Origin of the sequence: Mycobacterium sp. E1747, assembly GCF_001667775.1 — a bacterium.
In the GTDB taxonomy this organism is placed as follows: Bacteria; Actinomycetota; Actinomycetes; order Mycobacteriales; family Mycobacteriaceae; genus Mycobacterium.
Genome location: NZ_LZJI01000203.1, coordinates 173,015 through 215,789, shown reverse-complemented (window position 1 = coordinate 215,789; position 42,775 = coordinate 173,015). Strand labels below are relative to the sequence as shown.

General features: G+C 65.8%; 43 protein-coding genes and 15 pseudogenes (1 of these 58 only partly in view). 30 read left to right on the top strand and 28 right to left on the bottom strand.

From position 1 onward, the window contains the following. From A5695_RS21840 to A5695_RS21805, 8 genes are all read right to left on the bottom strand, one after another. On the bottom strand, nucleotides 1-455 hold a 455-nt coding region (locus tag A5695_RS21840; RefSeq protein WP_156749791.1), incomplete at its 3' end, for an MlaD family protein. Continuing rightward, nucleotides 452-1,570, bottom strand: a complete 1,119-nt coding sequence (locus tag A5695_RS21835) for an MCE family protein (RefSeq protein ID WP_068087113.1) — start codon at nucleotides 1,568-1,570, stop codon at nucleotides 452-454. The genes A5695_RS21840 and A5695_RS21835, both read right to left, overlap by 4 nt. Then, entirely contained in the window at nucleotides 1,570-2,592 is a 1,023-nt protein-coding gene (locus A5695_RS21830) for an MCE family protein (RefSeq protein WP_068087053.1), read from the bottom strand. Before A5695_RS21830 ends, A5695_RS21835 begins: the two co-directional genes overlap by 1 nt. Further along, the gene (locus A5695_RS21825) at nucleotides 2,589-3,851 is read right to left on the bottom strand and encodes an MCE family protein (RefSeq protein WP_068087050.1); all 1,263 of its coding nucleotides are present in this window, start codon (nucleotides 3,849-3,851) and stop codon (nucleotides 2,589-2,591) included. The genes A5695_RS21830 and A5695_RS21825 overlap by 4 nt, the downstream gene beginning before the upstream one ends. A gap of 20 nt (nucleotides 3,852-3,871) precedes the next feature. After that, nucleotides 3,872-4,717, bottom strand: coding sequence for an ABC transporter permease (locus A5695_RS21820; protein WP_068087047.1), 846 nt, complete (start codon nucleotides 4,715-4,717; stop codon nucleotides 3,872-3,874). 9 nt (nucleotides 4,718-4,726) lie between these two features. After that, entirely contained in the window at nucleotides 4,727-5,545 is an 819-nt protein-coding gene (locus A5695_RS21815) for an ABC transporter permease (protein ID WP_068087044.1), read from the bottom strand. A gap of 379 nt (nucleotides 5,546-5,924) precedes the next feature. Continuing rightward, a complete protein-coding gene (locus A5695_RS21810; protein ID WP_068087041.1) occupies nucleotides 5,925-7,130 on the bottom strand; it encodes a CaiB/BaiF CoA-transferase family protein in 1,206 nt (401 codons plus the stop codon). Next, nucleotides 7,127-7,327, bottom strand: a complete 201-nt coding sequence (locus A5695_RS21805; RefSeq protein WP_068087036.1) for a hypothetical protein — start codon at nucleotides 7,325-7,327, stop codon at nucleotides 7,127-7,129. The genes A5695_RS21810 and A5695_RS21805 overlap by 4 nt, the downstream gene beginning before the upstream one ends. A gap of 277 nt (nucleotides 7,328-7,604) precedes the next feature. On the opposite strand from A5695_RS21805, the pseudogene A5695_RS27970 reads away from it, so the two are divergent. The 4 genes and pseudogenes from A5695_RS27970 to A5695_RS21790 form a co-directional block, all read left to right on the top strand. Further along, nucleotides 7,605-7,812: pseudogene (locus A5695_RS27970) on the top strand (SDR family NAD(P)-dependent oxidoreductase); the annotation flags it as partial. A 47-nt stretch (nucleotides 7,813-7,859) separates the two neighbouring features. After that, nucleotides 7,860-8,306, top strand: a complete 447-nt coding sequence (locus tag A5695_RS21800) for a hypothetical protein (protein WP_082946242.1) — start codon at nucleotides 7,860-7,862, stop codon at nucleotides 8,304-8,306. A gap of 56 nt (nucleotides 8,307-8,362) precedes the next feature. Next, a complete protein-coding gene (locus tag A5695_RS21795; RefSeq protein WP_068087034.1) occupies nucleotides 8,363-9,220 on the top strand; it encodes a hypothetical protein in 858 nt (285 codons plus the stop codon). Further along, nucleotides 9,217-9,789 (top strand): hypothetical protein, encoded by a 573-nt coding sequence (locus A5695_RS21790; RefSeq protein ID WP_068087032.1) that lies wholly within the window; start codon nucleotides 9,217-9,219, stop codon nucleotides 9,787-9,789. The genes A5695_RS21795 and A5695_RS21790 overlap by 4 nt, the downstream gene beginning before the upstream one ends. 71 nt (nucleotides 9,790-9,860) lie before the next feature. Here A5695_RS21790 and A5695_RS27965 read toward each other — a convergent pair. After that, nucleotides 9,861-10,338, bottom strand: a pseudogene (locus A5695_RS27965) (acyl-CoA dehydrogenase family protein); the annotation flags it as partial. A 79-nt stretch (nucleotides 10,339-10,417) separates the two neighbouring features. On the opposite strand from A5695_RS27965, the gene pcaC reads away from it, so the two are divergent. The 5 genes from pcaC (at nucleotide 10,418) to A5695_RS21760 (ending at nucleotide 14,646) form a co-directional block, all read left to right on the top strand. Then, on the top strand, nucleotides 10,418-10,798 hold the full coding sequence (pcaC, locus tag A5695_RS21780) for a 4-carboxymuconolactone decarboxylase (protein WP_068087028.1): 381 nt from the start codon (nucleotides 10,418-10,420) through the stop codon (nucleotides 10,796-10,798). 289 nt (nucleotides 10,799-11,087) lie between these two features. Further along, a complete protein-coding gene (locus A5695_RS21775; protein WP_068087027.1) occupies nucleotides 11,088-12,179 on the top strand; it encodes an amidohydrolase family protein in 1,092 nt (363 codons plus the stop codon). 28 nt (nucleotides 12,180-12,207) lie between these two features. Further along, on the top strand, nucleotides 12,208-13,353 hold the full coding sequence (locus tag A5695_RS21770; protein WP_068087026.1) for an amidohydrolase family protein: 1,146 nt from the start codon (nucleotides 12,208-12,210) through the stop codon (nucleotides 13,351-13,353). Between the two features lies 1 nt (nucleotide 13,354). Then, nucleotides 13,355-13,765 (top strand): Rieske 2Fe-2S domain-containing protein, encoded by a 411-nt coding sequence (locus tag A5695_RS21765; RefSeq protein ID WP_068087024.1) that lies wholly within the window; start codon nucleotides 13,355-13,357, stop codon nucleotides 13,763-13,765. 14 nt (nucleotides 13,766-13,779) lie between these two features. After that, complete coding sequence (locus A5695_RS21760; RefSeq protein WP_068087020.1) at nucleotides 13,780-14,646, top strand: alpha/beta fold hydrolase; 867 nt, start codon at nucleotides 13,780-13,782, stop codon at nucleotides 14,644-14,646. Between the two features lie 5 nt (nucleotides 14,647-14,651). Here A5695_RS21760 and A5695_RS21755 read toward each other — a convergent pair whose 3' ends face one another. Next, nucleotides 14,652-15,125 carry a hypothetical protein gene (locus A5695_RS21755; RefSeq protein ID WP_068087018.1) on the bottom strand — a complete coding sequence of 158 codons (474 nt, stop codon included), beginning with the start codon at nucleotides 15,123-15,125 and terminating at the stop codon, nucleotides 14,652-14,654. 36 nt (nucleotides 15,126-15,161) lie between these two features. Here A5695_RS21755 and A5695_RS21750 point away from each other — a divergent pair, with 36 nt between their 5' ends. The 9 genes and pseudogenes from A5695_RS21750 to A5695_RS21715 all read left to right on the top strand — a co-directional run bounded on the left by A5695_RS21750 (nucleotide 15,162) and on the right by A5695_RS21715 (nucleotide 21,900). Continuing rightward, the gene (locus A5695_RS21750; RefSeq protein WP_068087016.1) at nucleotides 15,162-16,475 is read left to right on the top strand and encodes an NADH-ubiquinone oxidoreductase-F iron-sulfur binding region domain-containing protein; all 1,314 of its coding nucleotides are present in this window, start codon (nucleotides 15,162-15,164) and stop codon (nucleotides 16,473-16,475) included. After that, the gene (locus A5695_RS21745) at nucleotides 16,472-16,768 is read left to right on the top strand and encodes a ferredoxin (RefSeq protein WP_068087013.1); all 297 of its coding nucleotides are present in this window, start codon (nucleotides 16,472-16,474) and stop codon (nucleotides 16,766-16,768) included. Before A5695_RS21750 ends, A5695_RS21745 begins: the two co-directional genes overlap by 4 nt. Before the next feature lie 96 nt (nucleotides 16,769-16,864). Next, a complete protein-coding gene (locus A5695_RS27960) occupies nucleotides 16,865-17,188 on the top strand; it encodes a hypothetical protein (RefSeq protein ID WP_082946241.1) in 324 nt (107 codons plus the stop codon). Between the two features lie 139 nt (nucleotides 17,189-17,327). Then, a complete protein-coding gene (locus tag A5695_RS21740; RefSeq protein ID WP_068087009.1) occupies nucleotides 17,328-18,983 on the top strand; it encodes an OB-fold domain-containing protein in 1,656 nt (551 codons plus the stop codon). Beyond that, entirely contained in the window at nucleotides 18,980-19,873 is an 894-nt protein-coding gene (locus A5695_RS21735) for an alpha/beta hydrolase (protein ID WP_068087007.1), read from the top strand. Before A5695_RS21740 ends, A5695_RS21735 begins: the two co-directional genes overlap by 4 nt. Continuing rightward, nucleotides 19,870-20,091, top strand: a pseudogene (locus A5695_RS29845) (NAD(P)-binding domain-containing protein); the annotation flags it as partial. The gene A5695_RS21735 and the pseudogene A5695_RS29845, both read left to right, overlap by 4 nt. Nucleotides 20,092-20,099: 8 nt before the next feature. After that, nucleotides 20,100-20,474 carry a hypothetical protein gene (locus A5695_RS30395; RefSeq protein ID WP_369830226.1) on the top strand — a complete coding sequence of 125 codons (375 nt, stop codon included), beginning with the start codon at nucleotides 20,100-20,102 and terminating at the stop codon, nucleotides 20,472-20,474. A 10-nt stretch (nucleotides 20,475-20,484) separates the two neighbouring features. After that, entirely contained in the window at nucleotides 20,485-21,690 is a 1,206-nt protein-coding gene (locus A5695_RS21720; protein WP_068086996.1) for a cytochrome P450, read from the top strand. A 9-nt stretch (nucleotides 21,691-21,699) separates the two neighbouring features. Continuing rightward, on the top strand, nucleotides 21,700-21,900 hold the full coding sequence (locus tag A5695_RS21715) for a ferredoxin (RefSeq protein ID WP_068086993.1): 201 nt from the start codon (nucleotides 21,700-21,702) through the stop codon (nucleotides 21,898-21,900). Nucleotides 21,901-21,903: 3 nt separating this feature from the next. Here the strand turns inward: A5695_RS21715 and A5695_RS21710 are convergent, their stop codons facing one another. The 6 genes and pseudogenes from A5695_RS21710 to A5695_RS21690 form a co-directional block, all read right to left on the bottom strand. Then, nucleotides 21,904-22,137 carry a DUF1330 domain-containing protein gene (locus tag A5695_RS21710; RefSeq protein WP_231974938.1) on the bottom strand — a complete coding sequence of 78 codons (234 nt, stop codon included), beginning with the start codon at nucleotides 22,135-22,137 and terminating at the stop codon, nucleotides 21,904-21,906. An 86-nt stretch (nucleotides 22,138-22,223) separates the two neighbouring features. Continuing rightward, a pseudogene (locus A5695_RS27945) lies at nucleotides 22,224-22,394 on the bottom strand (ferredoxin); the annotation flags it as partial. Beyond that, a pseudogene (locus tag A5695_RS21705) lies at nucleotides 22,391-23,159 on the bottom strand (cytochrome P450); the annotation flags it as partial. The pseudogenes A5695_RS21705 and A5695_RS27945, both read right to left, overlap by 4 nt. Nucleotides 23,160-23,274: 115 nt before the next feature. After that, a complete protein-coding gene (locus A5695_RS21700) occupies nucleotides 23,275-24,423 on the bottom strand; it encodes a thiolase family protein (RefSeq protein ID WP_068086987.1) in 1,149 nt (382 codons plus the stop codon). Nucleotides 24,424-24,593: 170 nt separating this feature from the next. Beyond that, complete coding sequence (locus A5695_RS21695) at nucleotides 24,594-25,760, bottom strand: acyl-CoA dehydrogenase family protein (protein ID WP_068086984.1); 1,167 nt, start codon at nucleotides 25,758-25,760, stop codon at nucleotides 24,594-24,596. A gap of 136 nt (nucleotides 25,761-25,896) precedes the next feature. Next, a complete protein-coding gene (locus A5695_RS21690) occupies nucleotides 25,897-27,195 on the bottom strand; it encodes an amidohydrolase family protein (protein WP_068086981.1) in 1,299 nt (432 codons plus the stop codon). A 524-nt stretch (nucleotides 27,196-27,719) separates the two neighbouring features. Between A5695_RS21690 and A5695_RS21685 the strand changes: the two are divergent. Together A5695_RS21685 and A5695_RS21680 are read left to right on the top strand one after the other, a co-directional pair. Beyond that, nucleotides 27,720-27,947, top strand: a pseudogene (locus A5695_RS21685) (acyl-CoA dehydrogenase family protein); the annotation flags it as partial. A gap of 128 nt (nucleotides 27,948-28,075) precedes the next feature. Continuing rightward, nucleotides 28,076-28,339, top strand: coding sequence for a DUF4190 domain-containing protein (locus tag A5695_RS21680; RefSeq protein ID WP_068086975.1), 264 nt, complete (start codon nucleotides 28,076-28,078; stop codon nucleotides 28,337-28,339). Here the strand turns inward: A5695_RS21680 and A5695_RS21675 are convergent. Then, nucleotides 28,336-29,072, bottom strand: a pseudogene (locus tag A5695_RS21675) (acyl-CoA dehydrogenase family protein); the annotation flags it as partial. The gene A5695_RS21680 and the pseudogene A5695_RS21675 overlap by 4 nt on opposite strands. 339 nt (nucleotides 29,073-29,411) lie before the next feature. Between A5695_RS21675 and A5695_RS21670 the strand changes: the two are divergent. Continuing rightward, nucleotides 29,412-30,062: a TetR/AcrR family transcriptional regulator gene (locus A5695_RS21670; RefSeq protein ID WP_068086972.1), complete on the top strand. Its 651-nt coding sequence runs from the start codon at nucleotides 29,412-29,414 to the stop codon at nucleotides 30,060-30,062. A gap of 158 nt (nucleotides 30,063-30,220) precedes the next feature. Here the strand turns inward: A5695_RS21670 and A5695_RS30390 are convergent. Next, nucleotides 30,221-30,318: pseudogene (locus tag A5695_RS30390) on the bottom strand (SDR family mycofactocin-dependent oxidoreductase); the annotation flags it as partial. Here A5695_RS30390 and A5695_RS27935 point away from each other — a divergent pair. Both A5695_RS27935 and A5695_RS21660 read left to right on the top strand, forming a co-directional pair. Next, nucleotides 30,290-30,669: pseudogene (locus A5695_RS27935) on the top strand (SDR family oxidoreductase); the annotation flags it as partial. The pseudogenes A5695_RS30390 and A5695_RS27935 overlap by 29 nt on opposite strands. A gap of 11 nt (nucleotides 30,670-30,680) precedes the next feature. Next, nucleotides 30,681-31,511 (top strand): SDR family NAD(P)-dependent oxidoreductase, encoded by an 831-nt coding sequence (locus tag A5695_RS21660; RefSeq protein WP_068086963.1) that lies wholly within the window; start codon nucleotides 30,681-30,683, stop codon nucleotides 31,509-31,511. Here A5695_RS21660 and A5695_RS21655 read toward each other — a convergent pair. The 3 genes and pseudogenes from A5695_RS21655 to A5695_RS21645 all read right to left on the bottom strand — a co-directional run. Beyond that, a pseudogene (locus A5695_RS21655) lies at nucleotides 31,508-31,747 on the bottom strand (SDR family oxidoreductase); the annotation flags it as partial. The gene A5695_RS21660 and the pseudogene A5695_RS21655 overlap by 4 nt on opposite strands. Before the next feature lie 42 nt (nucleotides 31,748-31,789). Beyond that, nucleotides 31,790-31,983: pseudogene (locus A5695_RS21650) on the bottom strand (ferredoxin). A gap of 11 nt (nucleotides 31,984-31,994) precedes the next feature. After that, complete coding sequence (locus A5695_RS21645) at nucleotides 31,995-32,660, bottom strand: TetR family transcriptional regulator (protein ID WP_068086957.1); 666 nt, start codon at nucleotides 32,658-32,660, stop codon at nucleotides 31,995-31,997. A gap of 203 nt (nucleotides 32,661-32,863) precedes the next feature. Between A5695_RS21645 and A5695_RS21640 the strand changes: the two genes are divergently transcribed. Continuing rightward, on the top strand, nucleotides 32,864-33,508 hold the full coding sequence (locus A5695_RS21640; protein ID WP_068086955.1) for a PAS domain-containing protein: 645 nt from the start codon (nucleotides 32,864-32,866) through the stop codon (nucleotides 33,506-33,508). 9 nt (nucleotides 33,509-33,517) lie between these two features. Here A5695_RS21640 and A5695_RS27930 read toward each other — a convergent pair. Beyond that, a pseudogene (locus tag A5695_RS27930) lies at nucleotides 33,518-33,648 on the bottom strand (SDR family oxidoreductase); the annotation flags it as partial. A 129-nt stretch (nucleotides 33,649-33,777) separates the two neighbouring features. Between A5695_RS27930 and A5695_RS21635 the strand changes: the two are divergent. After that, nucleotides 33,778-34,545, top strand: coding sequence for an SDR family oxidoreductase (locus A5695_RS21635; protein ID WP_068086952.1), 768 nt, complete (start codon nucleotides 33,778-33,780; stop codon nucleotides 34,543-34,545). A gap of 158 nt (nucleotides 34,546-34,703) precedes the next feature. Continuing rightward, a complete protein-coding gene (locus A5695_RS21630) occupies nucleotides 34,704-36,341 on the top strand; it encodes a multicopper oxidase family protein (RefSeq protein ID WP_068086950.1) in 1,638 nt (545 codons plus the stop codon). A 13-nt stretch (nucleotides 36,342-36,354) separates the two neighbouring features. Here A5695_RS21630 and A5695_RS29840 read toward each other — a convergent pair. Then, a pseudogene (locus A5695_RS29840) lies at nucleotides 36,355-36,477 on the bottom strand (alpha/beta fold hydrolase); the annotation flags it as partial. Between the two features lie 144 nt (nucleotides 36,478-36,621). Then, complete coding sequence (locus A5695_RS21625; protein ID WP_068086949.1) at nucleotides 36,622-37,842, bottom strand: sensor histidine kinase; 1,221 nt, start codon at nucleotides 37,840-37,842, stop codon at nucleotides 36,622-36,624. A gap of 107 nt (nucleotides 37,843-37,949) precedes the next feature. On the opposite strand from A5695_RS21625, the gene A5695_RS21620 reads away from it, so the two are divergent. After that, nucleotides 37,950-38,603: a response regulator transcription factor gene (locus A5695_RS21620; RefSeq protein ID WP_068086947.1), complete on the top strand. Its 654-nt coding sequence runs from the start codon at nucleotides 37,950-37,952 to the stop codon at nucleotides 38,601-38,603. Here A5695_RS21620 and A5695_RS21615 read toward each other — a convergent pair. The 3 genes and pseudogenes from A5695_RS21615 to A5695_RS29825 form a co-directional block, all read right to left on the bottom strand. Next, on the bottom strand, nucleotides 38,596-39,504 hold the full coding sequence (locus A5695_RS21615) for a thiamine pyrophosphate-dependent enzyme (RefSeq protein ID WP_068086944.1): 909 nt from the start codon (nucleotides 39,502-39,504) through the stop codon (nucleotides 38,596-38,598). The genes A5695_RS21620 and A5695_RS21615 overlap by 8 nt on opposite strands. Nucleotides 39,505-39,704: 200 nt before the next feature. Continuing rightward, nucleotides 39,705-39,887: a hypothetical protein gene (locus A5695_RS29830; protein WP_231974931.1), complete on the bottom strand. Its 183-nt coding sequence runs from the start codon at nucleotides 39,885-39,887 to the stop codon at nucleotides 39,705-39,707. A 9-nt stretch (nucleotides 39,888-39,896) separates the two neighbouring features. Beyond that, nucleotides 39,897-40,412: pseudogene (locus A5695_RS29825) on the bottom strand (hypothetical protein). A 124-nt stretch (nucleotides 40,413-40,536) separates the two neighbouring features. Between A5695_RS29825 and A5695_RS21605 the strand changes: the two are divergent. Next, complete coding sequence (locus A5695_RS21605; protein WP_369830224.1) at nucleotides 40,537-41,400, top strand: proline iminopeptidase-family hydrolase; 864 nt, start codon at nucleotides 40,537-40,539, stop codon at nucleotides 41,398-41,400. A 12-nt stretch (nucleotides 41,401-41,412) separates the two neighbouring features. Here A5695_RS21605 and A5695_RS21600 read toward each other — a convergent pair whose 3' ends face one another. After that, nucleotides 41,413-42,180 carry an enoyl-CoA hydratase/isomerase family protein gene (locus A5695_RS21600; RefSeq protein ID WP_068086938.1) on the bottom strand — a complete coding sequence of 256 codons (768 nt, stop codon included), beginning with the start codon at nucleotides 42,178-42,180 and terminating at the stop codon, nucleotides 41,413-41,415. A gap of 100 nt (nucleotides 42,181-42,280) precedes the next feature. Here A5695_RS21600 and A5695_RS21595 point away from each other — a divergent pair. Both A5695_RS21595 and A5695_RS21590 read left to right on the top strand, forming a co-directional pair. Beyond that, nucleotides 42,281-42,607, top strand: a pseudogene (locus A5695_RS21595) (2Fe-2S iron-sulfur cluster-binding protein); the annotation flags it as partial. A 30-nt stretch (nucleotides 42,608-42,637) separates the two neighbouring features. Next, on the top strand, nucleotides 42,638-42,775 hold the 5' portion of the coding sequence (locus A5695_RS21590; RefSeq protein WP_068087101.1) for a DUF4286 family protein. It continues 177 nt past the right edge of the window; 138 of the gene's 315 nt are visible here — the first part of the coding sequence; it begins with the start codon at nucleotides 42,638-42,640; its stop codon lies off the right edge, out of view.

Here is a 42,775-nt window from a genome sequence, read left to right as displayed (position 1 = left end):
CCTAAATCCGTTGCCAGCCGCATCAATTGGGTCTTGACCTCGTCCCACTCGACCGGCACCACGGTCCGATCGACCGGTATAACCGCCCCATCGCGCATGAGCGGCCCACTGTCTCGATACGCCGGCGAGAGTTGCACGTAGCGAGCGGAAACCAGATTCGAGGCGACGATAATCGCTTTGGCGTCCGCCGGAATGGGCACGTCCCGGTCGATCTTCAGAGTCATCTTGGCCTGTGTGCCCTGCGGCTGAATGGATTTGATGTTGCCGACTTTGACGCCGGACACCCGCACCTCGTCATTGGGATAGATCGCGGTGGCGGTGGTGAAGTAGGCGGTGATCGTCCTCGGCCCGAAGAACGTATTGCGGATCAGCACCGCGGCGCCGGCAGCGATGACGACGACCAACACAACCGCCGCCAGCGCCACCAGCCTCTTGCGGGGCGCCCGCGCGATCATTGCGACCCTCCGATTCTGCCACCCGATGTGCAGCCAGGGCACACCGGAATGCCGTTGTAGGGCCACGGAATCAGCGCCCGTGGAACCGGCGAGGGGAAGCCAGGTCCGCGTGCCGGGTCGAAGGTGCGGAATCCCCAGAGATAGTCGAAGAACGGTTGGAAGATCTGCGGGACAAGGAAGTTCGGGACGAATGCGGAATACGCGTACATGCTGGAGATCGCCTCACCCACCGTGATCTCGAATTTCGCGAGACCCGGCAGCGCTTTGCTGATGTTGTCGCGGTTCTTTTCCAGCATCGCGGCCACCGAATTCAGCTTCTCCAGCGTCGGCGCCAGCTTGCTTTCATTGTCGTGCACCAGCCCCGTCAGCTGCTTGGCCACTGCGGACGTGTTTGCCAGCAGGTCCACGATCTCCTGCCGGCGCGCCACCAGCACCTGGAGCAGAGTGTCGGAGTTGAGGATGAGCTTGTTGACCTGCTGGCTGCGTTCGGAAAGGATCCCGGAAACGTCGCCGGCGCTCTTGAACAATTCGCCCAGGCTCTTATTGCGGCTGTTGAGGGTGCGGGACAACCGGGTGAGCGCATCGAAGGCCGGGCCCATCTGGGGCGCGATCTGGTCGAGCGTCACCGAGAGCGTGTCCAACGACTGGTTCAACGCCGCGGTGTTCGTTCCTGCGGTGTCGGTCGTCAGATCGCTGACCGCTTCGGTCAGCGAATAAGGCGAAGACGTGCGCGAGACGGGGATAAGAGCCATCGGATGCATCGTGCCGCTGCCGGCCGACTCCAGCGCCAGCATCCGCTCACCCAATAGCGTGCCGGTGCGGATGTGCGCAGAGGTCTCCGACCCGAGCAGAACGTTGCCCTTCATCGCGAACGTCACCAGAGCGTCGCCGCGGCGAAGCTGCACATCCGACACCGTGCCGACCTTCACGCCGGAGACGATCACGGGGTTGCCCGTCGCGAGACCACCGGCTTCGGTGAACAGCGCCTGGTACCTGACCATCGTCGCCCACGAGATGAATCGGTCGGGCGACAAACCCACGAGGATGACCATCACCGCCAGTACGACGCCGATGAGTCCCGCTTTGACGAGCCCAGCTCCGCGATACTTGAGCATCAGGGTTCCGTGCACCTTCCAGCGTCTGACCTAAACCAGGGGGCTTTCACCGTCCTGCCCTGCAGATCCGTGCCCCGGAGCTCTATCTCGCAGAGGTAATACGGGATGGTGGCGCCGTTCACGCCGAGCCGCACCAGCTTGCGGTAGTTCTTCGGCGCCTTGCCGATCGCGGCGTCGAGGCGATCCCTGTCGGCGTCGAGGATCGGCGCCAACCGGCTCAACTGATCGATGGTGCCGGACAACGACGGGCGCGAGCTGCTCAGCAGATCCGCCAGCGAGGCGGTTCCCCTGTCGAGGGCGTCGATGGCGGAGCCGATGGTGTTGCGGTCGTCCGACAACCCGCTGACAAGCCCCTCGAGGCGATCGATCGCCCCCGAGAACTTGGTACCGTCCTTGGAGATCGTCCCGATCACGATGTTGAGGTTGTCAATCAACTGCTGCACGGTTTGATCGTTGTCCGCCAAGGCATTCGAAAACGACGTCGTCTTCGCGAATAGCGACTCGAGGGTCCCGCCCTGGCCCTGGAAGATCTGCAACAATGCTGAGGTGAGTGCGTTGACATCGCGCGCGTTCAGGCCCTGGGTGACGGGCTTCAGCCCGCCGAGCAGCAGATCGAGGTCGAGTGCCGGCGCCGTGCGATTGACGGGAATCTGACCGCCGGCCGGCAGACGCTTGGGCGAGCCCGGACCGTCGACGAGTTCGAGGTAGCGATCCCCCACCAGGTTGAGGTAGCGGACCGCCGCGCGGGTGCCCTCGGTGAGCACTACGCTGCGGTCGGCGTCGAATCCCACCACCACTTTCTTGTCCGGCTGCAGCGAAACGCTGTTGACGGTGCCGACCCGGATGCCGGCGACCCGCACCGACTGCCCGGGCTTGAGACGCGAAACGTCGGAGAATACGGCCGTATAGCCGGTTGTCGCACCCGTTCGGTACTCGCCGAAGATGAAGAACAGAAACGCGGTCAGCATCGCCATCACGACCGCGAAGACCGTGAACTTGATCAGCGTGGCACGGGTTCTCATCCGGGCATCCCCACCTGGGCGGAGTTGCGGGGCGGGCCGGCGATGGGCCCATACAACAGCTGCTTGAGAAGATCGGAGTTGATCAGCAGCTGCGGGTTTCCGTAACCGACCGGGTTGGCGCCGATATCTGTGATGAATTGCGGCGGAGCCGAGTTGAATGGAATCGCCGGTAGGCCCAGGCACTTCGGCCCACCCGTCGCCGCAACTTTGGGCAGGTTGGTCGGATATCGGTAACGTTCGCCGCCCCACGTCAGGCTCGCCGAGATGTTGATGCTCGGTTCCGACAACGGGGGGCTGTGGGCAATGGTCACCAGGCCGCCAAGACCACAAGTGAGCGCCTCGTGATACTCGTTGGTCAGATCGGTGGTCGGCACCAGCAGATGCATCACACTTGTCAGCGGTTGGCGGTTGGTCGACAAGACGTCATTGCCGATGTCGGCCAAACCGATCGCGCTGATCAGCAAGGCATCCAGGTTGCGCTGTTCGTCGACGAGAGTCTTGCTGATCCGGGTCGCGTTGGCCGCGGTCTTCACCAAATTCGGTGCCGCGTCGGCATAGGCGTTGGCCACCACCGGCAAGACCGAGAGGTCGTGCCTGAACGCGGGCAGGCTCGGCTCCAGTTTGGCCAGGAAGGAATCCAGGTCGTTCAGCGACTGGCCAAGCTGCGGGCCCCGCCCACTGAATGCTTGCGCGAGCGCACCCAGTGACTCGTTGAGCTTGGGCGGGTCGATCTGCGCCAGAACCGAAACCAGTTGCTGGAACACGGTATTGATTTCGACCATGACGTGCTGGCCTTGCAGCGTCTGGCCGCCGTGCAGGCGCTGGGCCGCCGGCTGGGCGGGTTCCACCAGCTGGACGGACTTCGCTCCGAATACCGTCGACGATGCGATGTCGACGAGCACGTTGCTGGGGATGAAGCGCAATTGCGACGGGTCCATCGCCAAGTGAATGGCGGCCTCGCCGTTGGGCAGCGACTCGACCGAGGCGACCTTACCGACTTGCACCCCGCGCATCTTGACCTTGGCGTCGGGGTTCATGACCAGGCCGGCGCGTTGCGAGATCACGGTCACCGGCACGGTTTCGGTGAAGGAGCCCTGAAACAGACCGACCGCCACGGCGAAAATCAACGCAATGATTCCGACCGTGGCCAGGCCGAGCAGGGGCGGCAGGTAATTCCGCCCGGCCGGCGGCCGCGCGTGGCCGGTGCGCGCAGGTCGGCCGGCGACGGCGCCGCGACCCGCTGGCACACTCTGCGTCACTGCCGTACCACCTCCTGACGCTATCCGGACAGGTTGAAGTTGCCGTTCGTACCGTAAATAGACAGCGAAACCAACAGCGTTACCGACACCACGACGATGAGCGAAGTGCGCACCGCGTTACCGGTCGCGTTGCCCACGCCGGCAGGGCCCCCCGAAGCGAAATAACCGTAATAGGTGTGGATCAGCAGGATGGTGAGCGCCATCAAAATCGCCTGCAGGAACGACCACAACAGGTCGATCGGGTTCAGGAAGGTGTTGAAGTAGTGCTGATACAAACCCTGTGACTGCCCGAGCAAGAACGTGGTCGTGAACTGACTGGCCACGAACGACAAGATCACGGCGATGCTGTACAACGGCGTGATCGCCAGCATTCCCGCCAGAATCCTGGTGCTGACCAAGTAGGCAACCGGCCGAATTGCCATGCTCTCCAACGCATCAACTTCCTCGTTGATCCGCATGGCCCCCAGCTGGGCGGTCACCCCGGCGCCGAAGGTCGCCGCCAGACCGATCCCGGCCACCACCGGTGCCGCGATGCGCACATTGATAAACGCGGCGAGAAAGCCCGTCAACGCCTCGATGCCGATATTGCCCAGCGAGGTATAGCCCTGAATCGCCAGTGTGCCGCCGGCGGCCAGCGTCAGGAACCCGACGATCACAACGGTTCCGCCGATCATCGCCAAAGTGCCTGCGCCCATGCTGATCTCGGCGACGAGTCGAACGACTTCGCGCGTGTACCGGGTTGCCGCGAAGGGCATTCCGGCGAGCGCTTTGCCGTAGAACACGGTGTGATCGCCGATCCGGCCCATCAGGTCGACCGGCCTCTCGAGTTGGCGGATCAGCCGCGGATATGTTGCCCTCAGCGTCATTGACGACCCCTACTTCGCCGTCATCTTGATGCCGATCGCGGTGACGACCACGTTGACGACAAAGAGGGACATGAAGGCGTAGACCACGGTTTCGTTCACCGCGTTGCCGACGGCCTTGGCGCCGCCGCCGGTGATAGACAGGCCGCGATAGCAGGCGACCAAGCCTGCGATGAGGCCGAAAAGCGCTGCCTTGACGCACGAAATGATCACCTCGGGCACGCCGGTGAGCAAGGTGATACCCGCGGCGAACGCGCCGGGATTGACGTCTTGGACAAATACCGAAAAGACGTAGCCGCCAAGTACGCCGATGATGACGACAAGGCTGTTGAGCAAGAACGCGACCAGACCGGAAGCCAACATGCGTGGTGTGACCAGCCGTTGCACCGGGTTGATGCCCAACACCTCCATCGCGTCGATCTCTTCACGAATTGTTCGCGCGCCCAGGTCCGCACACATTGCCGTGGCGCCCGCGCCCGCCACGATCAGAACCGTGACCAGCGGGCCGAGCTGCGTGACCGCGCCGAACGCGGCACCCGCTCCGGACAGATCCGCCGCGCCCAGTTCGCGCAGCAGGATGTTGAGCGTGAAGCTGACGAGGACGGTGAAAGGGATCGCGACCAACAGCGTGGGAGCCAACGAAACCCGCGCGACAAACCAGGATTGCTCCAAGAACTCCCGCCACTGGAAGGGCCGGCGGAACAGAAACTTGACGGCGTCGGCCGACATGGCGAACAGGGCTCCGACGGCCTGCATCGCCCCCGACATGTCCCACTTGAGTTTCAGCTGCGGCAATCCCGCTGACCAGTGGTCGGCGCCCTTAGTTGCCATCGGCGCCAGCCCCTTCCAACGCTACGAGACTGACAGTCTTGTTATCGCGCACCGGCTGCGGTAGATTCAGCTGAACCGATGATCCCATCGGGATGGCGTCGAACACGAAACGCCCACTGTACAGCCGAAATTCGGTCGGCGGGGTGGCGTTTCGAATCCTCACGCCGGTGCCTCCGTTCAGTCGCGTGAGTTGACGCCGCAAGACAGAGTGCTGCGTGCCTTCAAGCGTTCGGCGATTATGACTCATGCCGAGTCCGGGTGGAGCAAAAAACGCCTAACCGTTATGGAACAACCCGTAACCGCAAGCTCAGCGCGCCGCGAGCGGCTCGCGGCAACAACGGCGGGCTGTAATGCCAACATAGACAAGCCGCTCCAGTCTTTAGGTGACGGCGCCGGCCGTCTTGAGCTCGATGATGCGATCCCAATCGAGGCCGAGTTCCAGCAGTATTTCGTCAGTCTGCTCGGCGAATCCGGGCGCGGGACCGCTCCGCGGCGCCGCCACATCGAACTGAACCGGATTGGCTACCAATTCCAGCTTGCCCGCGCGGACCAGGTATTCGTTGGCCCGGATTTGCGCGTCCCCGGCTGCCTGCAGCGTGTCCTGCACCGGCGCCCAGGGGCCCGCCAGCGTGGCGAACCGTTCGCTCCACTCGTCCAGCGTGCGGGTCGCGATGGCCTCGGTCAAGAGCTCAACCGCCTCGGCGGCGTTGGCGGCGATCTGTTCGACGGTCGCGAAGCGCGGGTCGTCGGCCAGCTCCGGAAGATCGACGTGTCGACACACATCCGCCCAGAACTTGGTGGGCTGCATCATCACGAAGGAGATGTACCGGCCATCCGAGGTCGTGTACAGCCCCACCAACGGATTGTTCGGGGCGCCGTGCACGCCCGGTGGCGGGGCCTCGAGCCGCTGACCCAGATGGTTCGTCAGCGCCACCGTGTGCCCCATCGACCACAGACCGCTGCCGAGCAGCGACACATCGACAACCGATGATTCACCGGTGCGTTCGCGCTTGAGCAGCGCCGCCGCGATGCCCCCGGCAAGGTTGGTTCCGGAGATGGTGTCGCCGTAGGCCGGTCCTGGCGGCGCGATCATCCCCGGCATCCCCGCCGGGGTGATGGTCGCGGCGGTTCCGGCCCGGCACCAGAACGCGGTCATGTCGTAGCCGCCCTTCTGCGCCTCGGCGCCCCGCGGACCGAGCGCGCTTCCCCGTGCGTAGACGATTTTCGGGTTGACCGTACGGATGTCGACGACGTCGATGCCGAACTTTTTCCGGTGAGCGGGAAGGAAGCTGGTGAGGAAAACGTCGGCTCGGCGGGCCAGCTCGTAGAGCACGTCCTTGCCCTCGGGCACCGACATGTCCAGTCCGATGCTGCGTTTGCCGCGGTTCGCGTGTTCGATATTGGGGTTGGGATCCCCTTCCACGCGCAACATTCCGGTCTGCCGCAGGCCGCGTTGCGGGTCGCCGGTCACCGCGTGCTCGACCTTGACGACGTCTGCGCCCCACTCGGCGAGCACGGCGCCCGCCGACGGGACGAAGCCGTACATCGCGACTTCCAGGACGCGGATGCCCTCGAGTGGCCTCACGCCGGAGCCCCCTCGGCCTCCGCGATGCCGGCGTCCGGGGCCCGGCCGATGGCGGCGCCGGCGGCGGGATTCCTGGACGGGAAGGTGTTGCCGGCCGTGGCCAACCGGCCACCGATCAGGAGCTGACGGTCGGCGTGTGACTCAGGCGCGGCATCCGCGATGGTCACGGTGGGTTCTGTCGTGTCCTGGGCAGGCATTCGGACCCCCCGGTGTAGTGACGGTCGCGATAATTTCATTCTCTTCTCCGGCGAATCTTACATTCGTGCCCCGATAATTCAAGAAACTCTCAGGAATGCGACCAGGCCCCTGACCTGCGGCACATTGACTTGTCGTCGCCCGGAGGTGGCCTCCACACAGGCAGAACACAGTCGGGAGGTTTGTTGCCTCCGCCGCTGGCGTGAGAGTATCGCTCTCATAATTGCAAGCGACATTCTTTATTGCTGAGACGGTCACCTATGAATTAGGGGTCTCAACGTGAAGACTGCGGTGGTCACCGGCGGCGGATCCGGCATCGGGCTTGCGGTCGTCCAGCGCCTGCGCGCCGACGGTCTGGACGTCGCCACCATCGACCTGCGACCGTCCGACGGCTGCCATTCGTTCACCGCCGACGTCACCGATGGACGCGGCCTTCACGGCGATCCGCGCCAAGCTGGGGCCGGTCACTGTTCTGGTCAACGCCGCCGTGTTCAGCGTGACCGCGCCTTATATTTGCAGCAACCGCGCGCACAGATGGGAGACGCATCGGTGAAGATTTTCGCGCTGAGCCTTGCGCTCGCCATGGCCACGCTGACCCTCCAGCCGAGGGCGCACGCGGACTTCCAGATCGGCAACTACCGGCTGGACACGCCACGCGACCCCGGCCACAGCTGGATTTGGGCGATCCGACCGTGCCGTTATGACCAAGGACCGGAATGCCTGACCATCCAGGCGATTGCGCAACCCAACGGGCAAGCGGCGTTCTGGAACGCGAACGCCCACCTGGTCAACGGCCGCTACACCATGGCCGTCGATGTCCCCGACGGTGTGCGCTGCGTGGTCCAGTTCTTTCCCTCGCACGACGTGTACTCCTGGGACGCGGTGACGCTGGCGGGTCAGGTCGACTCGACATTCGACACCGGCTGCGGCGGCGGACCGGGGGGCACCAACAGTTGGCCGTTCTCGCTCGTGCGATGGTAGCCGCGTGAGGCACATAGCGAGTCGGTCGATCAGGCGGCGGGCAGGCAGCGAGCAGGATGGCTGAGGCGAAGAAACCGCAAGATTCGGCCGCGTCGAAAGCCGACATGCAGGCGTTGCTCGAGGAGGCCGAGGCCGAAGCGGCCGAGGCCGAGGCGCTTGCCGCTGCCGCGCGCGCCCGCGCCCGGGCCGCCCGACTCCGGCGTGAGTCGCAGGCCCAGGCGGCAGAGCCCGCGGCGAAGGCGGAGACCGCGGAAGAGGCGCCGGACGCCGACGGGGACACGACCGGCGCCGATGAGCCGGAGACCAAGGACGACGCCACCGACACCGTCGAAGCAGCCGACGAAGCGGAGACCGCGGAAGAAGGAGCCGCCGAAAACCCGGAAGACGTTGCGCCGGTAGCCCTGCCGACCCGCTCGCGGCGCGTGCGGTTGCCATCGTGGTCCGTGACATGGAAGGCCGTCGTCATCGTGCTCATCTGCGGCTTCGTCGCGGCCAGCGGATACATGACGTGGGAACGTCATGAAACCGCCGAACGCAACCAGCGCACCGCCAACTTCATCGCGGGGGCCAAACAGGGTGTCGTCAACATGTTTTCGATGGACTTCAATCGGGCCAAGGAGGACGTCCAGCGGGTGATCGACAGCTCGACCGGCCAGTTCAGGGACGACTTCACCCAGCGCGCAAAAGATTTCACCACCGTCGTCGAGCAGTCCAAGGTGGTCACCACGGGAAGCGTGAACGCGGCGGCCGTCCAATCGATCGACGGGAATTCCGCGCTGGTGCTCGTGGCGGCGTCGTCGCGGATCAGCAACGCCGCGGGCGCCAAAGACGAACCACGCAATTGGCGGCTCAAGGTGACCGTCACTGACGACGGCGGGCAATACAAGATGTCCAAACTGGAGTTCGTTCCATGAGCGAGGACGACCGCGACAGCGATGCCGCGAACGAGTCCGCCAAGCGCACCGAAGCCGGCGGGCGCAGCGAATCGCGCACGCGGCGGAGAGTGAAAGCCGTTCCCGTCATCCTGATTTCGCTACTGCTGATTTCCGGTGGCGTGGCGACCTGGTTGTACCTCAAGGAGTACCGGCCCGACAAACAAACCGACGCCGGCGTCGCGAGCGCGGTCGTAAGTGCGGCCTCCGACGGAACGGTCGCCTTGCTGTCCTACTCGCCCGATACGCTCGACAAAGACTTCGCCGCCGCGAAGTCGCACCTATCCGGGGATTTCCTGTCGTACTACAACCAGTTCACCGACCAGATCGTCGCTCCGGCGGCCAAACAGAAGTCGCTGAAGACCAGCGCCCGGGTGATAGGCGCCGCGGTCTCGGAGTTACGTCCGGACTCGGCGGTCGTGCTGGTGCTGGTCGACCAGAGCACCACCAGCAAGGACAACCCGGACCCCGCGATGGCGTCCAGCAGCGTGCTGGTGAGTTTGACCAAAGTCAACGGGCAGTGGCTGATCACCAAATTCGACCCGGTCTAGACGGATCGAATGCCGCTGCGACAGAACGAAACTCGTGAATCGCTGCCGAGCCGGGACTAGCCGCGCGGCAGGCCGAGCAGCTTGAGCACCGAGATCGCGGCCACATCGTCTTCGCCGCGCGCCGCACGCGCCAGCGCCACCGATCCCAACAGGCGCAACGCCCGCTTGTCCATGATCGTGCTGGCGTACCGGTCGCGCTCAACGTCGGTGCTGGGGTGGAAGTCGTCAGCGCACCACACCCCGGGTGTCGGTGTGGGGATGATTAGAGCGCTGATTCCGTTGTGCTTCGGCGCATCCGGGTTGGTGCGCACGAAGGTCAGCAGAACGTCGGCGTCGTGGGCGCCCGAGGTCCACACCTTCTGCCCGTTGACCACGAAGTGCTTCCCCATCGAGCACCGCGCGGGTGCGCAACGACGCCAGGTCGGAGCCCGCGCTGGGTTCGTTCATCCCGAGCGACGCGGTGATCTCGGCCCGCAGGATCGGCACCGCCCAGCGCCGCTTCTGCTCGACGCTGCCGAACGACAATAGCGACGCCGCAACGATCTGCAGACGGTGCCAGAGCCCGGCGATGCGAGACTGCGCTGAGGCGATGACAAGTGCCACGCCTCCACGACGAAGGAGAAGACCATTGGATCGCGAAACCTACCAGCGCGGGTTGCAGGTCCGCTCTGAGGTGCTCGGCGAGGAGTACGTCAACCGCGCCCTGGCAGACGCGGACGACTTCACCAAGCCCCTGCAGGACCTCGTCACCGAATACTGTTGGGGGGCGGTGTGGGGCCGCGAAGAGCTGAACCGCAAGACGCGCAGCATGCTCAATCTGGCGATGATCTCGGTGCTGAATCGGCCGAACGAATTGCGCATGCACGTCAAGGCGGCGCTGACCAACGGTGTCACCCGCGAGGAGATTCGCGAGATCTTCCTGCAGGTCGCCATCTACGCGGGCGTGCCGGCCGCGGTGGACAGCTTTCGCATCGCGCGCGAGGCATTCGCCGATCTCGAGCGGGACTAGGAGTTCGCCGACGGCCGCCAGGGTGACCGTCGGCCGGTCCCCCACTTAACGCGCCCAACCCCTGCCGGCCAGGGGCGGATGGCACTCATCCACCGATCCGAGAATGGTATTATCCGCAATTAAGAACACCACTTGCACAACGCGCCAGAAAATGTCCCTTACCAGCGACGATGACTAAACGAAGCGCTTACCGGAAACCCATTGATCGGCCAGCGAGAAGAATGTTAGGTTATCTATCCTATGACTCCACCGGGCTCACTTTGGCCGCCCGAGCCGAAGGACGGCTTTCGTGATCGAACATGCTGACGGAACCCCCACGCCGCTGATCGACGCGAGCGTGCACATCTTCTTCCCGTCCAACAAAGCGCTGCGCGGCGTGCTGCGCGAGCCGTTCAAGAGCCGCGGTTTCCCCGACTACGAGATGGACTGGTACGGAGCCCCGGGCGGGGAGTACGCCCCCAACACCGAGGGGCCGGACCGGCAGTACCCCGGCTCCGATCCGGAATTCGTTGCCCACGAGCTATTTTCCAAGCGCGGGGTCGACGTGGCGGTCCTGCATCCGATGGGGCGCGGCATCATGCCCGACCGGCATCTGGGCAGCGCGCTGCACGCCGCGCACAACGAGATGATGGTGTCGGACTGGTTGGAGTCAAGCGAGTTCGGCGAGCGCTTCCGCGGCACCATCCGGGTCAACCCCGACGACATCCCCGGCGCATTGCGCGAGATCGACAAGTGGCGCGCGCACCCGCGCGTCGTCCAGATCGGTGTGCCGCTGCAATCCCGCGAGCTCTACGGCAAGCCGCAGTTCTGGCCGTTGTGGGAGGCCGCAGTCGACGCCGGCCTTCCGGTGGCCGCGCACATCGAAGTGGGCAACGGCATCATGTTCCCGCCCACGCCGTCCGGCAACACCCGCACCTACGAGCAATACGTCAGCTTCATGGCGCTCAACTACATCTACCACCAGATGAACATGATCGCCGAGGGCGTGTTCGAGCGCTTCGACGGCCTGAAGTTCGTCTGGGCCGACGGCGCCGCCGACTTCGTGACGCCGTTCATCTGGCGGATGGATACGTTCGGCCGGCCGCACCTGGAGCAGACGCCGTGGGCGCCCCGCATCCCCAGCGACTACCTCCCGGGGCACGTCTACTTCGTCCAGGGCAGCCTCGACGGGCCCGGTGACGTCGATTTCGCCGGCGAATGGTTCGGCTTCACCGGCAAGGAAGACATGGTGATGTTCGGCTCCAGTTACCCCCATTGGCAATTCGGTGACGCCAAGAAGCTGCCTAGGGCGCTGTCGGCCGAGCAGCGCGAAAAGGTCTGCTGGCGCAACGCGGCGCAGCTCTACGGCATAGACATCCCCGCCGAAGTGGGCGCACAGTAGAAGCAGACGTGAGACCGAGGAGTTCCCCATGACGTCGACCCATTCGCAGGAGCGGGTTCCCGCTGCCGAGCGCATAGCCGTCCGCTGCGTCGACTCGGATGTCCACCCCGCACCCAAGCGGGGCGAGCTGCTCCCGTACATCCCCGAGCCCTGGCGCAGCAAGTACTTCCTCAATCGCAACGTGGGCGAGCTGATCTACTATGACGCGCCGGACTACGCGCACTCCTACGCGATGCGCGTCGACTCGTTCCCCGCCAACGGCGAATTCCCCTGCAGCGACCCGGATATGGCCTTCCGTCAGCTGATCATGGAGGCGGGTTCTGACATTGCGATCCTGGAACCGGCCGCCTACCCGGCCCGGCTGCCCGAGGCTCAGCACGCGATGTCGTACGCGCTCAACGACTGGCAGGCCAATCACTGGCTGGACAGCCACAACAACTGGCACGAACGGTGGCGCGGTTCGATCTGCCTCGCCATCGAGGAGCCGGAGGCGGCCGTGCGCGAAATCGAGCGCTGGGCCGGGCACCCGTTCATGGCGCAGATACTGATCAAGGCCGAGCCGAAGCCGTCCTGGGGCCACCCGAAGTACGACCCGATCTGGGCCGCGGCCACCCAACACGACATCACCGTGAGTTGCCACCTCTCGCGCAGCCAGTACGACGAGCTACCGATCCCCCCGGTGGGCTTCCCCAGCTACAACCACGACTTCATGGTGACCTACTCGCTGCTGGCCGCCAATCAGGTGATGAGCCTGATCTTCGACGGCGTCTTCGACCGGTTCCCGACGCTGCGGATCGTCTTCGTAGAGCACGCGTTCAGCTGGATCCTGCCGCTGATGTGGCGCATGGATGCGATCTACGAAGCGCGCAGGTCGTGGGTGGATATCAAGCGCAAGCCCTCGGAGTACGTCAAGGACCACATCAAGTTCACCACCCAGCCGCTGGACTATCCCGAAGACAAGACGGAGCTGACTCGGGCGCTGGAGTGGATGGAGTGCGAGAAGATCTTGCTCTTCTCCTCGGACTACCCGCACTGGACGTTCGACGACCCCCGCTGGTTGGTCAAGCACCTTCCCAAGCACGCCCGGGACGCGGTGATGTACAAGAACGGGATTGCGACCTACCACCTGCCGGAGACCGTCCCGGTCCTCGAGGGTCAGACCCGGGTGCTCTGAGTTGACCGACGAACAAGACGGGGCAGCCAACCGGCCCGAGCCCCGTCTCGCCCAGGGCCGCGAGCATGTCGTCGCAACCGTGGACGAGATCCCGCCCGGCAAGCACAAGCTGGTCCCCATCGGGCGGCACGGCGTTGGGGTTTACAACGTCAACGGCAACTTCTATGCGATCGCGAATTACTGCCCACACCAAGGTGGTCCATTGTGCTCGGGCCGCGCGAGGGGGCGCACGATCGTCGATGAAACCGCGCCGGGTGACTCGGTGATGGTGCGCGACCTGGAATACATCTACTGCCCCTGGCACCAATGGGGTTTCGAGCTGGCCACCGGGACGACAGCGGTCAAACCGGAATGGAGTATCCGCACCTATCCCGTGCGCGTCGTCGGCAACGACGTGCTGGTGCAGGCCTAACACAGGAGAATCGCGTGCCTTCTATCGAGATCAACGGGGGAAACGTCGTTTACGAAATCCTCGGCGCCTCAGGGGATCTCATCGCCTTGACGCCGGGAGGCCGGTTCAGCAAGGAGATCGAGGGCCTGCGGCCGCTCGCCGACGCGCTGGCCGCCGGCGGCTACCGCGTGTTGCTGTGGGACCGGCCCAACTGCGGCGCCTCAGACGTGCAGTTCTACGGGCAGAGCGAATCACACATGCGCGCCGAGACACTGCACAAGTTGGTGACGGGCCTAGGCTTCGAGCGCTGCATCCTCGCCGGCGGCTCGGGCGGCGCAAGGGATTCCATGCTGACCACGATGCTCTACCCCGAGATGGTCACCAAGCTGGTGGTGTGGAACATCGTCGGCGGCATCTACGGCACCTTCGTGCTCGGTTCCTTTTACATCGTGCCCAGCATTCTCGCGGTGCGCGGCACCGGGATGGACGGCGTGGTGAAGGTGGCCGAGTGGCGCGATCGCATCGAGGAGAACCCGAACAACAAGCAGCGCTTCCTCGACTTCGACTCCGGCGAGTTCCTCAAGGTGATGCTGCGCTGGCTCAACGCTTTCGTTTCCAAACCGGGGCAGACGATCCCGGGCGTCGAGGACGAGATGTTCGACCGAATCAAGGTGCCCACGTTGATCATTCGTGGCGGCGAGAACGACATGGATCACCCGAAGCGGACCTCGCTCGAGGTCAGTTGCCTGATCAAGGGATCGAAGCTCATCGATCCGCCGTGGCCGGAGGACGCGTGGGAGCGGGCGTCCGAGGACCGCGCGGCAGGCCGGGTGCAGCACTTCAACATGTTCGACACGTGGGTGCAGGCGGCGCCCGCGATCCTCGAGTTCCTGGGCTCGTGATGGCGTCAAACGGTGCGGATGTGGACCTCGCAGTTGAGCGAGGCCTCCAGAGCCGTGTGCACCCGGCTCTCCGGGATGCGTTCGAGGTCGGACTCCCGCAACGTCACGTACACGATGTCGAATCCGTCGTCGCCCGGGGTCCGTTCGATGTCACCGGCGAGCCCGAATCCGGACAGCACCCCGTGCGCGTCGTCGTCGGTTCCCCGGCTGATGAAGGTGACCGCCCCCGGCACCGGAGTGGCACCGAACACCTTGGCGCACAGGTTCATTGCCACGCGCTTGGCCGCGTCGCCGTCTTCTGCGGCGATCAGCAATTCGACTTCGCGGCGCCCCGCGGGCATGGCCGCGAGGTCGTTGTCGACCACGCCGGCGCCCGCGCGCGCCGCGAGCTCAAGGAGCGCCGCCATGCCGTCTCGTAGTTGCGCCGCCGAGGACACGCTTCCCGGGTCGACGTTCACGCGCACCACCGCAGTTCGCATGTGCGCAAGCGTAACTAAGCCGATGGTGGGCCGGCCGTGAGCACCGCGCAATCCACACCCATCAGCACCGCCACCTCACCCGGCTGTGAACCCCGGTTGCTGTTCGGAGGTACCGGGCAGGCGCCCGAGGATCTCGCGGCCTATCGCGAGCGGGGCGGATATCAGCCGCTCGCCGACGCCGATGGATTGCTGAGCGAAGCGCAAGCCAGCGGGCTGGTCGGCCGGGGCGGCGCGGCCTTCCCGCTCGCGATCAAGTTGCGCGCGGTGCGTGATAACGGCCGCTTGAATGCCGGGGCCGGCGGCGCCGTGGTCGTCGCGAATGGCGAAGAGGGAGAACCGGCCTCGGTCAAAGACCGGTGGTTGCTGCGCAATCGCCCACACTTGGTGCTGGACGGCGTGCGATTGGCCGCGGCGATCGTGGGAGCCGACCGCGCCTACGTCTACCTGTCCGACGCGGAATCGGCGCGCAGTGTCCAGGCCGCGCTCGGCGAGCTCGATTCAGACGCCGTCGGCGTAGCGGTCGGTCTGTCTTCCGTGCAGCCCGGGTATGTGGCCGGCGAGGAGACCGCCGCCGTGCGCGCGCTCAACGGCGGTCCGGCCAAGCCGACTGACAAGCCACCACGCCCCTTCGAATCCGGTGTCGACGACCGGCCCACGCTGGTGAGCAACGTCGAGACGCTGGCCAACCTGCCCTTCCTGCAGTGCCACGGCTCGGCGCCGTTCCGAGCGCAGGGCACATCGCTATCGCCGGGGACCTTCCTGGCCACCGTCACCGGTGCCGGCCGGCCGCCAGCGCTCTACGAACTTCCGCTCGGCCTGCCGTTCAGCGAACTCCTTGCGCTGCACGGTGTTTCGTCGAGCCAGGTGCGTGGAGCGCTGATGGGTGGCTATTTCGCCGGCCTGCTCAACCGATCGGTACTCGAGACAACCCTGGATCATGAGACGATGCGGCGCCTGGGCAGCGGCCTGGGCTGCGGTGCGGTCTCGGTGATCACCGACGACTGCCCCGTCGCGGTCGCGGCGTCGGTACTGGCCTACTTCGACCGCGAAAACGCCGGGCAATGCGGATCATGCTTCAACGGAACCGCGGCGATGGCGGCCGTCGCCGGTGCGTTGCGCGACGGTGCCGCGACGGCAGAAGACCTCCAACGGCTGCGCCGCTGGTCGGTGCTGCTGCGCGGGCGGGGCGCCTGCGCGACGCTGGATGCCGCCACGAACATGGCCGCCAGCCTGCTGGCGCAGTTCCCGGACGAAGTGACCGCGCACCTCGACGGGACCTGCGCGGAGTGCTCCCGCGGCGCGTTCCGCGCCGACCGTCCCTACGAGGCGGAGGTTGTGAGACAAGCATGAAAATCCGCCTGGATCGCACGGTTTGCGACGGCTTCGGCATCTGCGCCAAATACGCACCCGGCTACTTCTCGCTCGACGATTGGGGCTACGCCTCGCTCATCGGTGATGGCACCGTCGCGGAGCAGGATCGCGACGCGGTGATGCGTGCCCTGATGGACTGCCCGGTGCACGCCATCGCTGAGATCGGGGAACGCACCTCCCCCGCCCCGCACCCGCCGCTCACCGACGCGGAAGATCCGGCCGAGCGGCTCAAAACCGAAGAGAACGAGGCAGAGTGGGGATTCACCCGCTGAACGCGTGTCCGCGCCCCTTTTTGGCCATGGTCGTGGCGGCCGCAACGGAATAAGCTGAACCCGCCAGGGCCACCATGGCCCATCGGGAGGCACACCATGAGGTGGTTTATTGCTCGCCGGGCCGCCATGACAGCGGTCGCGTTCGGAGCGACGGCCGTCGCGGTGATGGCGACGCCGGGAGTCAGCTCTGCGGACTGCGACCACAACATGTCGTTCAATCCGGTGACACTTGAGTGCAAACCGCCACCGCTGCCGCCACCGCCCTGGTACACGCCTCCGCCGCCGTACGCACCGTCATTTGCCGGGCAAAATGTGCCGCCGCCTCCGCCACAGCCGTCGTGGACATCGGAGCCTCCGATGTGGAGTGTCGGCTTTCAGCAGTGGGGGATTTATCTGAACGGCGTCTGGGTGCCCCTCTGACCGGCATCGCCCAGCATCTGCGGACGGCCAACGCCAATACCGTCTCGATCCCCCGGCGGACGAGTGATAACGTAATTCTCCTATTCGTATAACGGTCCTACCATGCCGCATCCGGTACCGATCGACTCGCGGAGGTGACGTGTCAGCAGTGTCGGGCCGACCGCTGCCCCTGATCACGCAGGACAACGAGTTCTTCTGGGCATCGGGAGCCGACGGCAAGCTGCGGCTGCAGGAATGCCAGGCCTGCCAGTCGCTGATCCATCCGCCCGCGCCGGTGTGCCGGTATTGCCGTTCATTGGACGTCGGGGTGCGAGCGGTCTCCGGCAGGGCAACCCTCGCCGGGTTCACCCTCAACGAACGGTTCAGCCTGCCCGGGCTGGCGGCGCCCTACGTGATCGCGCAGGTGGCGATCGCCGAAGATCCGCGGATTCGGTTGACTACCAACATCATCGAGTGCGAGCCCGATCGGCTCAAACTCGGCCAACAGGTCGAGGTCGTCTTCGAACACGTCGAGGACATATGGTTTCCGCTGTTCCGGCCGGTACTGGACGCCGAAGCCGGCCCGTTGCCGACCGATGAGATAGCGCCGGAGCGCTTCGGCGAGCACGTGCGCCCCATGCTTACCCAGGAGAAGTTCGAAGACAAGGTCGCGCTGACCGGGATCGGCATGTCGCCGATCGGTCGCCGTCTGATGCAGCCGCCGTTGACGCTGACCGTGCAGGCGTGCGGAGCCGCCATCGCCGACGCCGGCCTGACATTCGCCGACATCGACGGCCTTTCCACCTATCCCGGCGCCATCAACGTCGGCGGCTTCGGGGAAGGCGGCGTGACCGCGCTGGAAGCGGCGCTCGGCATCCGGCCGACGTGGCACAACGGCGCCATGGAGACGTTCGGCCCGGGCGGGTCGCTGATCGCCGCCATGCAGGCGGTCGCCTGCGGCCTGGCCCGCCACGTGCTCTGTTTCCGCACGCTGTGGGAAGCCACCAACGGCGAGCTGATGAAGCAGGGCAAGATCAGCCCGTCAATGGGCCGGATGTCGGGCTGGCAGATGCCGTTCGGCGCGACGTCGGCGGCACACACCTTGGCGATGAACGCGCAGCGGCATTTTCACCGTTACGGCACCACCAAAGAGACCCTGGGCTGGATCGCGTTGAATCAGCGGGCCAACGCCGAACTCAACCCCACCGCCATCTACCGGTCGCCGATGACGATGGACGACTACCTGAACGCGCGGCCCATCACTACACCGTTCGGCCTCTACGACTGCGACGTACCCTGCGACGGCGCGATCGCCGTCATCGTCTCCGCCGTCGACACCGCGCGCGACCTCGCCAAGCCGCCCGTCCTGGTCGAGGCGGTGGGCACGCAGATCATCGAGCGAATCGATTGGGACCAAAGCACTCTCACCCACGAGCCGCAGGTGCTAGGCCAAGCGGCGCACGTGTGGACGCGAACCTCGCTGCGCCCCGATGATGTCGACGTCGCCGAGCTGTATGACGGGTTCACCATGAACTGCTTGTCGTGGATCGAGGCGCTGGGATTCTGCGGAATCGGCGAGGCCAAAGAATTTCTGGACGGCGGCAAGAACATCGCCCGCGACGGCCAACTGCCGCTCAACACCCACGGCGGTCAGCTGTCCCATGGCCGCACCCACGGCATGGGCCTCGTCCACGAGGCCATCACCCAGCTGCGCGGGGAGGCCGGGGATCGCCAGGTCGCCGATGCCCGCATCGGCGTGGTCAGCAGCGGCGGCCTCACACCCAGCGGGGTGCTGCTGCTTCGGGCCGATACATGAGTGCCCCTCGGCCCAGGCTGGTGATCGTCGACGGCGTGCCGATGTCGGCGCTGATCGCCGAGGCCGCCCAACCCAAGGCCGTAATCGTGGCCGTTCACGGCGGCGGCACCACCGCAATGTATTTCGATTGTCCGGGCCATCCGTCGCTGTCCCTGCTGCGAACCGGCGCGGCAGCCGGATTCACGGTGGTGGCGCTCGACCGCCCCGGGTACGGCAGCTCCGCACCGTATCCGGAAGCGATGGCCCTGCCCGAGCAGCGGGTCAACCTTGCCTACGCCGCGGTAAATCGCATCCTCGGGGACCGACCGCGCGGCGCCGGGTTGTTCCTGATGGGCCATTCCGGCGGCTGTGAACTGGTGATGCGAATGGGCGCCGACGAACGCGGCGCCGATCTGCTAGGCATCGAGCTGGCGGGCACGGGCCGGCGTTATCACCCGGCGGCCCGAGACATCCTCAAAACCGCTACGCGCGAACGCCGGCCGGCCGGCTTGCGGGAGCTGCTGTGGCATCCCGAACACCTCTATCCGCCCGAGGTTCTCAGCGGGGCAACGGTCTCCCCGACCGCCCCTTCCTACGAGGACCAGATGGTGTCGAACTGGGCGCGCCAGGACTTTCCGGCGCTCGCCCCCGCCGTCCGCGTGCCGGTGCAATTCAGCATCGCCGAGCACGAAAAGGTGTGGGAGAACGACGCCGCGGCGGTTACCGAGATCGAGACACTGTTCTCCGAAGCGCCGCGATTCACCGTGCATCGGCAGTCCGACGCCGGACACAACATGAGCCTCGGCCACACCGCGGCCGACTACCACGCGAAGGTCTTCGCGTTCGCCGCGGACTGTGTGGCCGGTCGCGCGAATGACGTGGAAAAAGAAGGCGACTTGGAGGCCGGATGACGGTCAGATCGATCGGCCTGGGCAGTCAGGGCGGTCCGATGGCGCGGCGGATCGTCGAGGGGGGCAATGAGACGACGTTGTGGACACGCCGTCCCGCAACCGTCGAGGTGTTCGCCGGCACCGCGGCGAAGATCGCCGGGGCACCGGCCGAGCTCGCCGCGGCCAGCGATCTGGTCTTCCTCTGCGTCGTGGGTGACGCCGACGTCGACGAGATCACAACCATGCGTTGTTCGCCGGCCAGATCGGGCTGCTCGCGGAGGCAGTGCGGTTGGGTGAGCGACTCCGCGTTGCGGAGGCGACGTTGCTGCCCGCGCTGGCGCACGGCAGGGCGACCAACCGCGTCCTGAGCCTGGTGGCGGCGGGCAGTTCCGTCGCCTCGTTCATCGAGGTTGCCGGTGAATTCGTCCGCAACGACGTCAGCATCGCGCGGGAAATCGGCAGTGAACTGGGCGCACCGGATGACGCGATCAAGGCCATCGGCTTCTTCAACGGGGTTTGGGGCGCCAGCGGTTCGGTCTTTCCGGTTCGTCACGAAGGTATTACCGTTACCGTTACAGTCAACGACTCGGCTGTAACGGTTTCAGCCCGCCCTCGCCGCTGAGGAGGAATCAGTGACAAAACCGAAGGTCGTCTTCGATCCGTACTCCGAGGACTACTACAACAATCCGTTCGACATCTATCGACGGATGCGCGAGGACGCGCCGCTGTACTACGACGAAAAAGAGGACTTCTACGCGTTGACCCGCCACGTGGACGTCGCGGCGGCATTCAAAGACTTCGAGACCTATTCCTCGGCTCGCGGCTGCGACCTGGCGATGGTGCGCAGGGGCGTCTCCCCCGAGCAGAAGTCGATCATCTTCATGGATCCGCCGGAGCACCGCCACATGCGCAGCCTGCTCAACAAGGCGTTCACCCCGCGGGCGATCCAATCGCAGCGCGAAACCGTCATCGAGGTGATCGACAAGTACCTGGGTGCCGCCGACCCGGAGAACTTCGACGTGGTCCAGGACTTCTCCGGGCCGTTCCCGGTGGAAGTCATCACCCGGATGGCCGGGGTGCCGGAGGAATACCGCCAGCAGGTGCGCCACTGGATCGACACCAGCCTGTCTCACGAACCCGGCCAGGTCGAGATCAGCGAAGCCGGAATGCAGGCCAACATCGACACGGCGATGTACTACTTCGGCCTGGTGCAGGAGCGCCGCCAAGAACCGCAGGACGACATGATCAGCCGCCTGATCGCGGCCGAGATCCCGGGCGAAGACGGCCAGCTGCGCAAGCTCGACGACATCGAGATCTGCGGGTTCGCGACCCTTTTGGGCGGAGCGGGCGCCGAGACCGTCACCAAGCTGCTCGGCAACGCTGCGGTGATCTTCGCGCGTCACCCCGACCAGTGGCAGAAGCTACAGGAGGACCGCGACAAGATCCCCGGGGCGGTGGAAGAGCTGCTGCGCTACGAGGGACCGGTGCAGTACAACGTCCGCTACACGCTCAAAGAGGCACACGTCAGCGGCGGCGTGATCCCTGCGGGCAAGCCGGTGTTTCTCTGTGGCGCAGCGGCGAACCGCGACCCGGGGGCCTTCACCGACGCCGACACGTTCGACATTGAGCGTGACCAGACCGAGGCCCAGCACCTCGGGCTCGGGTACGGGATTCACAGCTGCCTTGGCGCCGCCCTGGCACGCATGGAAAGCAGGATCGCGCTGGAGCGGCTCCTCGACTTCATGCCGCGCTACGAGGTGGACTGGGCGGGCTGCACACGGGTGACCATGCAAAACGTCGCGGGTTGGAAGAACGTGCCCGTCAAGGTGTTTCGGTAAGGGGTTGCCGTGACAAAGAAAATTGAAGTCGATTGGGGGCTCTGCGAGAGCAACGGCGTGTGCATGGGCATCAACCCGGAGATCTTTCTCCTCGGCGACGACGACATGCTGACCGTCTTGCAAGATGAAGTCACCCCGGAGAACGAACACGATGTGCGCGAGGCCGTTCGTCAGTGCCCTCGGCAGGCCATTTCGATCGTGGGCGAGTAGCGATCAGAACCCGGAGAGGATCACGGCGTTGCAGTCGGCTGCGGCCTGCCGCAGTTTCGCCGCCTTTTGATAGCCCTCGGACTCGTACCACGCCCGGGCCGCGTCCACCGATTCGAATTCCAGCAGGACGGTCTGGTCACCGTGCCAGCTGCCCTCGATCACCTTGGGGGCGGTGTCCACCGCCAAAATGGTGGCTCCGCCCATCGCCGAACGGGCGGCCTGCCCATAGGCTTTCATGCCCTCCGGGTCGTTGATGGCCTCCGTGACGATGACATACCCTTTTGGCACTGAAATCTCCTGACTGGATTAGGTTTTGCTGATGGCCTGCTCGGGCAGCATTCGATGGCCTCTTGGGTGGCCGCTTCGAATTGCGTTGGGACGTCGGATGCTATCGCCTCAGTGTAGCCGTCGTCGGTGAGGCTGAATACCTCTGGGCACAGCGTCGTGCAGACGCCGTGGCCGCGGCAACGCTGGTCGTCGACGGTGACTTTCATGCCGGCGGGCATTCCGGATTCAGCTCCGTCAGGCCGCGCAGGATGTACGTCGGGACGTATTGGTAGCGACGGTCGTTCGCCGGTCCGTGGACGTTCTCGTCGATCCTGATATCCGACGTCCGGTCGAGTAGCCGCTCGATCGCCACCCGGGTTTCGGCGCGCGCCAGCGGGGCGCCCGGGCAGCTGTGGATGCCCCGCCCGAACGAGATGTGCTGACGGGCGTTCTTGCGAGCCGGATCGAAAGTGGTGGGGTCTTCGAACCGACGAGGATCGCGGTTGGCGGCTGCCTGCACCACCATCACGGTGGTGCCCGCCGGCAGATCGACGCCGCCGACATTGACGGGTACCCGGTTCAAGCGGAAGTCGCCCTTGACCGCGCTCTTGTGCCGCAGCGACTCGTCGATGAAGTCGGGGATCAGGCCGCGGTCCTTGCGCAACTGCGCCTGGAAGTCGGGCCGCTCCCCGAGCGTCTGCGGGGCGGCGCCCAGCAGTCGCACGGTGGTTTCCTGGCCCGCGGAAAACACGTTGCTGGCCACCGGCCACGTCCTCGACGTCGGGAGTCGAGCCGTCCGGGTAGGCGGCGGTCGCCAGGCCCGTCAGTACGTCGTCGCGAGGCTCGTGCCGGCGATCCCGGACGTAGTCGGAGAAAAGACCGTAGAGGAATTCCAGCGGGCTGTGCGCCAGCAAGCCTTTGGTGCCGCCGACCCCACCACCGGAGTGGTCGCGGATGCCCTTGACGAAGTCGTCGCGATCCTCCTCGGGCACCGGACTCCTCTGACCGATTGCGGGGCGAACAACCTAGCGAACACGCACTAGGTTGGCCTGCCCACTGTGACAGGGTTACGCGGAGTGCTGATTGTGGCGTGCGGGGCCGCCGGCGCTAGCGGACCAACTCCACCAGGGTGGCGTTGGCGGTGCCGCCGCCCTCGCACATGGTTTGCAGCCCGTAGCGGATTCCGTTGGTGCGCATATGGTGTGCCATCCGTGTCATCAATACGGCGCCGGATGCACCCAGCGGGTGCCCCAGGGCGATGGCGCCGCCGAGCGGGTTGACCCGCTCGGGGTCCGCCCCGGTCTCGGCCAGCCAGGCCAGCGGCACCGGCGCGAAGGCCTCGTTCACTTCGAACACGCCGACCTCGGACAGACCGACCCCGGCCTTCTTCAGCACCTTCTCGGTCGCCGGGATGGGCGCGGTGAGCATCAGCACCGGATCGGCCCCCGTCACCGCGCCGGCCAGGTAGCGCACCAGCGGGGTGAGCCCCAGCTCGACCGTCATTTCGGCGGTCGTCACGAGCAGCGCGGCCGCGCCGTCGGAAATCTGGGAGGAGTTGCCCGCGTGGATGACTCCGTTTTCGGTGAAGGCCGGCTTGAGGCCGCTGAGTTTCTCGACCGTGGTCCCCCGCCGCACGCCCTCATCGGCGGTGACGACGGTGTCGCCGTCGGTGAACACCGGCACGATCTGGTCGGTGAACGCGCCGGCGTCCTGGGCCGCCGCGGCCCGTTCGTGAGATTGGGCGGAGTACTCATCGAGCCGAGCGCGGGAGAAACCCCACTTCTTGGCGATCATTTCCGCGGAGAGGCCCTGGTTGAAGGAGAAATCGTCGTAGCGAGCGAGGACCTTCGGGCCGTACGGCGTGCCGGTCGCCCGGGCCGAACCGAGCGGGACGCGGCTCATGACCTCGACACCGCCGGCGACCACGACGTCCTGTTGACCGGACATGACCGCCTGTACGGCGAAGTCGAGCGCCTGCTGGCTGGAGCCGCACGCGCGGTTCACGGTCGTCCCAGGGATGGTCTCCGGCCAGCCGGCGGCCAGCACCGCGTAGCGGCCGATGTTGCTGGACTGGTCGCCGACCTGGGAGACACAGCCCCAGACCACGTCGTCGACGATCTCCGGGCTGACCCCCGTTCGCTCCAGCAGTTCATTGAGGACGACGGCGGACAGGTCCGCGGCGTGCATCCCGGCCAGGCCGCCGTTGCGCTTGCCCACCGGGGCGCGCACGGCTTCGACGATGACTGTTTCCCGCATTTCGCTCCTCCGCTTCCTTGGATTTCGACAACGCCCACCTGCCAGTAAACGACGGCTGCCGCCGCTCGGCGAAGGCGGCATACCCGGCGGCCGCGGCGGCGTTCGCGAAATCGCCTACCTGAGCGCGGGCGTCGTTGGACGGCGCGTCGCGCAAAGTGCTGTCGGCGCGGTCAGTAGCTCCTCGGCAGTTTCAACACGTTGGATCCCAGGAAGTTCAGGATCATCTCCTGGCTGACCGGCGCGATCTTCATCAGCCGGGCCTCGCGGAAGTACCGAGTGATGTGGTATTCCTCCGCGTAGCCCATGCCGCCGTGGGTCTGCAACGCCCGGTCCGCGGCGGCGAATCCGGCGTCGGCGCAAAGGTACTTCGCGGTATTCGCCTCGCGCCCGCAGGGTTTGCCGTTGTCGTACAGCCAGGTGGCCTTGCGCAGCATCAACTCGGCGGCGTCGAGGCGTGCAAGCGAATCGGCGAGCGGGAACTGCAGGCCCTGGTTCATGCCTATTGGCCGGCCGAAGACCTCACGCTCGTTGCCATATTTCACCGCCTTGTCCAGCGCCACCCGACCGATGCCGAGGGCCTCGGCGGCGATCAGCATCCGCTCCGGGTTGAGGCCGTCCAGGATGTACTGAAACCCCTTGCCCTCCTCGCCGATTCGGTCCTCGACCGGAACCTCGAGATTGTCGATGAACAATTCGTTGGAGCTGACGGCGTTGCGGCCCATCTTGCGAATGGGACGGATGTCGACCCTGCTGCGGTCGAGGTCCGTGATGAACAGCGTCATTCCGTCGGTCTTCTTGGTCACTTTCTCATAGCTTTGGGTGCGGGTGAGCAGCAGGATCTTGTCGGACTCCATCGCTTTGGAGATCCACACCTTGCGGCCGTTGACGATGTAGCGGTCGCCGTCGCGTTTGGCGAAGGTGGTGATGCGCGACGTGTCGAGCCCGGCACCCGGTTCGGTCACGCCGAAGCACACGTGCACCTGTCCGGTCGCGACCTTCGGCAGCGTGCGCGCCTTGAGTTCGTCGGAGCCGTGCACCACCACCGGTTGCATGCCGAAGATCGACAGGTGAATCGAGCTGGCGGCGTTCATGGCCCCGCCGGACTTCGCCACCTCTTCGAGCAGGATTGTCGCTTCGGTGATTCCGAGGCCGTGACCGCCGTACTCGGTGGGGATCGTCATACCCAGCCAGCCGCCGCCGGCGATGGCCTGATAGAACTCTGACGGAAATTCGTGCGCCTGGTCTTTTTCCATCCAGTACTGGTCGTCGAACGTGCGCGTCAGCTCGGCGACCGACCGACGAATCAATTCCTGGTCGTCAGTCAGCTCAAAGTTCATTCCGGCGCCGGGCACTGCTGGGTCTCCTCTTCTTTCAGCGCGAGCTGGGGCACCGCCCTCTTGTGGGGGAACACCAACTCACATAATCGCGACCGCAGTTATGCGAGTTTGCATCCGCCCGCGCGACCGGGGACCCTCAGTCCTTGTTGCCGGAGAGGGCCTTCGCGTTGGCCGCAAACTCCGCGAACGACGAGCCGCCTCTGGCGTCCTTGTCGTGGCCCTTCGCCTTGATGGACACGTCGTGCCCCTCGGCGGCCTTGCGCAGCGCACCGACCGTCGCCTGCTCGGGCGAAATGTGGGTGAACGGGTCGAACGAGTACCAGCGCATGGCGTTTTCGTAGGTCATCTTGTTGATCTCGTCGTCCGGAACATTGTTGAGGGACAACACATCCCAGAGTTCTTCCGGCGCTCCCGGCCACATCGAGTCGCTGTGGGGGTAGTCGGCTTCCCAGCAGATGTTGTCGATGCCGATCATGTTGCGCAGCGCCACGCCAACCTTGTCGCTGATGAAGCAGGTCAGGAAGTGGTCGCGGAAGACCTCGCTGGGCAGCTTGCCTTCGAAGTTCTGGTGCGTCCAGGCGGAGTGCATCTCATAGGTCCGGTCGGCGCGCTCCAGGAAGTAGGGGATCCAGCCCGTCCCGCCCTCGGACAGCGCGATTTTCAGGTCCGGGTACTCCTTGATCGGCCGCGACCACAACAGGTCCGCGGCGGCCTGCACGATGTTCATCGGCTGCAGCGTGATCATCACGTCCATCGGCGCGTCCGGCGCGGTGATGGCCAACCGACCCGAGGAACCGATGTGCACGTTCATCACGGTGTCGGTCTCCACCAATGCTTTCCACAGCGGAGTCCAGTACTCGTCGTGGAAGCTGGGATAGCCCATCGCGGCCGGGTTTTCGGTAAAGGTCAGCGCGTGCACGCCCTTCTTCGACACCCGGCGCACCTCGGCAGCGCACGCCTCGGCATCCCAGATCACCGGGATCGCCATCGGGATGAAGCGGGCGGGGTAGGCGCCGCACCACTCGTCGATGTGCCAGTCGTTGTAGGCCTGCACCAACGCGATCGAAAAGTCGTTGTCGTCGGTGGCGAACAGCCGCCCGGCGAAGCCCGGGAAGGACGGGAAGCAAATGGAGGCCAGGATGCCGCCGGCGTTCATGTCCTTGACGCGCTCGTCGACGTTGTAGCAACCCGGCCGGATCTCGTCGAGCCCCGTAGGCTCGATGCCGTACTCCTCCTTCGGCCGACCGGCGACCGCGTTGAGCGCGACGTTGGGGATCACCGTGTCGCGGAACTTCCACATGTCCGAACCGTCGGCGTTATGCACCAGCCGCGGCGCATCGTCCTGGTACTTCTTCGGCAAGTGATTCTTGAACATGTCCGGTGGCTCGACGGTGTGGTCGTCGACGCTGATCAGGATCATGTCTTCTTTGTTCATGGCCGCCGCCCTTCCGTCGGGTCCGCCTATCCGGTTCCGCTCCCACGCAGCCTGGGCGAATCGCTGTCCCGTGCCAAGATCACTAAAATGAAAACTATCTTCTCGCCAAGCGAGAATCAACATCCAGCCGACGCCGGTCCGGTGTTCGTTCGGCCCGACCGGCGACGAGACCAGCCCGTCAACCGCCTGCCCCGGGGTGAGGACGGGCCGAGGGAGCTGGAGCCGTCGCGACCGAATCCGGCCCGGTCGACGACGTTTGCACTGGCCGTGGACCATTCCGACGACCGAACGCGCACGCGCCACCCGGGACCGCCCGTGACCCCGTCCGACGGCATTGACCGGCCGCCCGATCCGCGCACGCCTATTGGTTAGCGATGAGAATCTGATTCTCCTCGCCCGAGAGGTGGCCAGGAGGATGGCGAGAGGACGATCACATCCCCCGCGCACCGGCAGCTACTTCACCCGAGAGCTGCCGTCGGCCGGCAAGGGTACGTCGGTGATCATCGTCAAGACCAAGGACGGCAGCCTCGCTGCTGGCGAAGGCCGCCGCCGGCCGGGCCGCGTTGACCGCCGCTCGCCACTGCCAGCAGGTCCTCGGCGGGATCGGGTTCACCGCCGAGCACGCGCTGCACCACCACGTCAAACGGTCGCTGACGCTGAACGGCCTGCTCGGCAGCACCCGAGAGCTGACCCGAGAAGCCGGAAAGGCTCTGGCGGACAGAGGTTTTGCGCCGCGACTTGCGGAGCTATGAGCCCTCGCGGTTGCATTCGGTCTCGGAGTTGCACGGCGTTGTCGCTGCGAGTCGGAGAAGTCGGCGGTGCCCGAGTCTACCGCCACGTGCGGGTAAACTTCGCCTGGCCGCCAAGAGGATGGGACGCGATGAGTCAGCCCGAGCCGCCTCGAAACGAGATGGGTGTCGCCTCGCTGCTCGTCGGCGTGGTCGCGCTCCTCACGTGCTGGATGCTGCTCGGGGTACCCTTCGGCATCGCGGCGGTGATAACGGGGGACGCGGCGCGCAGACGAGTGCAGCGCGGCGAAGCGAACAATCCCCGAACGGCACTGGCGGGCATGGTGTTGGGCGCCGTATCGATCGCGGCCGGACTCGTCGCGATCGGGTACTACGCCTGGCTGGATGCCCGCTAATTCCGGGGCAATCCGAGCACCCGCTCGGCGATGATGTTCCGCTGGATTTCCGACGTGCTGCCGGCGATGGTCGCGGCGAAACCGCGCGCGTATCGGTCGATCCAGTTGCGGTAATTGCTGTCCAGGTTCAGTGCGGCGAACGGCGCCATTACCGCGCGGCGCACGAGCCCGTCCGCCTGCGCGGCATCCAGCGCGTCCTTGGACGCCCGTTGCAGGGCTTCGGATCCCGGCAGTTTGCGTACCGATTGGGCCGGTACGTCCTCTTCGCCGCGCGTGGCAACGCCGCGGATCCCAGTAGCCGCAACGCGTAGGCGTCCATCACCAGGGTCGCCTAGCGATCCCGTTCCAGCGAGCTCGATGGGACGAAATCGATACTCAACTCGTGCAGCAGGTCGACGTATCCCATCCACAGCATCACGCGTTCGTGGCCCAGGGAACCGGTGGCCACCCGCCATCCGTCGTTGAGTTCGCCGACCAAGTTTTCAGCCGGCACCCGTGCGTCGGTGAAAAACACCTCATTGAAGCCGACTTCATCGCTGTCACATATCGAAGCGAACGGGCGGCGAACCACCCCCGGCGTATCGGTCGGGATCAGCAACACGCTAATGCCCTTGTGCTGCAGCGCTTTGGGGTCGGTACGTACGAAGGTCAGCAACACGTCGGCGTCGTGGGCGCCCGAAGTCCACACCTTCTGCCCGTTGACGACGAAGTGGTCACCGTCAAGCACGGGCCGGGCCCATTCCGGGACGTGTGATCTGGAGCGCGGCCGTTCGAACGCCTCGGCGCCGGAGCGGAACGCCTCCACGTCGGCGTCAAAGGCGAGGTGCCCGCGACTTCCCCGCAACGGTCGTGAGCACTCCCCGACGTCGGTAGGTCACAATTTCCGCCGACCGAGCGGTTCGCTCTTAGGATTACGCTTCCATACACACGTCTAAGAGAATAGTATTCTCGTGGCAAGGAAGTTACAATCTCCGACACATGATCCGCGAGGGGGTCAAGCGCAGCGATGTCACGGCGTTCTCCGGTACAGTCCAACCATGTTCTCCGCTCGCGGCAATCAGCTGAGCCGACCGTGACTAGTCCGAGCGAGGAGCCGGCCTGGAAGCAGCGGGCCGTCGAGAGGTCGATCAAGACGGCCAAACTGCGCGCCGCACAGCGCGTTCAGCGCTTTCTCGACGCCGCGCAGGCGATCATCATCGAGAAGGGCTCCACGGACTTTACCGTGCAGGAGGTCGTGGACCGTTCCCGCCAGTCGCTGCGCAGCTTCTACCTGCAGTTTGACGGCAAGCACGAGCTGCTGCTGGCGCTGTTCGAAGACGCCCTGAGCCGGTCCGCCGACCAGATTCGCGCCGCCACCGAAAGCCAGGCCGATCCCCTGGAGCGGCTCAAGGTCGCCGTCCAACTCTTGTACGAGGCCTCCCGTCCGGATCCGACCGCCAAGCGACCGCTATTCACCGATTTTGCTCCTCGGTTGCTGGTCACGCATCCCGCCGAGGTCAAAGTGGCGCACGCCCCTCTGCTCGCTTTGCTGACGGAGCTGATGGAAGCGGCCTACGACGCCGGCAAGCTGCGCAAGGGCGTGAACGCGAAGCGCATGGCCGCGATGACCATGCAGACGGTCATGTTCATCGCGCAATCCAGCGGCGGCTCCGACGACGCGACCATCCACCCCATCACCAGCGAAGAGGTGTGGGACTTCTGCTCGCGCGGCTTCGTCGGCTGACGCGGGGTGCCCCCAAGCCCCAGAACCGACCAAATGCCGCACCTTGTTTGCTGGTGAGAATCACCTTCTCTGGTGCCTAGAATCGCAAGTAGCTAAAAGGATTCGTCGATGACGCCCGTGACGGGGCGGTGACAGACAAAAGGCGGCCAGACCCGCGATACCGCGTGGCTGCGGCCCTGACCGCGTGCCGCCCCGGTGACGAAAGCGACTTTGCCCCAACACGTCCGGTGCGGTTGGCGCACGAGGGTGCCGACATCATCGCCGTCGACATCTGCAAGCCCATCTGTGCGAGCGTGACGGACACCGCCATCCCGGCCTCAACGGCGGCGACACTTTGGACCAGACCAGCGAAGAAGACTGGACCGAAATGATCGACGTCAACCTGGCGGGCGTGCGGAAAACCGTGAAAGCCGTTGTGCCGCACATTCTGTCGGGCGGCAGGGGTGGTTCGGTCATCCTGACCAACTCGGTCGGTGGGCTCAATGCCTACCCCCACACCGGCCACTACGTCGACGTCAGCAATGCGGTGCTGTTCTTCGCCTGCGACGAATCCCGGTACATTACCGGCGTGACCCTGCCGATCGATGCGGGGAGCTGCTTGAAATAGAGTTCCGTCCCATGGACGGGTTTGAAGGTCGCGGAACGGTCGTCACCGGCGGGGCGAGCGGCATCGGCTTGGCCACAGCCACCGAATTCGGCCGCCGAGGCGCTCGCGTGGTGCTGTCCGACGTCGATCAGCCCGGCTTGGAGCAGGCGGTAAACCACTTGCGCGCCCAGGGATTCGAGGCCCACGGCGTGGTGTGCGACGTCCGGCATCTCCACGAGATGGTGCACCTCGCGAAGGAGTCTTTTCGCGTGCTCGGCCGCGTCGACGTCGTCTTCAGCAATGCCGGCATCGTGGTCGCGGGCCCGATCGCGCAGATGACCCACGACGACTGGCGCTGGGTCATCGACATCGACCTGTGGGGCAACATCCACGCCGTCGAGGCCTTCCTGCCCCGCCTGCTCGAACAGGGCACGGGCGGACACCTCGCGTTCACCGCCTCCTTCGCCGGCCTGGTTCCCAACGCCGGCCTCGGGGCGTACGGCGTCGCCAAGTACGGCGTCGTCGGCTTGGCCGAGACGCTGGCCCGGGAGGTCAAGGACAACGGCATCGGCGTTTCGGTGCTGTGCCCGATGGTGGTGGAGACCAAGCTGGTCTCCAACTCGGAACGGATCCGGGGCGCGGACTACGGCCTGTCCTCTTCGCCGGAGGCGGCGGACGGGACGCTTCCGACGCAGGACGAGAGCGTGACGGTCCACGACGTCGCCCGGTTGACGGCGGACGCGATCCTGGCCAACCGCCTGTACGTGCTGCCGCACGAGGCTGCCCGTGCCTCGATCCGCCGCAGGTTCGAGCGCATCGATCGCACCTTCTCTGAGCAGGCCGCCGAAGGGTGGAGCCACTAACCGGACGGACCGAGCCGGTAGTCTCCCGTCTGCGGGTCGTGGTACCAGCCACTCGCAGCGTGGGTTCCGCCGTCGACGTGCAGGGTCTGCCCGGTCAGATACGCCGACATGTCGGAAGCCAGAAACACTGCGACGCCAGTGATCTCGTCAACCTGGCCGGCGCGCCCCAGCGGCACGACGTAGCCGATTCCGGTTAGGGTCGCCTCGCCGCCCAGCTGCGCCAGCCCTTCTCGAAGGCCGCCTGGCCCGCGGAAGTGTTGGCAAGCGTTTCCGACATGTCATTCCTCGATGCGGATGGCCAGCGCAGGGCAGGCCGCCGCCGCCCGCCGTGCGCTACCGGCCTGATCGGGCGATGGACTGGGATTGAACAGGACCACGACTCCGCCATCGTCGCGCTGGTCGAATACCTCGGGCGCATTCAGCACACGTTTCCCGACGACGCGCAGACGTCTTGGTCGACAGTCACTTTCATCTGCAGACCTTTCACTCGTACGGCGTGACGGGCGCCAGCCACATGCCCACGGTGGCGTCGATGAGGCCGGACGCCGCGGCTCGCCAGGAGCGCTGGGGCGGCGAAGCACCCGCGGCAAGCGCGCGTTCCCGATCGGCGCACGTGTGCATCAACAGGTTGCGGGCCATGACGTTTCGTTCGAAGTGCACTTCGGGCGGCAGGTCGGGCAGGCAGCGGTTGATGCCCTCTACGACCTGAACCAGGGACGGTGAGCTGAGGGCGCCCTTGACGATGATGTTGTAGTACGCGGGGTCGGTCATCGCCTGGGCCGCGAACCGCGCGTACCAGGTGGGATTGCCGAGCTCCTCCAGGTGCTCGGTGAGCGGGCGCACCAGGCAGGCCACCCAATCCCGCAGATCGGGGGATTCCTTCGAATCGTGCAGCTCGGCCATCATCTGCTCGCGCAACCGCTCGACGGGCCGGCGATGTTTGTGTTCGATCGCCCGCACCAGGTCGGCCTTGGTGCCGAAGTGGTAGCCCACCGCCGCGTTATTGCCCTGACCGGCGGCCTCGCTCACCTGTCGGTTCGACACCGCGAACATGCCGTGCTCGGCGTACAACCGCTCGGCCGCAACCAGGATCGCTTCCTGGGTGGAACTGGCCCGATCGGTACGCGCGCCCCGGCCGATAGTGGTCACCCGGACAGTCAATCGCGGACCGACGATTAAGTCAACCGACTGATTTAATTAGCGCAGGCCGGTTCTGGTGGTGCTTCGGTGCCACTTGGCGGGCAGCGGGTGACAAAGGTCCCTCGTCGGGGGCGGCCCGGCTGGGTCACGATAGCTGCTTGCGCGGCGGCGCCGTGGCGGTGTCAGGACGGTGAACCATTGCAGGGGTAATCATGTTGTCAGCCAGCCGGGTCGCGGCGATCGAGGAATCCGCGTGGTTCCAATCGAAGTGGTCACCGCACCTGCTGGCCGACGCGGACTTGCGGATCCGCGCGGTGAACTCTGCCTGCGAACGAGTGTCGGGGCATCCGCGCGAAGACCTGCTGGGCCACCAGCTGTTCGACGTCTTCCCGGATAACCCGGCCGATCCCGAAGCGGACGGCGTGGCCAACGTCGCCGCGTCGCTGGAGTTGGTTTTCCGCCGTGGGATCCGGCACTGGATGGGTGTCCAGCGCTACGATCTTCCCGACCGGCGGAACCCGGGCGCGTTCGTTTACAGGGTGTGGACACCGATGAACGACCCGATCAAAGACGGCAAGAAGACCATCGCCGTGCTGCAGCACGCCCAGGACGTCACCCGCGTCGTGCCTCCAACACCGGAGGAGCGCGCGTACCCGAAACTCTTCGAGTTGAGGAGGGCGGCCGAAGTACTCGGGCACCAATTTCCCGACCTCCCCAGCGAAGCGGTGCTCGGCGTCCTGACACATTCACACAGCGTGATCACGGAAAGCGCTGGCGCCGAAGACCTCGAGCGCGCGCAGGCGCTGGCCAAGTTACGGCTGGAAACCCACGCCGGACATCCCGCTCAAGGGCTTTGACGCCGTCCCTCACTGGTCCTTGCGCGGGCGGGTCACCTTGCCGGCGCATGCCCCCCGTCCACCGGCAGCACCGTCCCGGTGACATAGCGCGACCGGTCGGTGGCGGAATACAACGCCGCCTCGGCGACATCGTCGGGAGTGCGATCAGGTTAAGCCAAGCGGTTGATTTGACGGCCCCGAGCCGGTGGGTACGTCGCTAGGGTTCCCCTCGTCCCGTGCGCACGCCATGCTGAGTGAGCCAGTGCATCGGGAAACTCGGGAGGTTGCTCATGAAGGTGTTGGTCGTCGGGGGCAGCGGACTCATCGGATCGCAGGTCGTCGCCCAGCTCAACGACCTGGGACACGAGGCCATCCCCGCCTCGCCCAGGTCCGGGGTCAACGCGGTCACCGGCGAAGGCCTCGCCGAGGCTCTCGCCGGTGTCCACACGGTTGTGGACGTCTCCAACTCGCCGTCCTGGGCAGACGACGATGTCCTGAACTTCTTCACCACCTCCACCCGCAACCTCCTCGAGGCGGAGCGAGTCGCCGGCGCGCAGCACCACGTCGCGCTCTCGATCGTGGGAGCCGACCGCGCGGCCGAAAGCGGCTACATGCGGGCAAAGATCGCCCAGGAAAAAGAGATCGTGGAATCGGGCTTCCCGTACTCGATCGTGCGGGCGACTCAGTTCTTCGAATTCGTTGGCGGCATTGCCGATTCGATGGCCGACGGTGCCACGGTCCGCGCCCCGCATGGCGCGTTCCAGCCCATCGCGGCGTCCGACGTCGCCACGGCCGTCACCCGCGCGGCAAGCGGCGACCCGGTCAACCGCGTCATCAACATCGCCGGCCCCGAAAAGCACGGCATGGACGACTTCATCCGGACCCGGTTCGCTGCGACCGGCGACGCCCGCCAGGTGATCACCGACGACAATGTCCGCTATTACGGCGCATTACTCGACGACCGCAGCATCGTACCCGTCGACGGCGAAGACGCGACGATCTATCCGACCCGCTTCGAGGACTGGATGGCTTCCCCGGCGCATAGCGACGCCAATTAGGACACCAAGCGCGTCGAGATTGCGATGAGGGCTGTGGTCGCGATCGACGGTACGACCGTCGCGGCAATCTCGACACCCACCGCCTCGGTAGTTGCGCTGAGCCCAGCGGCCGAGCACGGTATAAGACGCCGGAGATCGATGACGACGAGGAGCGATCAATGCCTGTGCAACCCACAAGCGGCGCCTCCGTGGCGGAAACCCGGCTCAGCAGGCGAGGATTCATCGCCGCCGGCATCGCCGGCGGGTTCGCGCTGGCGGCATGCGGTCAATCCAAGCCCGCGCTCACGGGCAACGCCCAGATGGCCGCGGCCATCGACGCGGCCGAGGCCGCCAGGCCGCACAGCGGCCGCACCGTCACCGCCAACCTGACCGCCCAGCAGGTCCAGGTCGACCTCGGCGGCCCCATCGTCCGCACACTGGCCTACGGCGACTCCGTCCCCGGGTCCCCGATCCGGGCGCGCATCGGCGACGAGCTGGTGGTGACCGTCGCGAACCGGCTCGATCACCCGTCGTCGGTGCACTGGCACGGCATCGCCCTGCGCAACGACATGGACGGCGCCGCGCCCGCCAGCCCGAACATCCCCGCCGGCCAGGACTTCACCTACCGCTTCTCCGTCCCGAACGCGGGCACCTACTGGGCCCATCCGCACACCGGGGGCCTGGACGCCGACACGGGCCTGTACCTGCCGGTCATCATCGACGACCCGACCGAGGGCAATTACGACGCGGAATGGATTGTGGTGCTTGATGACTGGACGGACGGCCTCGGGAAGTCGCCACAGCAGCTCTACACCGAACTGACCAGCCCCAACAAGCCCGCCCGGCCAAGCGCTCCCGCCACGACGACCACCACTTCGACGCCCTCGACGACGAGCGAGAGCCCGACGACGTCCTCGACGAGTGAGACCCCGACAACGTCGACCAGCCAGACCAGCTCGACAAGTACGCCGCCCCCGACGGCCGCGACGCGGGGCGTGGGCAGAAGCGATCTGCTTGGCGGAGACGCCGGCGACATCGTCTACCCCTATTACTTGATCAACGGTCGAATCCCGGCCGCGCCCATGACGTTCGGCGCGAAGCCCGGGCAGCGTATCCGGATCCGCTTCATCAACACCGGCTCCGACACCACGTTCCGCGTCGCACTGGCGGGCCATTCGATGACGGTCACCCACACCGACGGCTACCCCGTGGTCCCTACCCAAGTCGACGCGCTGCTGATCGGCATGGCCGAGCGCTACGACGTCGTCGTGACCGCCGCCGACGGCGTATTCCCTTTGGTTGCACTCGCGGAGGGTAAGAACGCTCTGGCCCGCGCGTTGCTGTCCACCGGGGCGGGCAGCCCGCCCGACCCCGGATTCCAACCGGCCGAACTCGATCGGCGCGTGGGCACCGTGGAAATGTTCACGGCCACAACGCCAGTGAACCTGGGCCGGCCCCAGCCGGGCCTGAACCTACCGGTGGTATTGGGCGGCAACATGGTCCAATACAACTGGACGATCAACGGAAAGCCCTACAGCGACACCGAACCGCTGCACGTCCGGCAGGGTGAACGCCCCACTATCACGTTCGACAACCCCACGATGATGTACCACCCGATCCACCTGCACGGCCACACGTTTCAACTGATCAAGTCCGACGGCAGCCCCGGACCCCGCAAGGACACCCTAATGGTGCTGCCCAAGCAGAAGCTGCTCGCCGTGCTGGTGGCCGACAATCCGGGCCTGTGGATGCTGCATTGCCACAACACCTATCACCAAGAGGCCGGGATGGAGACCCGGCTGGACTACGTATTCTAGGCGTTCGAAGCGGGAAATCGAGCAGTAGCCGGTTCACCGTTGCCGACTGCTCGATCTGCGGGCAATGGCCGGCCTTGTCGACCACGACCGAGCGGGCGCTGTCGATCTGTTCGGCGATCTCGGCGGCCCAGCCGGCCGCGGCTGCGGTCGAATATGCCGTGCTCGGGACGGTCCTCTATGAACCGAACCTCGCGGCACTGCGCCGCGTTGCTCACGCCGGACTCGCGCCTAGGGAAAAGTGCTGCGAATAACTGTGGCCGATAACGTGATTCGATGACGCCTAGTTGGTGATCGGCAGCTCGACACAGATGTGGGAGCCCACCGGGGTGTCGAGGAAGGCGAACGTTCCCCCGGCGGCTTCCACGCGGGCCCGGTGTGACGCCAATCCGATGTGCCCCTCGCCGAGGCGGCGCGCCACCGTCTGATCGTCGAATCCCAACCCGTCGTCGACCACGTGCAAAACACAGGCTCCGTCCGTGATGCCGAGCATGACCGACGCGCTCCGGGCCTGCGAATGCTGCACGACGTTGGATAGCAGCTCGCGCACCACACCGAACACGACAGGGTCCAGCTCGGTTCGAATCGGATAATCAATGTCGGTCGAGATGTCGATGTTCGATCGCTGGGTCGTCAGTGTCGCCAGCTGTTGAACCGCCGCCGCCAAGCCGACCTGCTCGAGGACGGCTGGGTGCAACTCGAACGTCGCCTGCCGCAATCGCTCCGATGCCATCTGGAGGCCGGCCAGCGCCCGCGCTACCCGGTCATCGCCGGGCAGCGCCGCGTCCAGTTCGACCAGCTCTTGGCGCACCGCCAAGATGTCCTGCAGCGGTCCGTCGTGGATGGATTCCGAGATCCGTCGCTGCTCCACGTCGGAAGCGGTCATCGTCTGCGCGAGCAGCTCCTCGCGCAGCGTGCTGAGGCCGGCCACCGAGCGGGTGTGTCGCTCTTCCACCCGGACCGCGACAAACGCTGTCACACAGAGGAATCCGTAGAGCAGGAACCGGAATGTGGCCTCCGCAACACCGATCGATCCCACCATCTCCGGATCCTCGAGCACCGCGATCGCGAAGCCAACCACCGAGAAGAGAAGCACCACGGCAGCCCGCCGGGACGAGACGTCGAGCCCGATCAGGACCGGCAGCGCCGTCATGATGAGCAACGGATGGAGCCCGTTGGTCGACAACACCTGGAAGACGGTCAGGACGACCACATCGATGACCGTGAACGCAAACGGCTCCAGGCGGCCGACGCCGGCCAGCCGTCCCCGCGTGAACCATCGCCGGCTCGGCGAGAAAGCCAGCGTCAGAGCGCAGAGCGCCACCGCGCCGTACGCGACGATCAGCACAGTTTGCTGCGTCCACTCGGACCGGCGGGTGCCGCTGAGCATCGCAGCGATCATCAAGCCGACCACGCCGATCCGGAGGACCGACGCGAGACGATACGAGCGCAGCTGATGAAGCTTGCGCACCCGAACCAGTTCCGCGTTGCTGGCAACCGCCACGCGAACACAGTACTCACCCGCGGCGGCTCTCTCGGGGCAAAGCGCCCAGCTGCGCATCAGAGTTTCCGCTGATTGCTCCGGACGCTTTGCGGGCTAGACTCATCGCCATGGCCGGCCCAGCAACGTCCGACAAGGTGCGGGTGGTTGTCGGCGACGATCACCCGCTGTTTCGTGAGGGCGTCGTGCGGGCGCTGTCCTCGAGCGGTTCGGTGAATGTGGTCGGTGAGGCCGACGACGGCTCGTCGGCACTCGAACTGATCAAAGAGCACCGGCCCGATGTCGCCCTGCTCGATTTCCGTATGCCCGGCATGGATGGCGGGCAGGTGGCCGCTGCGGTGCGAACTCAGGAATTGCCAACGCGCGTGCTGCTGATTTCGGCACACGACGAGCCGGCCATCGTGTACCAGGCACTGCAGCAGGGCGCCGCCGGGTTTGTGCTGAAGGATTCGACGCGCAGCGAGATCGTCAGCGCGGTGCTCGACTGCGCGCAGGGCCGCGATGTGGTTGCGCCGTCGCTTGTCGGCGGCCTTACCGCGGAGATCCGGCACCGAGCGCAACCGACGGGACCCGTGCTCAGCGCGCGAGAAGGCGAGGTGCTCAACCGGATTGCGCGCGGCCAAAGCATTCCCCTGATGGCCGCCGAGCTGTTCGTGGCACCGTCGACGGTGAAGACACACGTGCAGCGCCTGTACGAAAAGCTCGGCGTCAGCGATCGCGCCGCCGCCGTTGCCGAGGCGATGCGGCAAGGCCTGCTCAGCTAGCGGCCGGCCGGCGGTCCGATTCGCCGAGCGTCGGACCCTCCGGCAGCAGGAGCGAGGCCGCGACCGCCGCGGCCTCGCCCACCAGGTGGCGAGCGCGCCGCTCCACGTCGTAGAGGTGGCCGGCGCTGACGCCGTTGCTGGTCAGCTGTCGGCGGGCGTGAACCAATGGATCGACTCCAGCGGGGTGGCTGGTCCGGTAGGTAACCGCCTCGACCATGGCCGCGCCGGCGCCGGCGCCGGCTCGTTGCACCGCTTGGCTGACCGAATCACGCACCGCCGCAACGTCTCTGCCGTCGACCGACAAGAACGGCAATCCGTAGCGCTCGCGCGGGCCGCGGCGCACGCCGGACGCGTCGCCGACGCTTTCGATGACGAACACGAGCGGAAGCCGCCACGACACCGCGATCCGCGCGGCCGATTGGAACTCGGCGGACTTCGCGGCGTCGACCCCGATGACGCACACGGTTACCCCGCCTTCGCCGGCCACCTGCTGCCCATAGGCGTCGCCGATCGCGAACAAGAGAGATTGCCTGACCGGATCCGACGTGCCGAATATCTGCTTCCACTCGGCGGCGATGAGGCTTTCCTTCCCGCCGCCCGCAGACCGCCTCGGGGCGGTCATCTCAGCGATCGCCGGGCCCAACGGGCGGCCGACGCCGACCTCCTGAGCGTGTTGGAGGTGGCGAATCGCGGTGTTCAAGATGTCGCCGGGCCGAAGCGCCGCGACAGTGCCCACGGCCACCGCCTCCTGCCCGAAGGCGGCCTCCATGGGCTCGTTGAGCAGCCCATCGATGCGCCTCTCTTCCAGCGCCATGTCAAGCAGCCTCAGTACCCACATTTGGCGGTACAGCTCCAGCTGCTCTTCAACGCGTGCGGCCGACAATCCGGGTGTGCGAACCATGTGTCGGGTCTCCTAACTCGTCGCGAAATCGTGGTGGCGTCGGCCGGAGCTCTGCGACGGACGGGCGTCCGGTCGGTGGCTGAGGTGACTGCCGTTGTACACAAGATCAACGTAGGACGGCGGACCCGGCCGGAACTCCGCCGATCGGTCCGCAAAAGGGATGAATCCCCGTTCCCCCGATCGGGGGACAACGCAACGGCTTAGCCCTGCTCGCGCGGGGTCGGTGCCAGCAACTGTTCGGGCGCCGAGTAGGAATCCTGGGCGCCGTCGACGACCGTCTCGGCGAGCCGGTCGAGGTCCGGCCGACTCCGCAGCAGGGTATGCGCCAGCGACAGGACCTGGGCGCGGGCCGGTCGCCGGGCGGCTGTCGGTGCGATCCTCAATGGCGGCCATCAACTCCGCGATGCCCTCGCCCCACCGCGACGAGGCTGACGATGGGTGCGTCCGTCTCGGCCCCGCAGGTCCCGCACGGTCTGTTCGGCGCCGTCGCGGTCGGCCTTTTTGACGACCACGATGTCGGCGACTTCGAGCACCCGCGCCTTGGCCGCCTGAATGGCATCGCCCGCACCGGGATTGCGGATGACAACGGTGGGGTCGGCGACCGCGGCGATCTCGATCTCCGACTGCCCCACCCCCACGGTCTCCAGCAGGACGACGTGGTAACCGATCGCTCCCAGCAGCCGAATGGCCGCCGGGGACCGCCGCGGCCAATCCGCCGAGGTGACCACGGGTTGTTACGACCTGATCAACACGTTGGAGTCGTTGATATGCGCGGCCATCCGTATTCGATCGCCCAGCAATGCACCACCACTGAACGGCGACGACGGGTCCACGGCCAGCACCGCCACCCGGGATTCCCGGTGCCGGTAGGCGCCGACCAGTACGGGTTTCTCCAGTTCAGCGAGCACGTCGCGCATGGGAGAGTCAGCGTCGCAAGGAACGGTCGCATCGCGAGCAGACGCAAAGTCAGATGAACCGGCATCATAGGCTGCGGTTCTGCGTCTGCTCGCCAACCAGGAGGCATCGTCGGCAATGGACGGAATGATCGCGGTTCCGGGCGGCAACGTGTGGTTCAAGCGGGTCGGCGGCGGACCGGGCCTTCCCCTGCTCGTCGTGCACGGCGGACCCGGATTGCCCCACACCTATCTGCGTTCGCTGGAGCGGTTGGCCGACGAGCGCGAAGTGGTCTATTGGGATCAGCTGGGGTGCGGCAACTCCGAGCGCCCGTCGAACCGCGAATTGTGGACCATGCCACGGTCGGTGGCCGAGATGGCCGCCGTCGTAAAGGGCCTTGAGCTCAACCGATTCCACGTCTTCGGCAACTCGTGGGGCGCGATGATGGCGCAGCAGTACGCGCTCGACGTGACCTCGCGGGCGGCCAGCCTCACCATCTCGAACAGCATCGCCTCCATACCGCAGTTCTCGCAGATGGTCGCCCGGCTGAAGGCCGAGCTCGATCCGGCGACGCAATCCGCGATCGACCGCCATGAAGCCGCCGGCACCACCTACACGGCCGAATATCAGGACGCCATCCGCACCTGGAACGAAACCTACCTTTGCCGCGTACGTCCCTGGCCTCCGGAGCTTTTGGAGGCCTTCGCCAACATGGGAACCGAGATCTTCGAGACGATGTTCGGGCCGAGTGACTTCCATATCGTCGGGACGATCCGCGACTGGGACGTGTTCGATCGATTGCCGGAAATCACCGTGCCCACCCTCATCCTTGCCGGCAGGTTCGACGAATGCGTGCCCGAACACATGTGGGAGATCCACCGGCGCATCGCCGGCTCGCGCTATGAGCTGTTCGAGTCGAGCGCTCACATGCCTTTCATCGAGGAGCCGGGCAAGTTCGATCGGGTGATGCGAGACTTCCTGCGGCAACACGATTCGGCGTGAGCGACTCCCGGATCAGTTCTTGCCCGCCGCCAACTTCGTGACGATCGACCGGAAGTCGTCCGTGGTGAACGATTGATGCTCGGCCGAGAGGGCGTAGTCCAAGCTGGCCAGGACCGCGCGCTCCAGATGTATGTTGAGCACCCGTTTTGTGCTTTCGACCGCCTGCTGAGGAAGCTCCAAAATCTTTTTGGTGCAAGCGATTGCGTCCGCGACCGGATCGGCGGACACGTGGTTGGCCAGCCCGAGCTCGACCGCACGCTGGGCACCGATGCGGGTGCCCGTCAGCGCGAACTCCTTGGCCAGCAGCAGGCTGATGTGCAGCGGCCAGGTCAGCGGACCGCCGTCGGCGGCCACCAGTCCCACCTGCACGTGCGGATCCGCAAGGTATGCCTCTTCGGCGATGTAGACGATGTCGCTCAGCGCCACCAGGCTGCAGCCCAGCCCGACGGCTGGGCCATTCACGGCCGCCACCACCGGGATTCGGCACCGCGCCATGCCCAAGACGATCTCGCGCCCGTCCCGGATGGTCTTGGCACGCAGCTCCGCATCGGTCGACAGCTCCTTGAGGTAGGAGAAGTCGCCGCCCGCCGAGAACGCCCTGCCGGCCCCGGTGATGACCGCCGCGCGGGCCGTGGCGTCATCGGTCAGCCGTTGCCACAGTCGCGCGAGCCCGACGTGCAGATCGTCGTTGACCGAGTTGAGTGACTCCGGCCGGTTCAACGTGATGATCCGCAGCGGCCCGTCGGCTTGGACGTCGATTTCGGCAGGCATGTCGTACACGTCAGAGACCTGCCATCCCCACAAGCTTGAGAAGATCCTATCGCTCTGAGAGAATAATATTCTCTCAGAGCGATAATGCAAATACGGGAGGTCGGTCCAGGTGACAGTCACCCGAAGCGGCACGGAGACCCCACGGGTGACAGATCCGTCAAACGGCTCCGGCGCGGGCACGGTGACCATCCACATGGACCGCAGGAAGGTCTCGGTGCCGCTGGTCCCCGGCGAGACGCTGTTGCAGAGCGCGCGGCGAGCCGGCCTGGAACCGCCGTTCAGTTGCGAGGCGAGTAATTGCGGCATGTGCATGGCCAAGTTGGAAGAGGGCCACGCGACCATGCGGGTCAACGACGCTCTCGATGATGATGAGGTCACCGAGGGCTACATTTTGACGTGCCAGGGCGTGCCGGACACGGATTCGGTCACGGTGCGTACGAGTAGCGGCCCGAGAGAGGTGGCGGCGATGGCCAAGGGAATCATGTACGTCGAAAGTTGGCCCAGTTCGCCTGAGCGCGAACAGGATTACAACACCTGGTACGACGAAGTGCACATACCCGAACTGCTGGCGCTCGACGGTATCGTCGCGGCACGCCGGCTGCGC

What these genes read in the sequence shown, in the direction of transcription:
- A5695_RS21835 (WP_068087113.1), bottom strand. Translation starts at nt 1,570, where the DNA reads ATGCTCAAGTATCGCGGAGCTGGGCTCGTCAAAGCGGGACTCATCGGC.
- A5695_RS21830 (WP_068087053.1), bottom strand. Translation starts at nt 2,592, where the DNA reads ATGAGAACCCGTGCCACGCTGATCAAGTTCACGGTCTTCGCGGTCGTG.
- A5695_RS21820 (WP_068087047.1), bottom strand. Translation starts at nt 4,717, where the DNA reads ATGACGCTGAGGGCAACATATCCGCGGCTGATCCGCCAACTCGAGAGG.
- A5695_RS21815 (WP_068087044.1), bottom strand. Translation starts at nt 5,545, where the DNA reads ATGGCAACTAAGGGCGCCGACCACTGGTCAGCGGGATTGCCGCAGCTG.
- A5695_RS21805 (WP_068087036.1), bottom strand. Translation starts at nt 7,327, where the DNA reads ATGCCTGCCCAGGACACGACAGAACCCACCGTGACCATCGCGGATGCC.
- A5695_RS21800 (WP_082946242.1), top strand. Translation starts at nt 7,860, where the DNA reads ATGGGAGACGCATCGGTGAAGATTTTCGCGCTGAGCCTTGCGCTCGCC.
- A5695_RS21795 (WP_068087034.1), top strand. Translation starts at nt 8,363, where the DNA reads ATGGCTGAGGCGAAGAAACCGCAAGATTCGGCCGCGTCGAAAGCCGAC.
- A5695_RS21790 (WP_068087032.1), top strand. Translation starts at nt 9,217, where the DNA reads ATGAGCGAGGACGACCGCGACAGCGATGCCGCGAACGAGTCCGCCAAG.
- A5695_RS21770 (WP_068087026.1), top strand. Translation starts at nt 12,208, where the DNA reads ATGACGTCGACCCATTCGCAGGAGCGGGTTCCCGCTGCCGAGCGCATA.
- A5695_RS21755 (WP_068087018.1), bottom strand. Translation starts at nt 15,125, where the DNA reads ATGCGAACTGCGGTGGTGCGCGTGAACGTCGACCCGGGAAGCGTGTCC.
- A5695_RS21745 (WP_068087013.1), top strand. Translation starts at nt 16,472, where the DNA reads ATGAAAATCCGCCTGGATCGCACGGTTTGCGACGGCTTCGGCATCTGC.
- A5695_RS27960 (WP_082946241.1), top strand. Translation starts at nt 16,865, where the DNA reads ATGAGGTGGTTTATTGCTCGCCGGGCCGCCATGACAGCGGTCGCGTTC.
- A5695_RS21735 (WP_068087007.1), top strand. Translation starts at nt 18,980, where the DNA reads ATGAGTGCCCCTCGGCCCAGGCTGGTGATCGTCGACGGCGTGCCGATG.
- A5695_RS21710 (WP_231974938.1), bottom strand. Translation starts at nt 22,137, where the DNA reads ATGAAAGCCTATGGGCAGGCCGCCCGTTCGGCGATGGGCGGAGCCACC.
- A5695_RS21700 (WP_068086987.1), bottom strand. Translation starts at nt 24,423, where the DNA reads ATGCGGGAAACAGTCATCGTCGAAGCCGTGCGCGCCCCGGTGGGCAAG.
- A5695_RS21695 (WP_068086984.1), bottom strand. Translation starts at nt 25,760, where the DNA reads ATGAACTTTGAGCTGACTGACGACCAGGAATTGATTCGTCGGTCGGTC.
- A5695_RS21690 (WP_068086981.1), bottom strand. Translation starts at nt 27,195, where the DNA reads ATGAACAAAGAAGACATGATCCTGATCAGCGTCGACGACCACACCGTC.
- A5695_RS21680 (WP_068086975.1), top strand. Translation starts at nt 28,076, where the DNA reads ATGAGTCAGCCCGAGCCGCCTCGAAACGAGATGGGTGTCGCCTCGCTG.
- A5695_RS21660 (WP_068086963.1), top strand. Translation starts at nt 30,681, where the DNA reads ATGGACGGGTTTGAAGGTCGCGGAACGGTCGTCACCGGCGGGGCGAGC.
- A5695_RS21640 (WP_068086955.1), top strand. Translation starts at nt 32,864, where the DNA reads ATGTTGTCAGCCAGCCGGGTCGCGGCGATCGAGGAATCCGCGTGGTTC.
- A5695_RS21635 (WP_068086952.1), top strand. Translation starts at nt 33,778, where the DNA reads ATGAAGGTGTTGGTCGTCGGGGGCAGCGGACTCATCGGATCGCAGGTC.
- A5695_RS21630 (WP_068086950.1), top strand. Translation starts at nt 34,704, where the DNA reads ATGCCTGTGCAACCCACAAGCGGCGCCTCCGTGGCGGAAACCCGGCTC.
- A5695_RS21620 (WP_068086947.1), top strand. Translation starts at nt 37,950, where the DNA reads ATGGCCGGCCCAGCAACGTCCGACAAGGTGCGGGTGGTTGTCGGCGAC.
- A5695_RS21615 (WP_068086944.1), bottom strand. Translation starts at nt 39,504, where the DNA reads ATGGTTCGCACACCCGGATTGTCGGCCGCACGCGTTGAAGAGCAGCTG.
- A5695_RS21605 (WP_369830224.1), top strand. Translation starts at nt 40,537, where the DNA reads ATGGACGGAATGATCGCGGTTCCGGGCGGCAACGTGTGGTTCAAGCGG.